The organism is Chromobacterium sp. S0633, from assembly GCF_024158805.1.
Classification (GTDB): domain Bacteria; phylum Pseudomonadota; class Gammaproteobacteria; order Burkholderiales; family Chromobacteriaceae; genus Chromobacterium.
Genome location: NZ_JAMZGH010000035.1, coordinates 1 through 41533 on the forward strand (window position 1 = coordinate 1; position 41533 = coordinate 41533).

At 63.0% G+C, this 41533-nt stretch carries 45 protein-coding genes and 1 tRNA gene; 26 read left to right on the forward strand and 20 right to left on the reverse strand.

Going from position 1 to position 41533, the window contains the following annotated elements; translation table 11 throughout:
• On the forward strand, positions 1 to 586 hold a 586-nt coding region (locus NK214_RS18560), incomplete at its 5' end, for a DAK2 domain-containing protein (RefSeq protein ID WP_253315193.1).
• 43 nt (positions 587 to 629) lie between these two features.
• Here the strand turns inward: NK214_RS18560 and NK214_RS18565 are convergent.
• The 3 genes from NK214_RS18565 to gluQRS all read right to left on the reverse strand — a co-directional run bounded on the left by NK214_RS18565 (position 630) and on the right by gluQRS (position 4175).
• On the reverse strand, positions 630 to 1382 hold the full coding sequence (locus NK214_RS18565; protein WP_253315194.1) for a M15 family metallopeptidase: 753 nt from the start codon (positions 1380 to 1382) through the stop codon (positions 630 to 632).
• Between the two features lie 141 nt (positions 1383 to 1523).
• Complete coding sequence (locus NK214_RS18570) at positions 1524 to 2864, reverse strand: amino acid permease (RefSeq protein WP_227107177.1); 1341 nt, start codon at positions 2862 to 2864, stop codon at positions 1524 to 1526.
• Between the two features lie 423 nt (positions 2865 to 3287).
• Positions 3288 to 4175 carry a tRNA glutamyl-Q(34) synthetase GluQRS gene (gene gluQRS, locus NK214_RS18575; protein ID WP_227107175.1) on the reverse strand — a complete coding sequence of 296 codons (888 nt, stop codon included), beginning with the start codon at positions 4173 to 4175 and terminating at the stop codon, positions 3288 to 3290.
• Between the two features lie 137 nt (positions 4176 to 4312).
• Between gluQRS and fdxA the strand changes: the two genes are divergently transcribed.
• Positions 4313 to 4636: a ferredoxin FdxA gene (gene fdxA, locus NK214_RS18580; protein WP_107798342.1), complete on the forward strand. Its 324-nt coding sequence runs from the start codon at positions 4313 to 4315 to the stop codon at positions 4634 to 4636.
• A 103-nt stretch (positions 4637 to 4739) separates the two neighbouring features.
• Here the strand turns inward: fdxA and cheD are convergent, their stop codons facing one another.
• The 10 genes from cheD to NK214_RS18635 form a co-directional block, all read right to left on the reverse strand.
• Positions 4740 to 5348, reverse strand: coding sequence for a chemoreceptor glutamine deamidase CheD (cheD, locus tag NK214_RS18585; RefSeq protein WP_107798341.1), 609 nt, complete (start codon positions 5346 to 5348; stop codon positions 4740 to 4742).
• Positions 5345 to 6418, reverse strand: a complete 1074-nt coding sequence (locus tag NK214_RS18590) for a chemotaxis response regulator protein-glutamate methylesterase (protein WP_253315195.1) — start codon at positions 6416 to 6418, stop codon at positions 5345 to 5347. Before NK214_RS18590 ends, cheD begins: the two co-directional genes overlap by 4 nt.
• A gap of 75 nt (positions 6419 to 6493) precedes the next feature.
• Positions 6494 to 7327 (reverse strand): CheR family methyltransferase, encoded by an 834-nt coding sequence (locus NK214_RS18595; RefSeq protein WP_253315196.1) that lies wholly within the window; start codon positions 7325 to 7327, stop codon positions 6494 to 6496.
• A 20-nt stretch (positions 7328 to 7347) separates the two neighbouring features.
• Complete coding sequence (locus NK214_RS25185) at positions 7348 to 9696, reverse strand: methyl-accepting chemotaxis protein (RefSeq protein WP_371926299.1); 2349 nt, start codon at positions 9694 to 9696, stop codon at positions 7348 to 7350.
• An 11-nt stretch (positions 9697 to 9707) separates the two neighbouring features.
• Positions 9708 to 10214, reverse strand: a complete 507-nt coding sequence (locus NK214_RS18610) for a chemotaxis protein CheW (RefSeq protein WP_253315197.1) — start codon at positions 10212 to 10214, stop codon at positions 9708 to 9710.
• Positions 10215 to 10232: 18 nt separating this feature from the next.
• Entirely contained in the window at positions 10233 to 12242 is a 2010-nt protein-coding gene (locus NK214_RS18615; protein ID WP_227107167.1) for a chemotaxis protein CheW, read from the reverse strand.
• 47 nt (positions 12243 to 12289) lie between these two features.
• The gene (locus tag NK214_RS18620; RefSeq protein WP_043635932.1) at positions 12290 to 12655 is read right to left on the reverse strand and encodes a response regulator; all 366 of its coding nucleotides are present in this window, start codon (positions 12653 to 12655) and stop codon (positions 12290 to 12292) included.
• Positions 12656 to 12883: 228 nt separating this feature from the next.
• On the reverse strand, positions 12884 to 13882 hold the full coding sequence (locus NK214_RS18625) for a SpoIIE family protein phosphatase (protein WP_253315198.1): 999 nt from the start codon (positions 13880 to 13882) through the stop codon (positions 12884 to 12886).
• A gap of 80 nt (positions 13883 to 13962) precedes the next feature.
• Complete coding sequence (locus NK214_RS18630) at positions 13963 to 14268, reverse strand: STAS domain-containing protein (RefSeq protein ID WP_039754785.1); 306 nt, start codon at positions 14266 to 14268, stop codon at positions 13963 to 13965.
• A gap of 40 nt (positions 14269 to 14308) precedes the next feature.
• Positions 14309 to 15466: a PAS domain-containing sensor histidine kinase gene (locus tag NK214_RS18635; RefSeq protein ID WP_107798335.1), complete on the reverse strand. Its 1158-nt coding sequence runs from the start codon at positions 15464 to 15466 to the stop codon at positions 14309 to 14311.
• A gap of 179 nt (positions 15467 to 15645) precedes the next feature.
• Here NK214_RS18635 and NK214_RS18640 point away from each other — a divergent pair, with 179 nt between their 5' ends.
• The 9 genes from NK214_RS18640 to NK214_RS18680 are packed head-to-tail and all read left to right on the forward strand — an operon-like array spanning position 15646 to position 24027.
• Positions 15646 to 16599, forward strand: a complete 954-nt coding sequence (locus NK214_RS18640; RefSeq protein ID WP_081546080.1) for a chemotaxis protein — start codon at positions 15646 to 15648, stop codon at positions 16597 to 16599.
• Positions 16600 to 16638: 39 nt separating this feature from the next.
• Entirely contained in the window at positions 16639 to 17577 is a 939-nt protein-coding gene (locus NK214_RS18645) for a chemotaxis protein (protein WP_107798334.1), read from the forward strand.
• A gap of 51 nt (positions 17578 to 17628) precedes the next feature.
• The gene (gene cheY / locus NK214_RS18650) at positions 17629 to 18024 is read left to right on the forward strand and encodes a chemotaxis response regulator CheY (protein ID WP_048410525.1); all 396 of its coding nucleotides are present in this window, start codon (positions 17629 to 17631) and stop codon (positions 18022 to 18024) included.
• 45 nt (positions 18025 to 18069) lie between these two features.
• Positions 18070 to 18828: a protein phosphatase CheZ gene (cheZ, locus tag NK214_RS18655; RefSeq protein ID WP_107798333.1), complete on the forward strand. Its 759-nt coding sequence runs from the start codon at positions 18070 to 18072 to the stop codon at positions 18826 to 18828.
• A gap of 51 nt (positions 18829 to 18879) precedes the next feature.
• Positions 18880 to 20784, forward strand: a complete 1905-nt coding sequence (locus NK214_RS18660) for a chemotaxis protein CheA (RefSeq protein ID WP_107798332.1) — start codon at positions 18880 to 18882, stop codon at positions 20782 to 20784.
• Positions 20785 to 20803: 19 nt separating this feature from the next.
• The gene (locus NK214_RS18665) at positions 20804 to 22027 is read left to right on the forward strand and encodes an EAL and HDOD domain-containing protein (RefSeq protein ID WP_048415010.1); all 1224 of its coding nucleotides are present in this window, start codon (positions 20804 to 20806) and stop codon (positions 22025 to 22027) included.
• Positions 22028 to 22073: 46 nt separating this feature from the next.
• Positions 22074 to 22748, forward strand: coding sequence for a tRNA (adenosine(37)-N6)-threonylcarbamoyltransferase complex dimerization subunit type 1 TsaB (gene tsaB / locus NK214_RS18670; protein ID WP_253315199.1), 675 nt, complete (start codon positions 22074 to 22076; stop codon positions 22746 to 22748).
• Positions 22745 to 23188: a ribosomal protein S18-alanine N-acetyltransferase gene (gene rimI, locus NK214_RS18675; protein WP_107798330.1), complete on the forward strand. Its 444-nt coding sequence runs from the start codon at positions 22745 to 22747 to the stop codon at positions 23186 to 23188. Before tsaB ends, rimI begins: the two co-directional genes overlap by 4 nt.
• Positions 23185 to 24027, forward strand: a complete 843-nt coding sequence (locus NK214_RS18680) for a uracil-DNA glycosylase family protein (protein WP_253315200.1) — start codon at positions 23185 to 23187, stop codon at positions 24025 to 24027. Before rimI ends, NK214_RS18680 begins: the two co-directional genes overlap by 4 nt.
• A gap of 120 nt (positions 24028 to 24147) precedes the next feature.
• Here the strand turns inward: NK214_RS18680 and rpmG are convergent, their stop codons facing one another.
• Complete coding sequence (rpmG, locus tag NK214_RS18685; protein WP_017506994.1) at positions 24148 to 24303, reverse strand: 50S ribosomal protein L33; 156 nt, start codon at positions 24301 to 24303, stop codon at positions 24148 to 24150.
• Positions 24304 to 24339: 36 nt separating this feature from the next.
• Positions 24340 to 24573, reverse strand: coding sequence for a 50S ribosomal protein L28 (gene rpmB, locus NK214_RS18690; RefSeq protein WP_011137003.1), 234 nt, complete (start codon positions 24571 to 24573; stop codon positions 24340 to 24342).
• Between the two features lie 291 nt (positions 24574 to 24864).
• Here rpmB and NK214_RS18695 point away from each other — a divergent pair, with 291 nt between their 5' ends.
• From NK214_RS18695 to NK214_RS18715, 5 genes are all read left to right on the forward strand, one after another.
• Positions 24865 to 26511 (forward strand): CTP synthase, encoded by a 1647-nt coding sequence (locus NK214_RS18695; protein ID WP_107798328.1) that lies wholly within the window; start codon positions 24865 to 24867, stop codon positions 26509 to 26511.
• Positions 26508 to 27359: a 3-deoxy-8-phosphooctulonate synthase gene (gene kdsA / locus NK214_RS18700; protein ID WP_107798327.1), complete on the forward strand. Its 852-nt coding sequence runs from the start codon at positions 26508 to 26510 to the stop codon at positions 27357 to 27359. The genes NK214_RS18695 and kdsA overlap by 4 nt, the downstream gene beginning before the upstream one ends.
• A gap of 82 nt (positions 27360 to 27441) precedes the next feature.
• Positions 27442 to 28725, forward strand: coding sequence for a phosphopyruvate hydratase (gene eno, locus NK214_RS18705; protein WP_107798326.1), 1284 nt, complete (start codon positions 27442 to 27444; stop codon positions 28723 to 28725).
• A 4-nt stretch (positions 28726 to 28729) separates the two neighbouring features.
• Positions 28730 to 29020: a cell division protein FtsB gene (ftsB, locus tag NK214_RS18710; protein WP_019103546.1), complete on the forward strand. Its 291-nt coding sequence runs from the start codon at positions 28730 to 28732 to the stop codon at positions 29018 to 29020.
• Positions 29021 to 29099: 79 nt separating this feature from the next.
• The gene (locus NK214_RS18715; protein ID WP_107798325.1) at positions 29100 to 30905 is read left to right on the forward strand and encodes a GGDEF domain-containing protein; all 1806 of its coding nucleotides are present in this window, start codon (positions 29100 to 29102) and stop codon (positions 30903 to 30905) included.
• 172 nt (positions 30906 to 31077) lie between these two features.
• Here the strand turns inward: NK214_RS18715 and NK214_RS18720 are convergent, their stop codons facing one another.
• Positions 31078 to 31377, reverse strand: coding sequence for an RnfH family protein (locus tag NK214_RS18720; protein ID WP_235089797.1), 300 nt, complete (start codon positions 31375 to 31377; stop codon positions 31078 to 31080).
• 1 nt (position 31378) lies between these two features.
• Positions 31379 to 31816, reverse strand: a complete 438-nt coding sequence (locus tag NK214_RS18725; protein WP_253315205.1) for a type II toxin-antitoxin system RatA family toxin — start codon at positions 31814 to 31816, stop codon at positions 31379 to 31381.
• A 196-nt stretch (positions 31817 to 32012) separates the two neighbouring features.
• Between NK214_RS18725 and smpB the strand changes: the two genes are divergently transcribed.
• The 7 genes from smpB to NK214_RS18760 all read left to right on the forward strand — a co-directional run bounded on the left by smpB (position 32013) and on the right by NK214_RS18760 (position 37165).
• Entirely contained in the window at positions 32013 to 32468 is a 456-nt protein-coding gene (gene smpB, locus NK214_RS18730; protein WP_081546054.1) for an SsrA-binding protein SmpB, read from the forward strand.
• On the forward strand, positions 32468 to 32821 hold the full coding sequence (locus tag NK214_RS18735) for a hypothetical protein (protein ID WP_107798322.1): 354 nt from the start codon (positions 32468 to 32470) through the stop codon (positions 32819 to 32821). The genes smpB and NK214_RS18735 overlap by 1 nt, the downstream gene beginning before the upstream one ends.
• An 86-nt stretch (positions 32822 to 32907) precedes the next feature.
• Complete coding sequence (gene guaA, locus NK214_RS18740; protein WP_107798321.1) at positions 32908 to 34491, forward strand: glutamine-hydrolyzing GMP synthase; 1584 nt, start codon at positions 32908 to 32910, stop codon at positions 34489 to 34491.
• Positions 34492 to 34735: 244 nt separating this feature from the next.
• On the forward strand, positions 34736 to 36043 hold the full coding sequence (locus tag NK214_RS18745; protein ID WP_253315201.1) for an MFS transporter: 1308 nt from the start codon (positions 34736 to 34738) through the stop codon (positions 36041 to 36043).
• A gap of 136 nt (positions 36044 to 36179) precedes the next feature.
• The gene (locus NK214_RS18750) at positions 36180 to 36497 is read left to right on the forward strand and encodes a YqjD family protein (protein WP_048415023.1); all 318 of its coding nucleotides are present in this window, start codon (positions 36180 to 36182) and stop codon (positions 36495 to 36497) included.
• Positions 36498 to 36500: 3 nt separating this feature from the next.
• A complete protein-coding gene (locus tag NK214_RS18755) occupies positions 36501 to 36890 on the forward strand; it encodes a phage holin family protein (RefSeq protein ID WP_107798319.1) in 390 nt (129 codons plus the stop codon).
• Complete coding sequence (locus NK214_RS18760; RefSeq protein WP_107798318.1) at positions 36887 to 37165, forward strand: hypothetical protein; 279 nt, start codon at positions 36887 to 36889, stop codon at positions 37163 to 37165. The genes NK214_RS18755 and NK214_RS18760 overlap by 4 nt, the downstream gene beginning before the upstream one ends.
• On the opposite strand, the gene NK214_RS18765 is transcribed toward NK214_RS18760, so the two are convergent.
• Positions 37166 to 38140 carry a hypothetical protein gene (locus NK214_RS18765; protein ID WP_253315202.1) on the reverse strand — a complete coding sequence of 325 codons (975 nt, stop codon included), beginning with the start codon at positions 38138 to 38140 and terminating at the stop codon, positions 37166 to 37168. It abuts the gene before it with no gap.
• A gap of 71 nt (positions 38141 to 38211) precedes the next feature.
• Here NK214_RS18765 and tadA point away from each other — a divergent pair, with 71 nt between their 5' ends.
• Genes tadA through NK214_RS18780 form a run of 3 tightly spaced genes read left to right on the forward strand, consistent with a single transcriptional unit; the run spans position 38212 to position 40053 of the window.
• A complete protein-coding gene (gene tadA, locus NK214_RS18770; protein WP_253315203.1) occupies positions 38212 to 38979 on the forward strand; it encodes a tRNA adenosine(34) deaminase TadA in 768 nt (255 codons plus the stop codon).
• Positions 38980 to 38983: 4 nt separating this feature from the next.
• Positions 38984 to 39640 carry a L,D-transpeptidase gene (locus NK214_RS18775; RefSeq protein ID WP_253315204.1) on the forward strand — a complete coding sequence of 219 codons (657 nt, stop codon included), beginning with the start codon at positions 38984 to 38986 and terminating at the stop codon, positions 39638 to 39640.
• On the forward strand, positions 39640 to 40053 hold the full coding sequence (locus tag NK214_RS18780; RefSeq protein ID WP_019104308.1) for a DUF2721 domain-containing protein: 414 nt from the start codon (positions 39640 to 39642) through the stop codon (positions 40051 to 40053). Before NK214_RS18775 ends, NK214_RS18780 begins: the two co-directional genes overlap by 1 nt.
• 85 nt (positions 40054 to 40138) lie before the next feature.
• Here NK214_RS18780 and NK214_RS18785 read toward each other — a convergent pair whose 3' ends face one another.
• Positions 40139 to 40891, reverse strand: coding sequence for a class I SAM-dependent methyltransferase (locus NK214_RS18785; RefSeq protein WP_227107147.1), 753 nt, complete (start codon positions 40889 to 40891; stop codon positions 40139 to 40141).
• A gap of 336 nt (positions 40892 to 41227) precedes the next feature.
• Positions 41228 to 41303, reverse strand: a tRNA-Thr gene (locus NK214_RS18790).
• Positions 41304 to 41533 lie beyond the last annotated feature (230 nt).

Below are 41533 nucleotides of genomic sequence, written 5' to 3' on the forward strand. Positions count from 1 at the left end.
GGCCTGGGCCGCGGCCGACGCGCTGGACGCCGCCGAGCCGCTGTTGACCGAACTGGACGGCGCAGCCGGGGACGGCGATCTGGGCGTCAGCATGCAGCGCGGCGCGGCCGCGATCCGGGCCTTGCCCGACAGCGCATGGAGCGACCCCGCCACGGCGCTGCGCGCGGTCGGCCAGGCCTTGCGCCAGGCCATCGCCGGCAGCTCCGGGCCCTTCTACTCCACCGCCCTGCTGCGCGCGGCGCGGCGGCTGGACACGACGACCCCGCCCACCCCGAAGGACTGGGCGGCCGCCTTTCTGGACGGCGTCGCCGCCCTCGCGGAACTGGGCGGCGCGCAAGTGGGCGACCGCACCATGCTGGACGCCTTGTCCCCCGCCGCCGACGCTTTCGCCTCCGCTCTGGACGCCGGACAGGCTCCGGAGACGGCCTGGCGTTCGGCGCTGACAGCGGCGGAGCGCGGCTGCGCGGCAACCGCCGCCATGCGGCCGCGCCTGGGCCGGGCCAGCTATCTGGGCGAACGGGCGCTGGGCGTGCCGGACGCGGGCGCCAGCGCCGCGCTGGTCTGGTTGAAGGCGCTGACCGGCTAGCGCCAGGCCATGGGCCGCCGCGCCCGCGCGGCGGCCCTGGCGATCAGGCCGGTCTCTCCGGCTCGGTCTCCATCGACGGATAGATCCAATCCACGCCCAGCGCCTGCCCCCACAGGCAGTCGCCCAGATCGTAATGCCACCATTCCTCGGCATAATTGCTGAAACCGGCCTGCTTCATCAGATTGAACAAGACGCGGCGATTGTGACGCACCGTCAACCAGCGCTCGGAGGAAAAACCCAGGGCCGGATCATGCGGCGCTTCGAAGAAATCGGTGCGCGACGCCGGCTCCGCCGCATCGAAGACCGTGCCGAAATCGCAAATCTCGCCCGTGTCCATCCGGCAGATCGCCAGGTCCACGGCGCCGCCGGAATTGTGCGGCAACACTGCGAAACGGGCGGTGTCGTCCGGGTGGGCGGCGAACAGTCGCGCCTGCCGCTCCACCGCCGCCGCGTCCCAGTCCGGGTGCGCGGCGCGCACATCGTCCAGCACCATCTGAAACAGATCCGCCTGGGTTTCGCGGCTGCGGTAGGCGTCGAACAGCAGCAAACCGTACTCCGGCGCCAGCCGCGCCGCCGTCTCGCGCAAGCGGCTCGCGACAAAGGACCGCGCCGACATGCCTTCGGCGCAGCCTTTGCGGCCGGCGCGGTAATAGCTGTTTTCCGGAAACAGGCCGTCCGCGCGCTCAAGCGCGCAGGGCGCGTTCTCCGCCCGCATCCGCGCCAGCGTCTGCGCGTCCGGCAGCGGATAGGTGAAATCGATGGCGACGAGCGCGTGATCGGCGGCGCTTATCCTCATGGCAACTCCCGGTCTGAAAGCAAAGCGCCCTAGTAGGCCACCTGCCGGCGGCATAGGCAAGCCCGTTGACTCATGACGATAGGCTTGCGCAAAAAGAAAACGCGGCCTAAGCCGCGTTTGGGATCCGACATCGCCTCTCCTTCATGAAGGATCGGCGTAACGCTCCTTCACCTGCCAGACATAGACCGGCAAGCCCAGCAGCAGCAGAATCATGCCCCACATCACGATGTCGGCGCCGGAGCCGTACAAGGCCCAGACCGAATAGGCGAAACCCACGCCGGCGAAGCACAGCGGCGCCAGGAAGTCCTTGCGCTGGAACTGCTGGGGGCGCATCAGCATGATGGCGAGCAAGGCCATCGAGCAAAAGGCGTAGGGCAGCAAAGTGGTGGCGGTGGCCAGCAGGATGATGAACTCGAAAATCTTGACGCCGCCGTCGCCGCCGGCGTACTTCATCGCCATCAGCACCGTCACCAGCCCGCTGGACAGCAGCAGGCCGAAAATGGGCACGCCCTCGCGGTTCATCTGGGCGAAACGGCGGGGAAACAGACCGTCGTGCGCGGCCGCGGCCGGCACGTGCGCCTGCATCAGGCTCCAGCCGTTGAGCGCGCCGAAGCAGGACACGATGGCGCCGAAACCCACCAGGTAATAGCCCCAATCGCCCCACATCAGCCGAGCGGCGTCGGCAAAGGGCGCCTGGGAGGCGGCCAGCATCGCCGGCGGCATCAAGCCCATCAAGGCCACCGTGGACAGGATGTAGAGCACGGTGGCGATCAGAGTGCCCAGCACCGTGGCGCGCGGAATGTTTTTTTCCGGCTCGATCACGTCGCCTGCCGGCACCGACGCCGATTCCAGCCCCAGGAAGGCCCACAAGGTCAGCGCCATGGTGGCGGACACCGAACTGAGCAGCGGCTTGTCGTGAGGGTTGAACACGATATTGTCCGGCTGCATGTGGAAAAAGCCGATGAAGGTGACGGCGGCCAGCGGCAACAGCTTGAGCAAGGTGGTCGTCACCGCCACCAGGCCGGAACTGCGCGCGCCGCGGCTGTTGATCCAGGTGACGATCCAGATCAGGCTGATGGCGAACACGCCGGCCAACACATTATTGTGGCCCAGCGCCGGAACGAATACCTGCATATAGCTGGTGGCGGCCACCGCCAGGGCCGCATTGCCGGCCCACAGCGCAATCCAGTAGCCCCAGGCGATCCAGAAGCCGGCGAAACCGCCGAAGGCTTCATGAATATAGGCGTACGGCCCGCCTTCCTTGGGCAGGATGGCCGCCAGCCGGGCGAACACCAAGGCCAGGCAGATCGCGCCGGCGGCGGTGAGCAGCCAGCCTATCATCGACACGCCGCCGAACGGCGCCAGCGACGCGGGCAGCAGGAACACGCCGGAGCCGATCATATTGCCCACCACCAAGGCGGTGCACATCCATACGCCCAGCGCCCGGGTCTTGGTCTTGCTGTCTAAATTGGTATTGCTCAAGGCTTGGTCTCCATCGGGCCTGCCGATTGACGGGCGCGCCGCGCGCGCATGTTTACGTTCATGCGATGGCGCCGGCGGAATTGGCCTGGCCAGTTCCGTTCGCATTCAGACTGATACGGCTGAAAAAGCGCCCATGATAGAGGGCCTCGCCCGCAAGCTGGGCATGCTTTCTTCAAACCGCTTGACCGGAGTCAACTGAAGCGGGACTTTGCGCCAGTGCGCGCGCATGAAAAAAAGGCGGCATTAGAACACAAATTCGACATAAAAACATGTCGCATTTTCCGCATATCAAGGAGAAGACGATGGCGACCCGCTTGCCGCGGTCGATGATGCGCAACAAGCGCGTGCGCAGATGCCAATATAGGCCAGCCGGGATGGAAAAAAAGACGTCAAACGCATAATTTTGGCATAAAACGGCGCAATTCAGCCGGCAAGCACCGGTCCGACCGGCACGCGCGCCAGCGACCAATGCGCTCGCGCCCACTGCCACAACTCGGCCAGGCCGCCGCACTCCTCCGGCGGAACATGCCCCAGGCGGCTTAAGGCCAGGCGCAAGGCCGCTGCGGCGTCCTCGGCCGCCACCGCCGGCGCCAGCGTCTGCTTGGACAGCTTCTCCCCCGCGGCGTTGACCAGCACCGGCAGATGACAATAACCCGGCGTCGCCACGCCCAGCGCCTGCTGCACCGCCACTTGACGCGGCGTGGACACCAGCAGGTCGGCGCCGCGCACCACATCGTTCACCCCTTGCTCCGCGTCGTCCACCACCACGGCCAATTGATAGGCCCAAAAGCCGTCCGCGCGCAGCAAGACGAAATCGCCGATGTCGGCCGTCAGATTCTGACGGTAGGGCCCTTGCAGGCGGTCCGCCACCACGGTGTCGCCGGGCGCCGCCCGCAAGCGCCAGGCGCGGCCGCCTTCTTCCGGACGCCGCCGCCGGCAATGGCCGGGATAGACGTAACCGTCCAGGCCGCGCCGCGCGGTCTTGGCGATCTCCTTGCGCGTGCAATTGCACGGATAGGCGTGGCCGGAGGCGATCAACTGCTCCAGCGCCTGACGGTACAGCTCGTGGCGACGGCTTTGATACACCACTTCGCCGTCCCATTCGAAGCCATAGGCGTCCAGCGTGCGCAGGATGGCGTCGGCGGCCCCGGCCACCTCGCGCGGCGGGTCCAGATCCTCCATCCGCAGCAGCCACTCGCCGCCGCGCGCGCGCGCCTCCAGATAACTGCCGACGGCGGTGCACAAGGAGCCGGCGTGCAGCAAGCCGGTGGGACTGGGGGCAAAACGCCCGCGATAGCGAGAAGAGTTCATGACGGATAGGAAATTTACGGCGGCAATGCGTTGTGAAGGGAATTTCTGGCTAATAATGTTGACTGATACGCTCGAATCATCGCCCCGCCGCCGCGCCAAACGGCGCCGGCCGGCTTTCGACGACCAAGGAGCTGAACATGGCCTACGTTGTAACCGATGCCTGCATCAAATGCAAATACACCGATTGCGTCGATGTCTGCCCGGTGGACTGCTTTCACGAAGGCCCCAATTTTCTGGCGATCGACCCCGAGGAATGCATCGATTGCACGCTGTGCGTGGCGGAATGCCCGGTGAACGCGATCTACGCGGAAGACGACGTTCCGCCGGGACAAGAGGGTTTCGTCGCGCTCAACGCCGAATTGTCCAGGCTCTGGCCCACCATCACGGAGAAGAAGGACCCGCTGCCGGACCATGAGGACTGGGCGGAGGTCGAAGGCAAGCTGCAACACCTGGAGCGCTGAGAAGCTCGCCCGGTCTCGCGAAGCGCGAAACCGGGCGAAACGCTTGGAAACGAGGAAGGCAAGCGCATTGCGTCTCACGACGCGCGGCGGACGTTGAACCGCATCAGATAAACAGCTCGATATCGCCGGACTTGCCGGCCACCTCCGGCTGCATCACCTGCTGACGATAGCGGGTCTCCTCGCTGATCAGGCTGCGGCTGCGCTTGAGCTTCTTGACCAGCACCTTGCCGCTGTCGGTGAAGAAATACACTTTGCGCGCGCAGTCGCCCAGCAGGTCCTCGGCCAGAATGGGAATTCTTTCCGCATCCAGGTAGCCGTGGATGAAGCGGCGATTGCGCTCGCCCACATTCATCACCGACATGCCCTCCAGCACATTGCCGCCGCCGAAGACCTTGGCTTCCATCCGATGGCGCATCGCGCCCAGTTTCTGCATTTCGGTAATCATCAACTCCATCGCGTGCACGCCGAAACGGGCGGCGGACGCGCCCTCGCCCACCTCGATGCTGCCCTCGGGCAACAGGAAATGGTTCATGCCGGCCACATTGGCTGTCCGGTCCAGCATGCATACGGCCACGCAGGAGCCCAGCAAGGTCACCAGCAGCTGCGGCTGGCCGGTGACGTAGAAGCCGCCGGGAAACACCTTCACCGCCTGGCTTTGAAAATGCTTGTCGAAATACGAATGGCTGCTGAAATGCACCGCGCCGTTCTTCATAACATCGCCTTTTCCGCCTTGCCGTACAGGCAGGCCATGATTTTGGAGGGCAGCGCGTCCAGCGGCCACTCCTGTTGCACGCCGCCGGCCTTCATCGCTTCCCGCGGCATGCCGTACACCACGCAACTGGCCTCGTTCTGACCGAAGGTGACCGCGCCGGCGTCGCGCATCCTGCGCAGGCCGTCCGCGCCGTCCCGCCCCATGCCGGTCAGGATCACGCCGATGGCGCGCTTGCCCAGGCAGCGCGCGGCGGAGTCGAACAGCACGTCCACCGACGGCCGGTGCCGGTTCACCTTGTCGCTCTGATCCAATTCGATGCGAAAACCGTCCGCGGCGGCCTGCACCCGCATATGCCAATCGCCCGGCGCGATATAGGCCACGCCCTGCCGCACCGGCTCGCCCGCCTCCGCCTCCTTCACCCGCATCGGACAGCTGGCGTTCAAGCGCGCGGCGAAGCTGGCGGTGAAATGCTCGGGCATATGCTGCACCACCAAGATGGGCGGGCATGTCGCGGGCAGGCCGCTCAGCAGCGCGCGGATCGCCTCGGTGCCGCCGGTGGAGGCGCCGATGAACAACATCGCCTGCTGCGCGCCGGCGCCCAAGGGCGGCGCCGGCGGCGGAACATCGGCCGGGCGATGAAAACGATGCGGCGCCCGCACCCTGGCCGCGGCCGCGGCCCGTATCTTGTCCCGGATCTCATCGGCGTAATCGCCCATGCGCCTGGCGATATCGTGCGCCGGCTTGGACAGAAAGTCGATGGCGCCCAGCTCCAGCGCCGTCAGCGTCGCCTCCGAACCCTGCTGCGTCAGCGAGGAGATCATCAGCACCGGCGTCGGCCGCAGCCGCATCAGCCGGCGCAGGAACTCCAGGCCGTCCATCCGCGGCATTTCAACGTCCAGCGTGATCACGTCCGGATCCAGCGCGCGGATGCGCTCGCGCGCGATCAGCGGATCGGAGGCGGTGGCCACCACTTCCATGTCCGGCGCTTCGTCGATGATGGAGGTCAGCAGATTGCGGATCAGGGCCGAGTCGTCCACCACGATTACCCGAATTTTCTTTTCCAGCGCCATCCACGCTCCCGGATCGATAAACAAGGCTCATAAACTCGCGCCGCAGCGCGACGGCCGGACGCACGGAACGCCTGATCAGGCCAGCCGGTAGCTGGTCTTGCCGCAGGGGACGAAGGCGTCGCTCAGGTGCAGGATGTTTTCCGAATGCCCCAGCAGCAGCAGCCCGTCCGGAGCCAGATGCCGCGCCATATGATTGAGTATGGCCGCCTGCGTCGGCTTATCAAAATAGATCAGCACATTGCGACAGAAAATGACGTCGAACTCCCCCAGCGGCGGCCATTCCTCCGCCACCAGATTCATCTGGAAAAACGTCATCGCCTCGCGCACGCGTTTCTTCAGGCGCACCTTGCCCTCATTGGCGCCTACGCCCTTGTCGAAAAAACGGCGCAGCTGCGGCTCCGACAACTGGCTGACTCGCTCGCGCAGATACACGCCGCGCATCGCCTGTTGCAGCACATGGGTGTCGATGTCGGACGCCAGCAACTCGCAGGGGAAGGGCCGCAAGCTCTCCGTCAACTCCGCCATGGTGATGGCGATGGAGTAAGGCTCCTCGCCGGTCGAGGACGCCGCGCTCCAGACCCGGTAGGGCCGGCCTCGTTTGCGCCAGCGCTCGGCGTGGGCGCGCAGCATGTCGAAATGATGCGGCTCCCGAAAAAACGAGGTCAGATTGGTGGTCAGCGCGTTGATGAAATTCTGCCATTCCTCCGACAAGGCGTCCTGATCCAAGCGGTCCAGATACTCGGCGAAGCTTTTCAGGCTCAAAGCCCGCACCCGCTTGGCCAAGCGCGCGTAGGCCATATGCGTCTTGCTGTCGTTGAGGGCGATGCCGACCCGCTGGTACACCATGTCGCGGATGCGGCGAAAATCCTCGGGCGTGAACGTGATGTCCAATTCCAAGCCCGCCAACACGGCCCCTCCGGACCTGTGCCTCAAAACTCCTCCCACTCGCCGTCGCTCAGGTCCACCTGCGGATGCAGCCGCGCCGGCACCACGATCTTGCCCGCCGGCTTAGCCGGCGCCGGATTGACGCCGCCGGCATGGGCGGCCGGCTCCGCCGCCGACGCGACGCGCGCCGGCGCTTGCCGCAGACGCGGGCCATGCTCTCCCAACTTGAACACCTGCACCGCGTCGTCCAGATAGCGCGCCTGCTCTTCCAGCGACTCCGCCGCCGCCGCGGCCTGTTCCACCAGCGCGGCGTTCTTCTGCGTGTTCTCGTCCATCTGCGTCACCGCCAGATTGACCTGTTCAATGCCCGAGCTCTGCTCGATCGACGCGGCGGAGATATCGCTCATGATGTCGGCGACGCGGCGGATGGAGATCACGATCTCGTCCATGGTGCTGCCTGCCTCGTCCACCAGCTTGGAGCCGGACTCGACCTTGGCCACCGAGTTGCCGATCAATCCCTTGATCTCCTTGGCGGCGGCGGCGGAGCGCTGCGCCAGATTGCGCACCTCGCTGGCCACCACGGCGAAGCCGCGCCCTTGCTCGCCGGCCCGCGCCGCTTCCACCGCGGCGTTGAGCGCCAGGATATTGGTCTGGAAGGCGATGCCGTCTATCACGCTGATGATGTCGACGATCTTGCGCGCGCTGTCGTTGATCTCGTTCATGGTGGCCACCACGTCGCCCACCACCTTGCCGCCGCGCGCGGCGATGTCGGAGGCGCCGGTGGCCAGCGTATTGGCCTTCTTGGCGTTCTCCGCGTTCTGCCGCACCGTGCTGGTAATTTCCTCCATGCTGGAAGCGGTTTCCTCCAGGCTGGCGGCTTGCTGCTCGGTGCGGCTGGACAGATTGGCGTTGCCGGAGGCGATCTCGCGCGCGGCGGTGTTGATCGCGTCGGTGGACTCCTTGATGTTGGACACGATTTCCTTCAGCCGCTCCACCGTGGTGTTGGTGTCGTTCTGCAACTGGCTGAACAAGCCCTGGTAATCGCCCTTGATCGCATGGGTGAGATCGCCCTTGGCCAGAGCCGCCAGCACGGTGGCGATATCGCCCAGGCCCTGGCTGGTCACCGCCAGCAACTGATTGACGCTTTCGCCCAGCTGGCGGAAAAAGCCGTCCTTGCCTTCCAGATTGATGCGCCGGTCGAAATCGCCGGCCGCGGCGGCGGAGATGATGCTGGCCACCTCTTTCTCTATTTCCACCTCCCCGGTACGATCCTTCCATTCCACCACCGTGCCCAAACGGGAACCGTCGGTGCCGAACACCGGATTGGCCACCAGGCCGAAAATGCGCGTGCCTATATTGATCTGCGCGCGATAAGTGGAACGCAAATTGGCTAGCAGATCGCGCTGATGCGCCGGATTGCTGTGGAAAACATCCATATTGGCGCCCAACAGCGCGCGCGCGTCGAAATTGGGCAAGGCCTTGCGCAGATCGGCCTCGGCGCGACGCATCATCTCCAGCACGCTGTGATTGGTGTAGATGATGTTGCGCTCGTTGTCGGCGATCATCACATTGGTGGAGGCGTTGTCCAGCGCGTTGCGCACCCGGATGTTCTCGATCGCCTTCTCGGCCAGCAAGCTCATCGACGCGAACAGGCTGTGCTGGTCGCCCGGTTTGACCTTGATTTCGGAGCGCACCTGGCCTTCGGTCAACTCCCGCATCACTTTGACTAGTTCCGCCGGCTCCCCGCCCAATTGGCGCATCAGCGAGCGGATGATGAAGACGCCGAAGCCGACGCCGATGAACAGGGCCAGCAGGGTAAAGGCGAACAGCAGTTTGTAGGCCTGCCGGGAGTTGTCGCTGGCGTCCTGTCCCGCCTTGCGCATCAGATTCTCTTCAAACGCGATGTAGCGATCGATCGAATCCATGTATTTGAGCTGGGTGTCGCGCAGGGTGACGAACAGATAATCGCGGGCCTGCACATCGCGCCCCTGCGCTTGCATGCGTCTGAACACCGCCAGCTCGGAACGGAAATTGGCCTCGTTCGCGCGCATCGCCTCGAAAAGCGGCCGCCCGGCGCTGCTGACGTTCGGCTCCAGCGTGCTCATCCTTTGCGCCAGCTTGGCCAAATTGCCGTCTATCTCCTGATTGAACTCTTTGATCAGGTGCGCATCCTTGCTCAGCAGCAGGTTGCGCACATCGCGCGACGTGAGGTTGACGTTGGACGCCAGCTTGTGCGCGGCGCTGACCTGCGGGATGTGCACGCTGGAGATGCCGACCAGATCATCGGCCAGGCCCTGCAGCTGTCTGACCGCCAGCGTCATCGCCACCGCCAGCAACAGGATCAGCAGACCGAAGCCCAGGATCAGTCTATGGATCACTTTCATATTGTTCATGCTTCGCCCCCCTAATTCGCTTGCGCTCGAGCCGCGGCGTCAGTCAACGCCATTTCCTCGCTGCCCATCAGCTTCTCGATATCGACCACGATGATCATGCGCTCGTCCAGCGTGCCCAGTCCTTCGATATAGGCGGTGTCCACCGCCGCGCCAAACTCCGGCGCGGCGCGCAGCGCATCGCTCTCCAGCTGAATCACGTCCGACACGCCGTCCACCACCGCGCCGATGACCCGTCCGCACACATTCAGCACGATCACCACGGTGAACGCGTTGTACACCGGTTCGCCTATGCCGAACTTCAGGCGCAAATCCACGATGGGCACGATATGGCCGCGCAGATTGACCACGCCCTTGATGAAGTCCGGCGCGTTGGCGATGCGGGTCACCGCGTCGTAACCGCGGATCTCCTGCACCTTCAAAATATCGATGCCGTATTCTTCCGTCCCCAGCGTGAACACCAGCAGCTCATTGCCCGAGCGTCTCTGCGCCAGGCCCGGACCATCCCGTTCCGCCACCATTTCTTTATCCTTGTTGTTTCATGCGTCCAGCGCCATACGCTGGTTGTGCCGCGCAATCGCGGCGATGTCCAAGATCATGGCCACCTGACCGTCGCCCAGGATCGTGGCGCCGGAAATCCCGTCCACCTTGCGGTAATTCGTTTCCAGATTCTTCACCACGAACTGCTGCTGGCCGATCAAGTCGTCCACCAGCAGCGCCAGCCGGCTATTGCCGGCCTCCACGATCACCAGGATGGCCTCGCTCGGCGTCCGCCTCGCGTCCGGAATGGAGAAAAACCGGCCCAGCGGCACAATCGGCAGGTACTCGCCGCGGATGGCCACCACCTGGCCGCGAGCGGCCACTGTCTTGATTTCGCTCGGCGCCGGCTGCAAGGACTCCAATACCGCGCCCAAGGGCATCACATAGGTTTCCGCGCCGATGCGCACTGACATGCCGTCCATGATCGCCAGCGTCAGCGGCAGATGAATGCTGATGGTGGTGCCGATGCCGGCCATGGAGTCGATCTCCACCCGGCCGCCCATGCTCTGAATGTTGCGCTTGACCACGTCCATGCCCACGCCGCGGCCGGACACTTCGGTCACCTCGGCGGCGGTGGAGAAGCCGGCTTCGAAAATCAGATTCCACACCTCGGCGTCGCAAAGCGAGGCCGGCGCCGCCAAACCGCCTTGCCGCGCCTTGGCCAGAATCCGCTCCCGGTTCAGCCCGGCGCCATCATCGCTGACTTCGATGACGATATTGCTGCCCTGATGGAAGGCGCGCAGCGTCAGCCGTCCCATCGGGTCCTTGCCGGCCGCCAGCCGCGCTTCCGGGGCCTCGATGCCGTGGTCCAGGCTGTTACGCACCAGATGAGTCAGCGGATCGGACAGCTTCTCGATGAAGCCCTTGTCCAGCTCGGTGCCCTCGCCCATCATCGTGAGCTCCACCTTCTTGCCCAGACGGCCGGCCAGATCGCGCACCACGCGCGGGAAGCGGTTGAACACGAAGGCGATCGGCGTCATCCGGATGGACATCACCGCCTCCTGCAGTTCCCGCGCGTTGCGCTGCAAGGCGCCGATGCCGCCTAGCAGGCGCTCGTGCGCCACCGGGTCCAGACCCGCGCCGGACTGCGTCAGCATGGACTGGGTGATCACCAGCTCTCCCACCAGGTTGAGCAGCAAATCCACCTTGTCGATATTGACCCGGATCGAATTCTCGCCCACCGCGCCGCCGCGCGCCGCCGGCTTGGCCGCGTCGGGGTCTAAGGCCGGCGCCTCGTCCTGCGGCGCCGTCTCGGCTGGCGGCGGCTCGAACAGGCCAAAGCCGTCGCCCTCCAGCCAGACCGAAGCGTCCGGCTCCGGCGCCGCCTCGAGAAACAGCCCGAAGCTGCCCTCCTCCTCCACCCCATGATCGACGTTGATGCGGAAGCTGTCCTGCGGCAAGGCGAAGGCCAGCGACTCCGCCACCTCGGCAGCGTCCAGCGGCGAGGTGAACACCGCCACCCAGGGCAGCTTGTCGGCGTCCTCGCCGTGCTGCACCACGCTCAAGTCCCCGTGCTCGGCCAGCGACTCCAGCAAGGCGTCGATATCGACGCCGTCCACCACGTCGATTTCCAGGTACAACGTCCAGTGCCGCGTCTCCTCCGGCGTCGCCCGCCGCGTCGCGGCCTCCGCCGGCGCGGCGGCCAGCGCCTCCAGCTGCGCCTTGAGTTCGCCGGCCAGCGCCGCGTCGGCCTCGCCCTTGCCCTTGTGCGCCGCCAGCATCCCGTACAGCACGTCCTTGGCCCGCAGCACCAAATCCACCAGATCCGAACTCAAGGCGCGCGCGCCGCGCCTCACCTCGTCCAGCAAACCTTCGAGCACATGGGTCAGATCCGCCATATCGGCGAAACCGAAGGTGGCGGCGCCGCCCTTGATCGAATGCGCGGCGCGGAACACCGCATGCAAATCCTCCTGCTGCGGACAGGACTGGTCCATGCCCAGCAGCAGGCTCTCCATGCTGGACAAGTGTTCATCCGCCTCATCAAAAAACACTTGATGAAACTGCGACATGTCGATTGCCAAAAGCTCGCTCCTCGCCGTGCCCAAGATCAGCCGATTCAGCCGATCACGCGCTTGACCACATCCAGCAGCTTCTGCGGATCAAAAGGCTTGACCAGCCAGCCGGTGGCGCCGGCCGCGCGGCCAAGCGCCTTCATCTGATCGCTGGACTCCGTGGTCAGCATCAGGATAGGCGTCGTCGTATACGCCGGCAGCTTGCGCAAGGAGCGGATCAAGGTCAGCCCGTCCATGCCCGGCATGTTCTGGTCGGTCAGCACCAGATTGAACTGCCCACCCTGCGCCTTGGCCAGGCCGGCGTTGCCGTCTCCGGCCTCCACCACCTCGTAGCCGGCGCTTTTCAAGGTGAACGACACCATCTGTCGAATCGAAGCGGAATCGTCAACCGTCAGTATTTTTTTGTGCATAACATCCCCGTTTCAGGAAACCGCCCGCCGCTCGTCCGACGCAGTCCGCGCCGGGTCCGTTTCCCATTCTTTACCTTGCTCGCTCGTCGTCTCGCGCCGCGGCGGCGAGACGACCGATTCGCCCAAGCGCTGAAATTCGCGCAGATATTAATGATTGATCAACTAAAAAGCCCGCGGATTCAAGCCAGAATCCGCGCGGAACCGGCGCACGCGGCCAATGGACATTCTTCAAGCCGGCCGCGGCGGCGCCGACGACGGCACGGCGAAAGCCAGCGACGACATGTCGTCATTGTATGGGCTGCTGAAGCCTAGCGGAATTGACGGCAAGGGGCCATAGCCGAAACCGTCGGTCGAGGAAATGCTGGACAAGCGCAGCAAACGCGACAGCAGATACGGCAGATCCGACTCCTCCATGCCGTCACTGTGCGCCAGGAAGTGCTGGCCTTCCGCCCAGGGCAGCGCCAGCGGCTCCAGCGGTTCGATGTCGGCTCGCAGGCCCAGCGGACTGCACATGGAAGAAAAGCGCTGTTCCAGCCTGGTGGACAGAAACAACAGAATGTCCGGCATGCCGGCGTTGACCAGCCTCACCATGCGGGCGGCCCAATCGATCTCCAACAAAGCGCTGCCGACGTAGCGTCCATCGGCCACATGGCTATGCATGAAGGCATTGAGCTCCCGCAGGGCGGACAAGGACAGAGGCTGCTCCAGCAGCACCCGCGACGCGCCCAGCGCCAACAGCGCGGCGTCCAGCGCCGAACCCTGGCCGTGGCCGGACGCGTCGCCCAGGATCAGCAAGGTCCGCTCCGGCAAATCCGCGCGCAGCACCACGTCGCCGCCCACAGCGTCCACCGGCTTGACCGACACTTCCAGGGGAAACACGCGGCCCGACGCCTGTCCCGACGGACGGTACAGGGACATGGCGCCGTTGATGATGTCGAACGCCGCCGCGCCGAACAAGCGCGGGCAGAGCGCATGTTGCTGCCAATGCCAGGCCAGCAGGCGGCTGCGCAGCAAGTCCGCGTCGAAGTCGCCGCGCAGAAAATGAATACTGGGCGTGGCCAGCCAGGGCGCCGCGCGCCCCGAGGAAAACACCCACAAGGGCTTGTCGCCCTCCCACTGCTCGAACAGCTCGGCCGGAGCGTCCGCCAGATTCGTCAGCCAAAGATCCTGCTTGCCGCCCACCGCGAAGTCGGCGCCACCGCAAAACCACCAATCCAGCGCCGACAACCAAGGATCGCCACGAACCCGTGCCTCGGCATCAGCGGACAACCAGGCCCGGATGCGCACAGACGCTCCAATGCTTGAACTTACTTAATGGTGAACATCTTGTTGAAGCAGGCGATTTCGAACACCTGCATCACCGCCTCGCGGCAATTGATCAAGGTCATGCTCTTCTTCTGCCCCGCCGCGCGCTCCTTCAGCAACAACAGCATGCCCAGCGCGGAACTGTCCAGGAAGGGCACCTGATCAAAATCGATCTCGATCTCCTGCACCTCCGGATTGTCCAGCAACTCCTGGCTGGCCTGCCGGAATTCCCGATGCAAGTTGAAGTCGAATTGCCCGATCAGGATCATCTTTCCAACTCTGCCCTCGACTTTGACAATGGGTCTCATGCGGCGTCCTCTGCTTTCTTCTGAATAAACGGCACATCCATCACGATTGCATCATCGGAAGGCTGAGCTCGAAACAGGCCCCGCCCTCCCCCTTGTTGAAACAACGCACTTGCCCGCCCAGTTCGTCCACCACTTTCTTGACGATGGCCAAGCCCAGGCCGGTGCCGCCGGGGCGGGTGGTGAAAAAGGGCTCGAACATCTTCTCCAGCTCCTCCGGGTTGAATCCGGGACCCGAGTCCTCCACCCGAAACAGCAAGGCCGTCTCGCCTTCCTCCACCGATAGCCGCACCACATCGCCGCTTCCTGAAAAGTGCCAGGCATTCTCCAAGAGATTCACCAAGGCCCCCTGCAACGCTTTGCGGTCCACCAAAACCTTTATGGCAGATGACACCACCACATTGCAATCAAAAAGCACGCCTTTTTCATGACATTGTGGTTGCATGACGGCGCGCAAATCCTCCAGCAGACCCTCCAGATCCAAAGGCTCCAGCGTCGTCACCTGGCCGCGGACAAAACTCAGCATGTTCTGGATCAAGCTCTCCAGCGCCCGCATCCGGGCCAGGCTCTTGTCGACGAAGCGCGCGCGATCCTCCGCCCGCGGGATATCCTGCTTCAGATTGGCCGTATACAGCATCGCCGTGGCCAGCGGCGTGCGCAGCTGGTGCGCCAATGCCGCCGCCATGCCGCCCATGGACGCCAACTTCTGCTGACGCGCCAATTCTCCGGTCAATTGATGCAAACGCGATACATCGTGAATAAGCACAATCTGTCCTCCGACAGACGGCAGATCCTGGCATTGCATGGTCAACACCAGACCCGGCTCGCCATGCCGATGGCAATAGGTGTCGTCCAGTTCCGAACGCTGCAACCCCGCCAGCATGTCCCGCCATAAAGCGCCGACAGAACAGCCATTTAGCATCCGGCTGGCGGCCGGATTCACCGCCGTGACCGCGCCTTCGGCCGAGACTTGCACCACGCCCGCGGGCAGCGCCTCCAGCAGCAAACCCAGGCGCTCGGCCAGCATTGCGTTCTCATCGCGCTGTTTGCGCAGCTGATTATTGGCTTCGTCCAGCTGCGCGTTGAGAACTGTCACCTGGCTCTCAAGTTGTCTATACGCATCAATGAGTTGGCCGGACACCGCATTGAATTGCTCGAAAGCGGCTTCCAGTTGCTGCTGATCTTTGAGGCTTGAAACCATATGCCGAATCGCTTGCGAGTTATTTGTAAAAACCACTTAAACAGTATGATAATGAATGGGTATCGCTGAGCCAAGCTGTTATCTGGCATGCAGCTCAGCAAAAAAAACCGGGCAAAACCGATATCTGGCGTATAAAGGGTAGTAGTACGCCACTTCAAAAGAATGCAGCGGAGGTTTCTGTGTCAGAGCTTCTCAAAAAAATCGACGCCAGGACGAAACTGGCCGGCACCAACAAGCTGGAAATCCTGCTGTTCTCGTTGGGCCAGGATCAGCGCACGGGGCGCAAGGAAATCTTCGGGATCAACGTGTTCAAGGTGCGCGAGGTCATGCGCACGCCGGAAATCACTTCCGCGCCTGAAATGCCCTCCTCGGTGGAAGGCATGGTCAGCCTGCGCGGCGCGCTGGTGCCGGTCATCGACCTGGCCAAATACACCGGCGTCGTGACCAGCAACAAGCCGGAAATCATGATCGTCACCGAGTACAACGCCCACACCCAGGGCTTCCTGGTGGAGGCGGTGGACACCATCCTGCGTCTGGACTGGTCCGCGATGCGCGTGCCGCCGGAAATGATCACCAACCGCATGGCCGGGCTGGTGACGGCCGTGACCGAGCTGGACAACGGCACGCTGGTGATGATGATGGACGTGGAAAAAGTGCTGGCGGAAACCACCATCGTCGACGACGGCCACACCTTCCTCGGCATCGAGCCGGTCAAGGAACCGCGCCGGATCTTCTTCGCCGACGACTCCGCCGTGGCGCGCAAGCAGATCGAACGCACGCTGGAAGTGATGAACATCCAGTACACCTCCGCCATCAACGGCATGCGCGGATGGGAAGAATTGCAGAAAATGGCCAATCAGGCCGATCTGGCCGGCAAGAAGCTGTCGGATTCGCTGCACTTGGTGCTGACCGACGTGGAAATGCCGGAAATGGACGGCTATATGCTGACCAAGATGATCAAGAGCGATCCGCGTTTCAACGGCATTCCGGTGTTGATGCACTCCTCCCTTTCCGGTTCCTCGAATCAGAAGCTGGGCGAATCGGTCGGCGTGGATTCCTACGTCGCCAAATTCGAACCGCAGAAGCTGTCGATGAAACTGCGCCAGATGCTGAATCTGGAACCCAAAGACTAAAGATCAAGTAAGCAAAAGCATTAAGGGAGAGGGACAGATATGGCAGCCACAGACGCCTCCTTGCTTGCAACCGTTGACGCCAGGACCAAACTGGCGGGTTCCAACAAAATGGAGATTCTGCTGTTTTCGCTTGGAACGCGGGAAACCTTCGGCATTAACGTTTTCAAAGTGCGCGAGGTGTCGCAGACCCCCGCCATCACCAAAACCCCGAACATGCCGTTTGGCGTGGAAGGCGTGCTGTCGCTGCGCGGCAATATCATCCCGGTCATCTCGCTTGGCAAGTTCATCGGCGCCGATCAAACCCGCAGCTACGAAACCATGATCGTCACCGAGTTCAACAAGAGCACCCAGGCCTTCCTGGTCGACTCTGTGGACCGCATCATCCGCGTGGACTGGGACAAGGTGCGCGCGCCGGAAAACATGATGGCGGCGAGCGGCACCAACCAGAACCTGATCACCGCGATCACCGAACTGGAAAACGGCAAGCTGGTATCCATCCTGGACGTGGAGCAGATCCTGGCCAGCGTGGTCGGCGAGCCGCGCCTGCCGGACGTGCCTACCGCCCAGCTGGAAAACGACCAATACCTCTTCTTCGTCGACGACTCGGTCGTCGCCCGCAAGGAAATCACCGGCGTGCTGGAGAAGATGGGCATCAAATTTCAGCAAGCCACCAACGGCCGCGAAGCCTGGGACCGGCTGCAGACCCTGGCCGGCCGCAATTTCGGCGAGGACGAGTGCCTGCACGACCACCTGAAAATCATCCTCGTGGACGCCGAAATGCCGGAAATGGACGGCTATGTGCTGACCAAGCTGATCAAGTCCGATCAGCGTTTCCGCGGCATTCCGGTCGTGATGCACTCCTCGCTGTCCTCCAACGCCAACCGCGCGATGGGCTCCAGTGTGGGCGTGGACGCCTATGTCGCCAAGTTCGACCCCGGCGTGCTGGCCGAAACTTTGATTCCATTCCTGCAGAGGTAGTCGCTACAATATGCGGCTCGATGAATTTCAGATAAATCAGGACACACCTCAATGGCAGACAAGAATATTCGCTTCCTAGTCGTAGACGATTTCTCCACCATGCGGAGAATCGTGCGCAACCTTTTGAAAGAGCTAGGATTCACCAACGTCGACGAAGCCGAAGACGGCATGGTTGCGCTGCATAAGCTGAAAACCCAGCACTTCGACTTCATCGTTTCCGACTGGAACATGCCCAATATGACCGGCATCGAACTGCTCAAGGCAGTCCGCGCCGACGCCCAGCTCAAGCACTTGCCCTTCATGATGATCACCGCGGAAGCCAAACGGGAAAACATCATCGAAGCGGCCATGGCCGGAGCCAGCGGTTACATCGTGAAACCCTTCACTGCCGCCACCATGGAAGAAAAAATGAACAAGATCTTCCAAAACCTGAATAAACCAGCCTGAGTGCCGAAAAAAAACGGTCTGCGTCAGTATTGAGGAGGATTTATCGTGTCCAATCACATCCTGGAGAGCGGGGACAACCCGGATCTTGAAGCTCTGTTCGACAGCATTGCGACGCAGCAAAGCGAGGCCGCGCCGCCTGAAGCCGCCGCGCCCGAAGCCGTCGCAGCGTCCCAGCCAGCCGGAGCCGCCGGCAGCCCTACCTCGATGTATGAACAAATTGGTCAGTTAACCCGCAAAATGCATGATGCGCTACGCGATCTAGGCTACGACAAATCCCTGGGAAAAATGGCGGACGCGATTCCGGACGCCAAGGACAGGCTGACTTACATCGCCACCCTGACGGAGAATTCGGCCGAACGCGTGCTCAACGCCACGGATCTGGCCAAGCCGTATCAGGACCAGCTGGAAAGCAAGGCGCTGGAGCTGTCCTCGCGCTGGGAACGGCTGTACGCCAACCTGTTGAGCGTGGAAGAGTTCCAACAACTTGCGGCCGACACGCGCGGCTACTTAAATGAAGTGCCGGCCCAGACCCAGGCGACCAGCACCCAGTTGCTGGAAATCGTCATGGCCCAGGACTTTCAGGATCTGACCGGCCAGGTCATCAAGAAGATGATGGGCATGGTCCAACTGCTGGAAAGCGAGCTGGTCAACTTCCTGATCGAATTTTCGCCGGAGGCGAAAAAAGAAGAATTGGGCATGGGCACCAATCTGCTGAATGGCCCGGTCATCAATCCGGAAGGCCGCACCGACGTGGTCAGCAGCCAGCAACAGGTCGACGACCTGCTGGAAAGCCTGGGCTTCTAACGAACAACACGCAGAACAGAGCACGCGAGCAAGGCGTGGCGGGAGTGGAAAATGAGCGAATTCGCCGGCATGGAAGAGCTGCTGCAAGACTTCTTGATGGAGTCTACGGACCTCCTTTCCGATGTAGACAATAAACTGGTCGAACTGGAAAAGCGCCCGGAAGACAAAGCGCTGCTGAACGACATTTTCAGAGGCTTCCACACCATCAAGGGCGGCGCAGGCTTTCTTAATGTCGGCCCGATGATCAATCTATGCCATCGCACCGAAAACCTATTCGACAAACTCCGCAACGGCCAGCTGCACATCACCGCCGGCATCATGGACGTGATTCTTGACGCCACCGGCATCGTGCGCGATATGTTCGGCACCATGGGACAGGGCCTGATGCCCAGCGAAGCCGACCCGCGCATCCTGGCGGCTTTGGACGCCGCGCTGGCGGGCGAGGCGCTGTCCGAAGAGCCCGCGGCGGCCGAACCGGCCACAGCGGCAGCTCCCGCTCCGGTTGCAACACCAGCGCCCGCAGCTGCGGCCGCGCCGCAGCCCGCAAGCAATGGTCAAGGCCCGGACTGGAATCAGCTCTATCAAGCCGTCACCCCCGGCGGCGCGCCCGCCGCCCCTGCGGCGGCGCCCGCGCCCCAAGCGGCGGCGGCGCCTCCGGCCCCGGTTGCCGCTGCGCCTGCTCCCAAACCGGCGGCCAAGCCGGCTCCGAGCAAACCGGCCGCCAGCGCGCCCAGCAGCAGCGGCCCTCAGGAAAACACCATCCGCATCGACACCGTGCGTCTCGACATGGTGCTCAACCTGTCCGGCGAAATCGGCCTGACCAAGAACCGTCTGACCACGCTACGCACGGAAATCCTGCAAGGCAACCGCGACACCAATACTCTGCGCTCGCTGGACGAGGCGATCAGCCAGCTGGACCTGCTGGTCGGCGACCTGCAGAACGCGGTGATGAAAACCCGCATGCAGCCGATTGGCCGCCTGTTCCAGAAATACCCGCGCTTGGCTCGAGACCTCGCCCGCCAGCTGGGCAAGGAAGTCGAACTGGTGCTGTCCGGCGAAGAGACCGAGCTGGACAAGACCATGATCGAGGACTTGAACGATCCGCTGGTCCACTTGGTGCGCAACGCCGTCGACCACGGCATCGAACAGCCTGAAGAGCGCATCGCCGCCGGCAAGAAGCCGCAGGCGCTGGTGCAGCTGACCGCCGAACAGGTGGGCGACCACATCCTGATCGAGATCACCGACGACGGCAAAGGCATGAACGCCGACGCGCTGCGTCGCAAGGCCATCGAAAAAGGCCTGATCGACCAGGAAAGCGCCAACACGCTGGATGAGAAGCAATGCTTGCAGCTGATCTTCCTGCCCGGCTTCTCCACCAAGGATCAAATTTCCAGCGTGTCCGGCCGCGGCGTGGGCATGGACGTGGTGCGCACCAATATCCAGAAACTGAACGGCCGCATCGACATCAACTCGGTGCAGGGCGAAGGCACCCGCATCAGCATCTCGCTGCCTCTGACCCTCGCCATCCTGCCGGTGCTGGTGGTGCGCGCCTGCAACCAGCCGTTCGCCGTGCCGCTGGCGATGGTGCGCGAAATCATCACCATCGACCCGAGCGCGATCCAGGAAGTCTCCGGCAAGCCCACCATCGTGGTGCGCGACGAAATCCTGCCGCTGAAAACCCTGGCCGGCCTGCTGGGCTGGGAGCCGACGCAAAAGCCTTACTTCGGCGTGCTGATGCAGTCCGCGGAAAAATCCTTCATCCTGGCGATCGACTCCTTCGTCGGCCGCGACGACGTGGTGATCAAGCCGCTGCAGAACATCCGCCCGAAAGGCGTGGCCGGCGCCACCCTGTCCGGCGACGGTTCCGTCGTGCTGGTGCTGGACATGGAAGACCTGCTCACCTCCAGCGAGGCCAGCAACACCGTCACCCGATCCGCGGACCTGATCGCCACCTGAGCAAAGGCATACCGGGACAATGACCTCGACGAGCGCCTTCATAGGCAGGCAGGCCGTTCTCAACCGCAACCAGCAGCTCATTGGCTATGAGCTGCTTTTTCGTCCCAGCGGCGAGGCCTCCGGCGTCGGCAAGCATACCGAACTGCAAGCCGATACCCAGGTGCTGGTCAACACGCTCAACAATATGGGCACCAGCTGGCTGATAGGCAGCAAGCTGGCCTTCATCAATATCGGCGAAGCCATGCTCAGCAGCGAGTTCCTTGAACTGCTGCCGCCGCGCCGCGTCATTCTCGACATCTCGCCCCGCATCGTACCCTCCAACGAACTGCTGTCGCGCGCGCGGCACCTGCGTTCGCTGGGCTTCGGCATTTCGCTGGACGACTTCAGCTTCGAATCGCCGGCGGCGGCCTTTCTGGAGCTGGCCAACTACGTCAAGCTGGATATCCAGCATCAGGACACCAACCGCTTCCAGATGCTGGCGTCGCGGCTGCGCAGCTATCCGGTGATCCGCATCGCCGAACGCGTGGAAACCCACGCTCAGTTCCATCTGTGCAAAGAGCTGGGCATGGACGGCTTCCAGGGCTTTTACTTCGCCCAGCCGGAAACCCTGTCCGCCAAGGTCATCCACCCCTCCTTCCGCAACACCCTGGAGCTCTTGAACCTGCTGCGCCTGGACGCCGACATCCGCGACGTCGAGCAGGTGCTCAAACGCGACCTGGCCTTGTCCTACAAGCTGCTGCGCTACGTCAACTCCGCCGCGGCCGGCCTGAACACCAGCATCAGTTCCTTCTCCCACGCGGTCACCGTGCTGGGCTATCAAAAGCTCTACCGCTGGCTGACCCTGCTGCTGGTCACCGCCTCCGACGAAGGGCACGCGCCGCCGGCGCTGCAAAAAACCGCGGTCACCCGCGGCCGCTTCATGGAACTGCTGGGCAAGGCCCACGGCGAGCGTCACGACACCTGCGACAATCTGTTCATCATCGGCATGTTCAGCCTGCTGGACGTGCTGTTCGACATGCCGATGGCCAACATCATCGAGCATCTGCAGCTGCCCGAAGCCATCACCGAGGCCCTGTTGCATGAGAAAGGCACGATGAGCCGCTTCCTCAAGCTGGTCAAAGCCTGCGAAGACGGACAACTGACCGGCGTGCCGGAACTCTGCGCCCAACTGAACCTCAGCAGCGAGCAGTTCAACCAGGCCCATGTCTCCGCGCTCGCCTGGGTGGAAGAACTCGGCTTATAATTCGCAGTCTTGCAGCACGCTCTTAAGCTTGAGACCGAATTCCCCGATGAAATTGCTTGCCATTGATTGCTCCACCTCGTTTCTATCCCTAGCCGTTGACAACGGTTCGCGCATTTTCTCCTTCCACGAGAAAGTCGAGCAGAAGCACGCCGAACGCGCGCTGCCGGAACTGGCTCGCCTGCTGGAACAGGCGGAACTGCGTCTGGAGCAACTCGACGCCATCGCCTTCGGCCAGGGCCCCGGCTCCTTCACCGGCTTGCGCATCGCTTGCGGTCTGGCCCAGGGCCTGGCCTTCTCCGCCGGCATTCCGGTCATGGCCATTCCCACGCTGGACAATATCGCGCAGCAAGCCGGCGCCGGCACCGTGCTGGTCTGTCTCGACGCCAGAATGCAGCAGGTCTACAGCGCCGGCTACCGCGTCGCCGACAACGGCGAACCGGAACGCCTCGGCCCGATCAGCGTCGGCGCGCCGGAAGCCGTCCAATGGCCGGAGCGCGCCGTCATCGGCGCCGGCGACGGTTTCGAACGCTACCCCGTCCTGCAAGAAAGCGCCGGCGACGCCATTGTGCGCGCGGATCTGCAGCCCAACGCCCTCGCCTACTTCCCGCTGGCGCGCAGCGGCCGCTATCCGCAAACCCATCCGCGTGAAGCGGAGCTGCTGTATGTGCGCAATAAAGTCGCCCTGACCGCGCAGGAACAGCAGCAGGCGCGCCAAAAATGAGTTCCGTCTATCGCGCCTTCCTGCCCGACGACGCCGCTCAACTCGCCGAGCTGGAGAGCCGCGCCTGCGCTCACGGCTGGTCCGCAGCTCAATACCAAGACTCCGTGCGCTGCGGCCACCAATTCCACGGCCTGTTCGCCGCCGGGCGCCTGCAAGGCTTCGCCGTCACCCAGAGCGTGCTGGACGAGGCGGAACTGCTCAATATCGTGATGGATCCGCAATGGCAGGGCCAGGGCTTGGGCAAGCGGCTGCTGCGGGAACTGAGCGCCGCTCTGGCCGCCGCCGGCGCGCGACGCCTGTTTCTGGAAGTGCGGGCCGGCAACGCCGTCGCCCGCGCCCTGTACTCAAGCCAGGGCTTTATTGAAAACGGCCGGCGCAAGAACTACTACCCCTGTGCCGACGGCCGCGAAGACGCCATCCTGATGGAGACCGACCTATGAGCCGCGCCGCGCTGATTCAAAGCGTCATCGGACTGGGCCCCGCCTGGGAAGCGCGCCCCGGCTGGTTCGAACAACACCCGGCGGCGCTGAGCCGCCAAGCGGAAGCGCCGGCCGACGTCGACTTGGCGCCCGTGGAGCCCCCGGCTCCGCCGCGGCCGGACATTGTCGCGCAGCCCGAACCGACGACGCTCGTCGCCGCGCCGCCCTCCGCCAAGCTCCCTCCGCTCTCCGCCGAGCCCCCTCCGATCGCCTCCCCCGCGCCCGAAGTCCTGCCTCTGCTGGAATGGGACGCGCTGGAACGCGCGGTGCGCGACTGCCGCGACTGCCGGCTGTGCCAAACCCGCACCCAAACCGTTTTCGGTCGCGGCAACCGACAGGCGCGCTGGCTATTGATCGGCGAAGCGCCGGGTGAGCAGGAGGACAGGCAGGGCCAGCCTTTCGTCGGCCGAGCCGGCCAGTTGCTGGACAATATGCTGACCGCCACCGGACTGGATCGCGACCGCGACGTGTATATCGCCAACGTGCTCAAATGCCGTCCGCCCGGCAACCGCAATCCCAGCGGCGACGAAATCGCCGCCTGCCAGAGCTATCTGATCCAGCAGATCCGCCATATCCAGCCCACGCTGATCCTGGCGCTCGGCCGCTTCGCCGCCCAGACCCTGCTGCAAACGGAAAAGGGCATCGGCCAATTGCGCGGCAAACTGCACAGCTATCAGGACATTCCCTTGATCGTCAGCTACCACCCGGCCTACCTGCTGCGCAACCAGCCGGACAAACTCAAGGCCTGGCAAGATCTGGTGTTCGCCAAAAAAACCTTTGGCCGCCTCAGCGCCGATTAAACGCAAAAACCCCGCCAAGCATGCTTGGCGGGGTTTTTTAGTGCCGAACCATAAAGAAAAAAACCCTTCTCCGTGCACCAGAGAAGGGCTCTTTGCTTTCGCGTTCCCGCGGAAACCGGCTTATTTCAGCTTGGTTTCTTTGTACAGAACGTGTTTGCGAGCAACGGGATCAAATTTTTTGATCTCCATTTTTTCCGGCATCGTACGCTTGTTCTTCGTAGTCGTGTAGAAGTGGCCGGTGCCAGCAGTGGACTCAAGCTTGATTTTATCGCGCATGTGTTATTACCTCAGTAGCTTTCTGGTTGACCGCAATCAGATCTCGCCGCGAGCGCGCAGATCAGCCAGCACTACATCGATGCCAACTTTGTCGATGGTACGCAGTGCCGCGTTGGATACGCGCAGACGCACCCAGCGGTTTTCGCTCTCAACCCAGAACTTGCGATATTGCAGGTTAGGCAGAAAACGACGTTTAGTCTTATTGTTGGCGTGGGAAACATTGTTCCCGGTCATCGGACGCTTGCCGGTGACTTTGCAAACACGCGCCATGTTGAACACTCCCAAAACCGGTAAAAGCTGGCTTTATATCATAGACAAAGCCAGACACTCAAGCAGAAAACGCACCCTTTTGCAGCATGGGCGCGATCGTGTATGAAACAGTCGGCGGCAATTGTACCGTATTCGCCACAGAGATGCGAGCACTTCTTTGCCAAGCGGCGAAACGCGTCTGGCCGGCCGCGCTCGGGAACGGCGGCGCGACTTGCAACAACATGGTTCGAAGCGATTCAAATCGCAACGATTTCAGGGTAGAATCCCGGATTCCCATAGAGCCGTAATCTCATGACCAAGTACATCTTCGTAACCGGCGGTGTGGTGTCCTCCCTGGGTAAGGGCATTGCCGCTGCGTCCATCGCCGCCATCCTCGAGTCTCGCGGGCTGAAAGTCACCATGCTGAAGCTCGATCCCTACATCAACGTTGATCCGGGCACCATGAGCCCGTTCCAGCACGGCGAGGTGTTCGTCACCGAAGACGGCGCGGAAACCGACCTCGATCTGGGCCACTACGAGCGCTTCATCCACGCGAAGATGAAGAAAAGCAACAACTTCACCACCGGCCAGGTGTACGAGTCCGTGATCACCAAGGAGCGCCGCGGCGACTACCTGGGCGGCACCGTGCAAGTGATCCCGCACATCACCGACGAAATCAAGCTGAAGATGCATGAAGGCGCGGCCGACGCCGACGTCGCCATCGTCGAGATCGGCGGCACCGTGGGCGACATCGAATCGCTGCCCTTCCTGGAAGCCATCCGCCAGATGCGCTCCAACCTGGGCCGCAAGAACACCCTGTACGTGCACCTGTCCTACGTGCCCTACATCGCCACCGCCGGCGAGATCAAGACCAAGCCGACCCAGCACTCGGTGAAAGAACTGCGCGAGATCGGCATTCAGCCGGACGTGCTGCTGTGCCGGATGGACCGCGAACTGCCGGAAGACGAAAAGCGCAAGATCGCGCTGTTCTGCAATGTGGAAGAAAACGCCGTCATCGGCTGTTACGACTCCGACTCCATCTACAAAGTGCCGGCCATGCTCCACAACCAGGGCATCGACGACATCATCGCCGAGCAACTGCAACTGGACCTGCCCAAGGCGGATCTGTCGGTGTGGGGCCGCATCATCGACGCGATCGAGCACCCGGACCACAGCATCAACATCGCCATGGTCGGCAAATACGTCGATCTGACCGAGTCCTACAAGTCGCTGACCGAAGCGCTGAAGCACGCCGGCATCCATACCCGCACCAACGTCAACATCATCTACGTGGACTCCGAGGAGATCGAGCGCGACGGCGCCGACTCCCTGAAGGACATGGACGCCATCCTGGTGCCGGGCGGCTTCGGCAAGCGCGGCGTGGAAGGCAAGATCAAGGCGGTCAAGTTCGCTCGCGAGAACGACATCCCCTATATGGGCATCTGCCTGGGCATGCAAATCGCGCTGATCGAATACGCTCGCGACGTGGCCGGCATGGCCGGCGCCAACTCCACCGAATTCGACCTCGACACCAACTTCCCGGTGGTGGCCTTGATCGACGAGTGGGTCAACCACGACGGCAAGGTGGAAAAACGCGACGAAAACTCCAATCTGGGCGGCACCATGCGCCTGGGCGGCCAGCAGTGCGATCTGGAGCCGGGCTCTCTGGCGGCGAAAATCTACGGCGCCGGCGAGATCGTAGAGCGTCATCGCCACCGCTACGAAGTCAACAACTACTACATTCCGCGTCTGGAACAGGCCGGCCTGGCCATCAGCGGCCGCTCCGCCGGTCATGAGAAGCTGGTCGAAACCATAGAGCTGGCCAATCACCGCTGGTTCTTCGCCTGCCAGTTCCACCCGGAATTCACCTCGACTCCGCGCGACGGCCATCCGCTGTTCATCTCCTACGTGAAAGCGGCGCTGCAATACCAAGCGGACAAGCAAGGACCCAAGGCATGAAACTGTGCGGATTCGAAGTCGGCCTCAACCAGCCGCTGTTCCTGATCGCAGGCCCCTGCGTGATCGAGAGCGAACAGATGGCGCTGGACACCGCCGGCCAGCTCAAGGAGATCACCGCCGAGCTGGGCATCAACTTCATCTACAAATCGAGCTACGACAAGGCCAACCGCTCCTCCGGTTCCTCCTTCCGCGGCTTCGGCATCGATGAAGGCCTGCGCATCCTCTCGGAAGTGAAACGCCAGATCGGCGTGCCGGTGCTGACCGACGTGCACAGCGAGAACGAAATCGTGCAAGTGGCCAGCGTGGTCGACGTGCTGCAAACGCCGGCCTTCCTGTGCCGCCAGACCGACTTCATCCGCGCCGTCGCCCAATGCGGCAAGCCGGTGAACATCAAGAAGGGCCAGTTCCTGGCCCCGGGCGACATGAAGAACGTCATCGACAAGGCCCGCGCCGCCGCGCAGGAAGCCAACCTCGAGCCGGACAGCTTCATGGCCTGCGAACGCGGCGTTTCCTTCGGCTACAACAACCTTGTGTCCGACATGCGTTCGCTGATGATCATGCGCGACACCCAGTGCCCGGTGGTCTACGACGCCACCCACTCGGTGCAGCTGCCCGGCGGCCAAGGCACCTCCTCCGGCGGCCAGCGCGAATTCGTGCCGGTGCTGGCGCGCGCCGCGGTGGCTTCCGGCATCGCCGGCATCTTCATGGAAACCCATCCGAACCCGGCCTGCGCAATGTCAGACGGCCCCAACGCCTGGCCTTTGCCGCGCATGAAGGAACTGCTGACCACGCTCAAGGCGCTGGACGACTTGGTCAAGCACAATCCCTGGCCGGAACACACCCTGTAAACCGGCAGGTGCAGATCGCAACCGGCTCCGGCCGGTTGCTTGCCCTCCGCCCGAACACAACCAGCCTTTGAAGGAAATGTAAATGAGTTCGATCATCGATGTGGTAGCTCGTGAGATTCTGGATTCGCGCGGCAATCCGACCGTGGAAGCAGACGTATTGCTGGAGTCCGGCGTCATGGGCCGCGCCGCGGTGCCCAGCGGCGCCTCCACCGGCGAAAAAGAAGCGCTGGAACTGCGCGACGGCGATAAAAGCCGCTATCTGGGCAAGGGCGTGTTGAAGGCGGTGGAAAACATCAACACCGAAATCTGCGAAGCCATCATCGGCCTCGACGCCAGCGACCAGGCCTTCATCGACAAGACCCTGATCGAGCTGGACGGCACCGAAACCAAATCCCGCCTCGGCGCCAACGCGCTCTTGGCCGTGTCCATGGCCGTGGCCCGCGCCGCCGCCGAAGACGCCGGCCTGCCGCTGTACCGCTACCTGGGCGGCGCCGGCCCGATGGCCCTGCCGGTGCCGATGATGAACGTGATCAACGGCGGCGCGCACGCCAACAACACCCTGGACATCCAGGAATTCATGATCATGCCGGTGGGCGCGCAAACCTTCCGCGAAGCGCTGCGCTGCGGCGCGGAAATCTTCCACAGCCTGAAGAAGATCTGCGACCAGAAAGGCTACGCCACCACCGTGGGCGACGAAGGCGGCTTCGCGCCCAATCTGAACAGCCACGAAGACGCGATCAAGCTGATTCTGGAAGCCATCGACGCCGCCGGCTACGTGGCCGGCCAGGACGTGATGCTGGCGCTGGACTGCGCCTCCTCCGAGTTCTACAAGGACGGCAAATACCATCTGACCGCCGAAGGCCTGCAGCTCACTTCCGAACAGTTCACCGACTATCTGGAAACCCTGGTCAACCACTACCCCATCCTCTCCATCGAGGACGGCATGAGCGAGCACGACTGGGACGGCTGGAAACTGCTGACCGAACGCCTGGGCGCCCGCGTGCAGATCGTCGGCGACGATCTGTTCGTCACCAACCCCAAGATCCTGGCCAAGGGCATCGAAGGCGGCCTCGCCAACTCGCTGCTGGTCAAGGTCAATCAGATCGGCACGCTGTCGGAAACGCTGAAAGCGGTTGATCTCGCCAAGCGTTCCCGCTATACCAGCGTTATGAGTCATCGCTCCGGCGAAACCGAAGACAGCACCATCGCGGATCTGGCCGTTGCCACCAACTGCATGCAGATCAAGACAGGCTCGCTGTCCCGCTCCGACCGCATGGCTAAATACAATCAGTTGCTGCGCATCGAAGAAGAGCTGGGCGACGCTGCCTACTATCCGGGCAAAGCTGCCTTTTACCACCTGAAGTAATCGTATGCGCTGGCTGACCCTGACTCTGGTGACAGTAATACTGGCCCTGCAATGGCCGTTGTGGTTTGGCAAAGGTAGCTGGCTCAGAGTCTGGCAGCTGGACAAGCAACTACAGGAACAGCGGGCGACCACCCAAAAGCTGGTGGCCCGCAACGCCGCGCTGGACGCGGAAGTGCGTGATTTGAAACAGGGGACGGACGCCATTGAGGAGAGAGCCCGCAATGAACTTGGCATGATTCGGAATGGTGAAGTATTTTTCCAATTGCTGGATCCGGTGAAGCCAACGCCTCGCTAAATATCCGCCCGGACCGCACTGTAGAGCTGAACAGACAACAAGAATGACGTCCGGTCTAAAAAAGTCCAAGGTTTGGGCAATGACAACACAAAACCCCATCGAAGTCGCACGAGAAACGCTCAAACAGCTGACGGTGCGCAAGCTGTTGCCGACACCGGAAAACTTTGAGCGGGTTTATCACGAGCTGACGCAAACGCCGGTCGACCGCGACAACAAGCTTGCGGTGCTGTTGCTGCGCGCATTGGAAACGCTGCCTCAAGAAAGCGTGCAGGCCAAAGTCACGCTCACCCGCCTGAAACAAGTCTGCGACGAAAACCGCTGGGAACAAGCCCCGCAACTGATCATAGACTTTCTGCGCGCCTCGCTCAGCGCCAGCCAACAGCAGCACAGCTGGGGCACGCTGATCCAGAACCTGATCCGCAATTGGGACCTGCGCCTGCCCAATATGCCTCAGCACCACAAGCAATCCACGCTGGAACGGGTGCTGATCAATTACGGCAACCAGCCCGACGAATTGAACCAGAAGCTGGCCACGCTGATCCAGAACTGGACCCAGTCCGCGCCGTCGTCCAACGGCAACGGCGCCGCCCTCCCCGATGCCTCCGCTCCCGCAAGCAGCCCCGACGACGACGCCGACGTCCCCAGCGACAGCTGGCTTGCCTGGCAGCGCACGCTGAGCTTCGCGCTCAAGCACGGCCTGGAACCGCGGCTGATCAACTATCCGGAATTGGTGGACGCGCTGGAAGCGCTGCTGGGCGAACTGAATCAAGTGGCCGACGACGCCGCGCTCAACGCCTACATGCCCAAGCTGCGGGCGTTCATGATCAAGCTGGAACTGCAATCGCAGCAGGACGACCGCCTGGTGTCGGCGATGACCAATCTGCTGCGCCTGCTGCTGGAAAACATCGCCGAGCTCAATCACTCGGACACCTATCTGGTGGGCCAGGTGCACTCGCTGCAGGACATCCTCAGCCACGAGCCGCTGTCCATGCAGCAGGTCTATCAGATGGAGTCCAGCCTCAAGGACGTGATCCGCAAGCAAGGCCAATTGAAAACCTCGCTGGACGAGGCGGCCAGCTCGCTGCGCTCCTTGCTGGACCGTTTCATCTCGCGTCTGGCGATGATGACGGACAGCACCGACGACTTCCAGAACAAGATCAAGGACCACAGCACCCGCATCAAACAGTCGCAGAACGTAGAGGAACTGGGCAGCATCATCGGCTCCCTGATGGAAGACACCTCGCTGATGCAACTGGACCTGACCCGCTCCCGCGACGAACTGCTGTCCGCCAAGGAACAGGTGGAAGCCGCCGAACAAAGAATCGCCGAACTGGAAGGCGCGCTGGAGGCCGCCAGCGCCAAGGTGCGCGAAGACCAGTTGACCGGTGCCTTCAACCGCCGCGGCCTGGCCGAACATTTCCAGCGCGAAATCAGTCGCGCCGAGCGCACCGGCGCGCCGCTGTCCGTCGCCCTGCTCGACGTGGACAACTTCAAGCAGCTGAACGATAAATACGGCCACCTGGCCGGCGACGACGCGCTGAAATACCTGGTGGACACCATCAAGCACAGCCTGCGTCCGGCCGACATCGTCGCCCGCTTCGGCGGCGAGGAGTTCGTGATCCTGATGCCGGACACGCCGGAAGACGAGGCCGTCGCCACCGTGCAGCGGCTGCAGCGCGAACTGACCAAAACCTTCTTCCTGGCCAACAACGACCGCCTGCTGATCACCTTCAGCGCCGGCGTGGCCAAATGGCATTTGGGCGAGCAAGAGGCCGACGTGCTGGAGCGCGCCGACCAAGCCATGTACCAAGCCAAGCTCAACGGCAAGAACCGCGTGCACTCGGCGGAGGAGCAGCCGCCGTCGCTGATGGCGCCGCAGCTATAAACCGCGTTTAGAACGTGTTTACGATCTCGCGAGCTAAGGTGAGACAAGGCGAAAACCGCTGAGAAAGCGGAGTGTACACACGGTACATGAGCATTTCGAAGTGATTTCCAACGCCGTATCGCCGACGCGCAGCAGATCGTAAACAGGTTCTTAGACATCCTCTCGGCGGCGGCTAGTGCCCGCCGCCTTTTTTCATCTGCTTCCCCGCCTCGGCGCGTTGTCGCCTCACCGTCTTGGGGTCCGCGATCAAGGGCCGGTAAATCTCCACCCTATCGTGCTCGCGCAACGGCGCGTCGTCCTTGACCGCCTTGCCGAAGACGCCCAGCTTCAGGCTCTCCGTCTCCAGTTGCGGGAAGCGCGCCAGCAAACCCGACAACTCCGCCGCCTGGCGCGCGGTCGTTCCCGCCGCCACCTGCAAGACCACCAGCTCCTGACGCTCGGGCAAGGCCAACACCACTTCCACCTGCATCAGCTCAGTCATCGCCGTACACCTTGTCGGCTTCCTTGATGAAGGCGTCCACCAGGGTGCCGGAAATATGGCCGAACACCGGCCCGATGATCATCTCCAAAACCTTGCTGGAAAACTGGTAGCTGAGACGGAACTCCACTTTGCAGCCAATCTCGCCCAAGGGCTTGAAGTGCCAGCGCCCTTCCAAATGCTCGAACGGCCCGTCCACCAGTTCCATCAGGATGGCCTCGTCCGCCTGATTGGTGTTGCGGGTGGTGAAGTGCTGCTTCACCTTCAGGTAATCGATGTGCAGGCTGGCCACCACCTGATCGCCCTCGCGCGACAACACCTCGGCCTTGCCGCACCAGGGCAGGAACCGGCTGTAATGCTCGATATCGTCCACCAGCGCAAACATCTGCGCCGGCGTATGCGCCACCAACACGCTTTTTTCAACCACCTGCATCCATTGCTCGCTTATCGTCACCGCTGTCCCGTCTTTGCCACGGGAATCGTCAGCATCGGTAAAAACCTCAAGTTTAACAAAATCCGGCGCGCCCCACCCTGCCTCCCGTCAAAGCGCTGTATTTTCATGGCTTTGGCAAGCCGCCGGCTTCTGGTACAATGGAGGATTCATTCCACAGATTACTCCGATAGCCGACATGAGCATCATCCAGAACCGCAAGGCCTTCCACGACTACTTCATCGAGGAAAAGCTCGAAGCCGGGCTCGTGCTGGAAGGTTGGGAAGTCAAGGCCATCCGCGCCGGCCGCGTCCAGTTGAAGGAAAGCTACGTGGACTGGAAAAACGGCGCCTTCTGGCTGATCGGCTGCCACATCACGCCGCTGCAATCCGCTTCCACCCACGTCAAGGCCGACCCGGTGCGCCCGCGCAAACTGCTGCTGTCGCAAGAGCAGATCAACCGCTTCATCGGCAAGGTGGAACGCGCCGGCTACACCATGATGGCGCTGGACCTGCACTACACCCGCGGCAACATCAAGGTCGAAGTGGGGCTGGCCAAGGGCAAGAAGCTGCACGACAAGCGCGACACCGAAAAAGACCGCGAATGGCAGCGCGAAAAACAGCGCTTCATGAAAAACCAGCGTGGAGCCGCCTGATGAACCGCAGCGCGGCCCTGCCCATCGTGCTCATTTGCCTGGGATCGGTCTGGTTCCTGAAAAGCACCTCGCTGCTGCCCAACACCGCCACCTTGCTCTCTCTGTTGCTGGCCGCCGCGGGCGTTTTGCTCTTCGTCGTGGACGGCTTCAACAAATCCACCCTAGTCACCAGCCCGCTGCTGATCTACGCCGGCGGCGCCATCTACCTCTACGACGCGGTAGGCCTGCGCCCCAGCCATCTGCTGTCCTTCGGCATGATCCTCGCCGGCCTGCTGATGCTGCTGGCCCGCAGCGAACACGTGCCGGAGCGCAGCCGCAGATTCCGGCTGCCGTCTCGGGACGGCGAACAATGAAAGCAGGCCCGCGCCGCCGCGCGCCCAGCCGCCTGCGACACTATCTCAATCATCACGGCCGCACGGCCCACAACATTTCCTGAAGGATAGGCATGGACAAAGTCCTCATTCTCGATTTCGGCTCTCAGGTCACCCAACTGATTGCCCGCCGCGTACGCGAAGCTCACGTTTACTGTGAGCTTCATTCGTTTGACATGCCGCTGGAAGAAATCCGCGCCTTCGCGCCCAAAGCCATCATCCTCTCCGGCGGCCCCAACTCGGTGTACGAATCCGACTACCAGGCCGATCCGGCGCTGTTCGAACTCGGCGTTCCGGTGCTGGGCATCTGCTACGGCATGCAGTTCATGGCCCAGACCTTCGGCGGCAAAGTGGAAGCCGGCGACAAGCGCGAGTTCGGCTACGCCCAGATCAAGGCCCGCCATCACTCCAAACTGCTGGAAGGCCTGCAAGACCAGGTGGACGACGCCGGCAACGGCTTCCTCGACGTCTGGATGAGCCATGGCGACAAGGTCACCGGCCTGCCGCCGGGCTTCAACGTCATCGCCGAAACCCCGTCCTGCCCGATCGCAGCCATGGCCGACGAGAGCCGCGGCCTCTACGGCGTGCAGTTCCATCCGGAAGTGACCCACACCAAGCGCGGCACGGAAATGATCCATCGCTTCGTGCTGCACGTGGCCGGCTGCAAACCCAGCTGGACCATGCCCAACTACATCGACGAAGCGGTGAAGAAGATCCGCGAGCAAGTGGGCGACGAAGAAGTCATCCTCGGCCTGTCCGGCGGCGTGGACTCCTCGGTGGCCGCCGCGCTGATCCACCGCGCCATCGGCCCGCAACTGACCTGCGTCTTCGTCGATCACGGCCTGCTGCGCCTGAACGAAGGCAAGATGGTGATGGAAATGTTCGCGCAGAACCTGGGCGTGAAAGTGGTTCACGTGCAGGCGGAAGCCGACTTCATGAGCAAGCTCGCCGGCGAGAGCGACCCGGAGAAGAAGCGCAAGATCATCGGCGCGGAATTCATCGAGGTGTTCGACCGCGAATCCGGCAAGCTCAGCAACGCCAAATGGCTGGCCCAGGGCACCATCTACCCGGACGTGATCGAATCCGCCGGCGCCAAGACCAAGAAGGCCCACACCATCAAGAGCCACCACAATGTGGGCGGCCTGCCGGAAGACATGAACCTCAAGCTGCTGGAGCCGCTGCGCGAACTGTTCAAGGACGAAGTGCGCCAATTGGGCGTCGCGCTCGGCCTGCCGCACGACATGGTCTACCGCCACCCCTTCCCGGGCCCGGGCCTGGGCGTGCGCATCCTGGGCGAAGTGAAGAAAGAGTACGCTGATCTGCTGCGCCAGGCCGACGCCATCTTCATCGAAGAACTGCGCAACACCGTGGACGAGAAGAGCGGCAAGAACTGGTACGAACTGACCAGCCAGGCCTTCGCCGTGTTCCTGCCGGTGAAATCGGTGGGCGTGATGGGCGACGGCCGCACTTACGACTACGTCGTCGCGCTGCGCGCCGTGGTCACCAGCGACTTCATGACCGCTCACTGGGCGGAGCTGCCGTACAGCCTGCTGGGCCGCGCGTCCAACCGCATCATCAACGAGGTCAAGGGCATCAACCGCGTGGTGTACGACGTGTCCGGCAAGCCGCCGGCCACCATCGAGTGGGAATAAGCGCCCTCCTCTCAACCCCGGCAAACGCCGGGGTTTTTTCTTGTCCGCGCCCGGCGCAATTTATGCCGTTAAAATGCAATTGACTATCGCAACATTTCCCGACACGCGCTAAACTGGCGGCATGTTTGCCATACCGCCATATTCGCATTGCCTTAAGCAGATTCCAGCCCTGCGTCCAGCCCTTGCCGGCGCGCATTGAATCCGACTCCAGCCCCTCCTTCGCGCCACCGTCACCCAAACCGTCATGAACGCCATCGCCACGCCCGCCGCCGCACTTTCACGCTCCGACTACCGCACCCTGGGACTGGCCGCGCTGGGCGGCGCGCTCGAAATCTACGACTTCATCGTCTTCGCCTTCTTCGCCGCCACGCTCAGCCAATTGTTCTTCCCGCCGCAGATGCCGGAATGGCTGCGCCTGCTGCAAACCTTCGGCATCTTCGCCACCGGCTACCTGGCGCGCCCGCTGGGCGGCATCCTGATGGCCCACTTCGCCGACCGCCTGGGCCGCAAGCGCATGTTCAGCCTCAGCATGCTGATGATGGCCGGCCCCTGTCTGCTGATCGGCCTGCTGCCCACTTACGCCCAGATCGGCTATCTGGCGCCGCTGCTGCTGCTGTGCCTGCGGCTGCTGCAAGGCGCGGCGGTGGGCGGCGAGGTGCCCAGCGCCTGGACCTTTGTCGCCGAACACGCGCCGGCGCGCCATCGCGGCTACGCGCTGGGCCTGTTGCAAGCCGGCCTGACCATGGGCTATCTGCTGGGCGCGCTGACCGCCACCCTGCTGGCAGAAGTCTTCAGCCCTCAGCAAATGCAGGACTACGCCTGGCGGATTCCGTTCCTGCTCGGCGGCCCGCTCGGCCTGTTCGGCGTCTGGCTGCGCCGCTGGCTGAATGAAACGCCGGTATTCCTGTCCCTGCGCTCTCAGCGGCAGGAGCGCGCCTACCCGCTGCTGGAAGTGCTGCGCGCGCACCGGAGCACCCTGCTGCCGGCGGCGCTGCTGACCTGCGTGCTGACTTCGGCCGTGGTGATTCCGGTGGTGGTCACCCCCACCTTGCTGCAGCAGCACTTCGCCTGGCCGGCCAAGGACGCCTTCGCCCTGGGCAGCCTCGGCATCGTCTTCCTCAACATAGGCTGCGTGATCGCCGGCCGCGTCACCGACCGCGTCGGCCCGTTGCGCAGCCTGATCCTCTACAGCCTGTTGTTGCCCGTGGGCGTGGGCCTGCTCTACGCCAGCCTGATCGGCGGCTGGCGCTGGCCCGGCCTCGCCTACGCCGTCGCCGGTCTGTGCAGCGGCATCGTCGGCGTGGTGCCCTCGGCGATGATCAGTCTGTTTCCCGCCGACATCCGCGTCTCCGGCATCGCCGTCACCTACAACATCGCTTATTCGCTGTGGGCCAGCGCCGCGCCGCTGCTGCTGATCGCCGCCACGCCCTGGAGCCCCTGGATCTCGGCCCTGTTCAGCCTGGCCATGGGCGGCGTGGGCTTGTACGCGGCCAGCCGTTTCCGCGCGCCACGGCTTCCGCAGTGGGAAAACGTCGCCTACGGCCGGATTTGACGCAGGCGAAAGCGGTCAAATCCAGTGTTTGACGTCATTGGCCCAGCCTGATAGGTTCATGGTAGCCAGCTTGATTGCTGCACCGCGAGAGTCGTGCCTTCGCGGAATTCCCATTCATTTTCACCAGGAGATCTTTATGTCCAATGCCGCTGCAATCGCCAAGGAAAAAGAACAATTACTGGATGACGTGCGCCAGGTTCTGGTCAGCACCGAAGAGCTGATCGACGCCTCGCTGGACGACGGCAGCCAGAAAAGCAAGGAAATCCGCCAGCGCGTCAACGAAAAGCTGAAGCTCGCCAAGGCCAAGCTGCTGGACGCCGAGCAAGTGGTGGTCGGCAAGGCCAAGGTCGCCGCCAAAGCGACCGATCAATACGTGCATGAAAACCCGTGGAAATCCATCGGCATCGCCGCCGGCGTCGCCTTCCTGCTGGGCATGCTGGTTTCCCGCCGCTAAGGCATGCCGCAACGCCAATCTCCGCCCCGCCCCGGCAGCCTGCGCTCCTTCGCCGGCGGGGTGGCTTCCTTGCTGCTGACCCGGGCGGAACTGCTGTCGCTTGAAGCTCAGGAACTGAAAGACGACATCATCGGCAGCCTGTTCACCGGCATGCTGGCGCTGATCCTGATCGCCGTGGGCCTGATGGCGGGCCTGCTGCTGGTCTGGACGCTGACTCCGCCGACTCTGCGCGCCTGGGCGCTTGCCGCCTGCGCGCTGCTGTTCTGCGGCGCGGGCGCATGGCTGGCCTTCCGTCTGCGTCGACGGCTGCGCGAGCAAGGACCGGCCTTCGCCACCACATTGGAAGAAGTGCGCAAGGACTGGGCGGCCTTGGGCGGCGGAGACGCGCCGTGAACCCGAGAGACCGCGCCATCAAGAAACAATTGCTGGTGATGAAGGGCGAAGCGCTCAGGGTCAAGCTGCGCCTGGAGCTGGACACCCTGCGCCGCCATCCTCTCGGCGCCGCTGGAGAAGGCCTGAAAGCCTGGGGCCGGCACCGCGGGCTCGGCAAGATTCTGGCCGTGCTCGGCAGCCTGCTGCCGCCGGGCGGAAGGTTGCAATCCTGGCTGGGCACCGGCGCGCGGCTTTGGGCGCTGTGGCAGCTGGGACGCCGCTGGCTGCGCCGCTGATCAAGCCTGGACGTTCACGCCCCCGCCGGCTTCCGCCTCAAGGTGGACCTGGACGTCCATCTCCCCGTTCTCCGACACTTCCCCGGTCGCCAACATCTTCTCGATGCCGGCCATGTCCTTGTCCATCTCCTTCATCATTTTCCTGAGCTCTTGATCGGCCTGCAGTTGACGCGTCTGCTGCTTGAGCCAGTTTTGCAGCTGCTTCAACTTCATCATGATGTCCTGGATCACCCGGTCGCCCGCCACCGGATTGCCCCCGCCGGCGCGCGGCGTTGCGCCGTCGTCGCGCGCGGCCGCTCCCGCGCTTTTGTCGCCATTGGCCGCGGCCGCGTCGCCACGCGCGCCGGCGGCCGACACATCGCCTTCCCCATCCTTTGTCTGCCGCGTTTCGTCCTCGGCGGTTTGCGCCTTGGCTTCAATCTGCGCCTGGGCGGCGGCGCCGGAAACGTCTCCGCCGCCGCTGGTCGACTCCGGCGCGGCCTCGCTCGAAGCCGCCGCGCTTGCCGCCGCCGCCGCGTCGCCGCCTACGCTGATCGGCATCATCGAATCGGCGGCGTTCTGCGTCATGCTGGCCACCAGCTGCTTGAGCTCCTTGACCGCGCGCGCCAGCTCCGCCGCCAGCGCTTTCAGGCTGGCCTTGTCCCGGCCCGCCATCTGCGCCATCTGCAGCAACATATCCACCTTCTTTTTCAGCATCTCCTTCTGCATGCCATCCACTTCGGGCGAACGCTTGGGCAAGGGCCGCAAGGTCACCTTCAATTGCTGCATGAACTTGCCCAAGCTTTGCTGCAAGGAGGATTGCAACTGCTGACGCGCTTGTTGCGCCGGACCAGCCTGCAAGGAAGCCGTTGGAGCGGCGGTCTGGGCCGTTGCGGACTCGGCGGACGCAGCTGAAGCCGCTGGCGCGGCGCGACCGGCCGGCGGCTTGGATTGGGACAGCGCATAGGAGGCGGAATAGGGCTTTATCACGGGCATATAAGAAAAAACCTATGGTTATGACATTCTATCGGCCGTGCAGGGGATTTCTTTACGCTAAAATCGACATCATGCAAGACAAACCCGTCCCACCCGCTGAAACCATTGCGAGCCGCGCTCAGCTGGCCTCGCCCCCCTTGCCGCCCGCGGCCATCGCCTGGCTCGCCGAAATCGGCATTGTAGACGCCGACGCCCTGAGGCAACGCGGCCCGGTCCTGGCTTTCTTGCAATTGAAAAGCCGCGGACGCACCGCTACCCGAAAGCTGTTGTTCGCGCTGGAGGCCGCCTGCCGCGGCATTCATTGGAACCAACTCGGCGACGAAGCCAAAGACGCCTTGCTGCGGCAATTGGCCGCGCATCCGCCCGTGGCCGCCCCGCCGCCCGAGGCCGAGATCGCCCGTCATCTGGCGCTGGCTCTGGAGCTGGCCGCCCAGGCCGGTTCGGAGGGAGAGATTCCGGTGGGCGCCGTCGTCGTCCGGCAAGGCGAAGTGATAGGACGCGGCTACAATCAACCTATAGGCCGACGCGACCCCAGCGCCCACGCCGAGATCATGGCCCTGCGCGACGCCGCCGGCCTGCTGGGCAATTACCGCCTGGACGGCTGCGATCTGTACGTGACGCTGGAACCCTGTCTGATGTGCAGCGGCGCCATCATGCACGCCCGCATCGCCCGCGTGATTTACGGCGCGCCCGACGCCAAGACCGGGGCCGCCGGCAGCGTGCTGGACATTTTCGCCGACAGCCGCCTCAATCACCATGCCGCGGTGTTCGGCCAGCAACAGGCGGACGCCTGCGCGCAACCGTTGACGGCGTTTTTCCAAACCCGTCGGAAAGGCTGATGCCATGCTGCGACTGATGCTCGCCCTGTCCTTGAGCGCGTCCGCCTTCGCCGGCGACGCGGAAGACGACGCCGCGCTAGCGATGGACCCATTGGCGGCGGCGGCTTTCACGGTTCAGCAGCAGGCCGCCGCGCCCTTGCTGGACACCTCCCCCAATCCGCGCCATTACGGCGCGCCCTGGATTCTGGTCGGCGTGCGCAGCCAGACCCTGCGCCGCTACGACGGCTGGGGGCTGTTGCAACGCGAATATCAGGTGTCCACCGCGCGCAAGGGCGTGGGAGAAATCAGCGGCAGCTACCAGACCCCGCGCGGCTGGCACCGGGTCTGCGAACGCATCGGCGCCGGCGTGGAAGCCAACACCATTATTTTCCGCCGCAAAGTGACGCCCTGGAAGTACACGCCGGAACTGCACATCCAGTACCCGAACAAGGACTGGATCCTCACCCGCATTCTGTGGCTGTGCGGCGAAGAGCCCGGAAAGAACCAAGGCGGCGAAGTAGACAGTTATAATCGAGCCATTTACATCCACGGTGCCGGGGACCACGTGCCCTGGGGCACCCCCACCTCCCTCGGCTGCGTCCGCATGAAGAACCCGGACGTAATCGAACTATTCGACGCCACCGACAACGGCATTGATGTCCTGATTGATGAGAACGCCTGATGCACTCCGCGCTGACCCTGACCACGCCCGCCCTGCTGTTTCCCGCCATTTCCCTGCTGTTGCTGGCCTATACCAACCGTTTTCTCGGCCTGGCCGGCATCATTCGCAATCTGTACGAGGAGTACCGCGATAGCCAGGACCCCAAGATCCTGCGCCAGATCGGCAATCTGCGCACCCGCATCACCTTGATCAAATGGATGCAATGCCTGGGCATCGCCAGCCTGTTTCTATGCACGGTGGCGATGTTCCAGGTTTATACCGGCTGGCAGGCTTGGGGGGAGCTGACTTTCGGCATCAGCCTGCTGTGCATGATCTGCTCGCTGGCGGTGTCGCTGATCGAACTGCTGCGTTCGTCCGACGCGCTCAACATCCTGCTGTCCGATCTGCAAGCGGAATACGACAAGCGGCGCTGAAAGCCGGCCCGCCGCCGGCTACGCGCGGCGGGCGGTGCTGGATTGCTTGCGCCGGCAGATGGCGCAGAATCGGTTTTAGAACCCGTTACGCCGGGCGCCGCGCCACCAGCAGGCTCAGCGGCATGCTGACCCGGCACACCTGATCGCCATCGCCCCAGGCGCGGGCGATGCGGCTAGAGGCATCGTCCAGCACATGCTCGCCCAGGGTCTGTTTGCACAGCTTGCTGGCGGACAGCGTGTTGAGAAAGCCCAAGTATTGCTCCAGCGTCCAATCGCAATCAATCGCCAGATCCGGCGTTTCCAGCACAGGCAGCGGGCAGCCCGCCGTGCTGTAGCCGTCCCACAGTATCTGGCAGCGGCTGGACCAGAACGGTTCGATGATGGACGTCAAAATCGCCGCGGCGCGATCCACTTCGGGAGACACCCTGCATAGATGATAACCCCAGGCGGCGAACACGCCGCCCGGCTTGAGCACCCGTCCCACCTCCGGCCAGAACGACGGGAAATGAAACCAATGCAAAGCCTGCGACACCGTGATCAGATCGAAGGCGGCGTCGTCGAACGGCGTGACCTCGGCCGGACACTCGCGGTAATACACCTGATTATGCGCCTCGGCCTGACCCAGCTGCGCGGAGCTGATGTCCGTGGCGTCCACGCGCGCGAAACTGTCCCCCAACCTCACCGCGGTCTGACCGTTGCCGGTGGCGCAATCCCAGGCTCGCCCATATTCGGCGCACTGCGGCAATAGCCACTGATACAAGGCCTCCGGATACGCCGGACGAAACCGGGCGTATAAATCCGAATACAGGCTGAAAGTAGCAACGGAATTGGATAGCATGTTCGCTCTCTACAATTGCTGTAGCTTTCCATTAGATGACAGCCTAGACCGTCATGTCCATTCGTCATAACAGACGTTCACAATATATTTCAGCCCAGGCGCATTCTCAAGCCGCCCGCAATGCGGGCGGACTTCTGTCCATCGTGCCCGGCCACAAAAATGCTTATATCATAATCTGTCGGCAATCACCAGCCGTCGCGACGGCGTCCGGCTCCGGATTCGCAAAGCGAGCCAAGGGGAATCAAATAGGCGGGAAGGGGGAAAACCGGCAAGAGGCGCGCCGGAAACGCAAAAAAGCCCGCATAGCGGGCTGATTGCTGTTCTAAAGCGGGATTGTGGTGCCGGTAAGAGGAGTCGAACCCCCGACCTTCGCATTACGAATGCGCTGCTCTACCAACTGAGCTATACCGGCACATCACTCCGCCCTGAAGCAGAGCGCGTAATAATAAACAGTTTCCGCCGATTTGAAAAGGGGAGTCGGTCATTTCCAAATAACCGGCTTGATTCTTTAAAGTCCCCAATGCAAAAACCCTGAATTCAAATACTTGAATTCAGGGTTTTGAATCTGGTCGGAGTGAGAGGATTCGAACCTCCGGCCTCTACGTCCCGAACGTAGCGCTCTACCAGGCTAAGCTACACTCC

Bases quoted from the DNA above. Each gene is read 5' to 3' on its own strand.
- NK214_RS18755 (WP_107798319.1), top strand. From the start codon at position 36,501: ATGCCGCAACGCCAATCTCCGCCCCGCCCCGGCAGCCTGCGCTCCTTC.
- tsaB (WP_253315199.1), top strand. From the start codon at position 22,074: ATGAAATTGCTTGCCATTGATTGCTCCACCTCGTTTCTATCCCTAGCC.
- rpmG (WP_017506994.1), bottom strand. From the start codon at position 24,303: ATGCGCGATAAAATCAAGCTTGAGTCCACTGCTGGCACCGGCCACTTC.
- ftsB (WP_019103546.1), top strand. From the start codon at position 28,730: ATGCGCTGGCTGACCCTGACTCTGGTGACAGTAATACTGGCCCTGCAA.
- NK214_RS18660 (WP_107798332.1), top strand. From the start codon at position 18,880: ATGAGCGAATTCGCCGGCATGGAAGAGCTGCTGCAAGACTTCTTGATG.
- NK214_RS18695 (WP_107798328.1), top strand. From the start codon at position 24,865: ATGACCAAGTACATCTTCGTAACCGGCGGTGTGGTGTCCTCCCTGGGT.
- NK214_RS18765 (WP_253315202.1), bottom strand. From the start codon at position 38,140: ATGCCCGTGATAAAGCCCTATTCCGCCTCCTATGCGCTGTCCCAATCC.
- fdxA (WP_107798342.1), top strand. From the start codon at position 4,313: ATGGCCTACGTTGTAACCGATGCCTGCATCAAATGCAAATACACCGAT.
- rpmB (WP_011137003.1), bottom strand. From the start codon at position 24,573: ATGGCGCGTGTTTGCAAAGTCACCGGCAAGCGTCCGATGACCGGGAAC.
- NK214_RS18665 (WP_048415010.1), top strand. From the start codon at position 20,804: ATGACCTCGACGAGCGCCTTCATAGGCAGGCAGGCCGTTCTCAACCGC.
- NK214_RS25185 (WP_371926299.1), bottom strand. From the start codon at position 9,696: ATGAACAATATGAAAGTGATCCATAGACTGATCCTGGGCTTCGGTCTG.
- eno (WP_107798326.1), top strand. From the start codon at position 27,442: ATGAGTTCGATCATCGATGTGGTAGCTCGTGAGATTCTGGATTCGCGC.
- NK214_RS18630 (WP_039754785.1), bottom strand. From the start codon at position 14,268: ATGAGACCCATTGTCAAAGTCGAGGGCAGAGTTGGAAAGATGATCCTG.
- NK214_RS18775 (WP_253315204.1), top strand. From the start codon at position 38,984: ATGCTGCGACTGATGCTCGCCCTGTCCTTGAGCGCGTCCGCCTTCGCC.
- NK214_RS18565 (WP_253315194.1), bottom strand. From the start codon at position 1,382: ATGAGGATAAGCGCCGCCGATCACGCGCTCGTCGCCATCGATTTCACC.
- cheD (WP_107798341.1), bottom strand. From the start codon at position 5,348: ATGAAGAACGGCGCGGTGCATTTCAGCAGCCATTCGTATTTCGACAAG.
- gluQRS (WP_227107175.1), bottom strand. From the start codon at position 4,175: ATGAACTCTTCTCGCTATCGCGGGCGTTTTGCCCCCAGTCCCACCGGC.
- rimI (WP_107798330.1), top strand. From the start codon at position 22,745: ATGAGTTCCGTCTATCGCGCCTTCCTGCCCGACGACGCCGCTCAACTC.
- NK214_RS18725 (WP_253315205.1), bottom strand. From the start codon at position 31,816: ATGCAGGTGGTTGAAAAAAGCGTGTTGGTGGCGCATACGCCGGCGCAG.
- kdsA (WP_107798327.1), top strand. From the start codon at position 26,508: ATGAAACTGTGCGGATTCGAAGTCGGCCTCAACCAGCCGCTGTTCCTG.
- cheY (WP_048410525.1), top strand. From the start codon at position 17,629: ATGGCAGACAAGAATATTCGCTTCCTAGTCGTAGACGATTTCTCCACC.
- NK214_RS18645 (WP_107798334.1), top strand. From the start codon at position 16,639: ATGGCAGCCACAGACGCCTCCTTGCTTGCAACCGTTGACGCCAGGACC.
- NK214_RS18610 (WP_253315197.1), bottom strand. From the start codon at position 10,214: ATGGTGGCGGAACGGGATGGTCCGGGCCTGGCGCAGAGACGCTCGGGC.
- NK214_RS18620 (WP_043635932.1), bottom strand. From the start codon at position 12,655: ATGCACAAAAAAATACTGACGGTTGACGATTCCGCTTCGATTCGACAG.
- NK214_RS18780 (WP_019104308.1), top strand. From the start codon at position 39,640: ATGCACTCCGCGCTGACCCTGACCACGCCCGCCCTGCTGTTTCCCGCC.
- tadA (WP_253315203.1), top strand. From the start codon at position 38,212: ATGCAAGACAAACCCGTCCCACCCGCTGAAACCATTGCGAGCCGCGCT.
- smpB (WP_081546054.1), top strand. From the start codon at position 32,013: ATGAGCATCATCCAGAACCGCAAGGCCTTCCACGACTACTTCATCGAG.
- NK214_RS18785 (WP_227107147.1), bottom strand. From the start codon at position 40,891: ATGCTATCCAATTCCGTTGCTACTTTCAGCCTGTATTCGGATTTATAC.
- NK214_RS18680 (WP_253315200.1), top strand. From the start codon at position 23,185: ATGAGCCGCGCCGCGCTGATTCAAAGCGTCATCGGACTGGGCCCCGCC.
- NK214_RS18745 (WP_253315201.1), top strand. From the start codon at position 34,736: ATGAACGCCATCGCCACGCCCGCCGCCGCACTTTCACGCTCCGACTAC.
- NK214_RS18615 (WP_227107167.1), bottom strand. From the start codon at position 12,242: ATGTCGCAGTTTCATCAAGTGTTTTTTGATGAGGCGGATGAACACTTG.
- NK214_RS18715 (WP_107798325.1), top strand. From the start codon at position 29,100: ATGACAACACAAAACCCCATCGAAGTCGCACGAGAAACGCTCAAACAG.
- NK214_RS18735 (WP_107798322.1), top strand. From the start codon at position 32,468: ATGAACCGCAGCGCGGCCCTGCCCATCGTGCTCATTTGCCTGGGATCG.
- NK214_RS18750 (WP_048415023.1), top strand. From the start codon at position 36,180: ATGTCCAATGCCGCTGCAATCGCCAAGGAAAAAGAACAATTACTGGAT.
- NK214_RS18635 (WP_107798335.1), bottom strand. From the start codon at position 15,466: ATGGTTTCAAGCCTCAAAGATCAGCAGCAACTGGAAGCCGCTTTCGAG.
- NK214_RS18590 (WP_253315195.1), bottom strand. From the start codon at position 6,418: ATGGCGCTGGAAAAGAAAATTCGGGTAATCGTGGTGGACGACTCGGCC.